The sequence below is a fragment of the Vibrio sp. 1401 genome, assembly GCF_033340295.1.
In genome coordinates this window covers 1-57,031 of record NZ_JAWOWF010000032.1, presented here as the reverse complement: position 1 = coordinate 57,031, position 57,031 = coordinate 1, and the positions used below count along the sequence as shown (strand labels likewise).

Below are 57,031 nucleotides of genomic sequence, written 5' to 3'. Positions count from 1 at the left end.
TTTAAAATACAAAACGCCCGATGAAGTACATCGAGCGTTTTAGTTAAAAAGTGTCAACCCATATCAGGACGGGTCATCGTGAATTAAATATTAAACAGCTTTTTGGCATTCTCAGTCGTTATGGCATCGATGGTTGCGATGTCGACATCACGCAAGTCGGCAACACGTTGTGCAACGAGAGAAGTGTAGGCTGGTTCATTACGTTTACCACGGTGTGGCACCGGCGCTAAATATGGACAGTCGGTTTCTAAAATGACCCACTGCATATCCAAATGTGGAATGACTTTATCCATCCCGCCATTCTTAAAGGTTGATACGCCACCCAAGCCTAAGTGGAAGCCTAGCTCATTGATTGCTTGTGCTTCTTCTAAGCCGCCTCCAAAACAGTGGAATACACCACGCAGACGACCATCTTGCTCTTGTTGCAGCAAAGTGAGTGTTTCTCCAATCGAATCACGAGTGTGGATAACGACCGGTAAATCCATCTCTTTTGCCCAGTTAAGTTGAGCTACGAACGCCATTTCTTGCTCAGCACGATAGGTTTTATCCCAATATAGGTCGATACCGATTTCGCCCACCGCAATAAACTTGTGTTTCTCAAACCAACCGCGGATGATCTCCAACGTTTGTTCAACGTTGTTATCCACATAGCAAGGGTGCAGCCCCATCATTGAGTGGCATACGTCAGGATATGCCGCTTCGGTTTTTAGCATGGGCTCAATTGAGTCCAGATCGATGTTTGGCAACAGGATTTTATTAATGCCTTGCGTTAAGGCGCGTTGTACTACTTCATCGCGGTCGTTATCAAATTCGCTAGCATAGATGTGCGCGTGGGTATCGATCATCGTTACTCTCTGTGCTTCATGGTTGGTTTCGTATTCGAAGTATACTTGAGTGTGAGTGCTGGGTCATTTTCAGTTTTTTTCATTACCTTTTTCCAGATTGTCACTCGCAACATGCATCAAGAGTGATATGATTTTGTTCACCAGATGATTTGATCATCATAACCGTCCAGACAAGGAGAAAATGGTGTCTGTATCAATTCAAGGTCCATTCCCTGCACGCCGTATGCGTCGTTTACGTAAGCACGATTTTAGTCGTCGTTTGATGGCTGAGAACCAACTTTCTGTTAATGATCTGATTTACCCAATGTTCATTCTTATGGGTAAAGATCGTCGTGAGAGCGTGGAGTCCATGCCGGGTGTAGAGCGTTTGTCGATTGATTTAATGCTAGAAGAAGCACAATACCTTGCAAATCTAGGCGTTCCAGCAATCGCGCTTTTCCCTGTCGTAAACCAAGACGCTAAAAGCTTATGTGCTACTGAAGCCTACAACCCAGAAGGTTTGGTTCAGCGAGCAGTACGAGCACTTAAAGAACACATTCCTCAAATTGGTGTAATCACAGACGTGGCACTCGACCCATTCACGACACATGGCCAAGACGGCATCATCGATGAAGATGGCTACGTAATGAATGATGAAACCACAGAAGTATTGGTTAAGCAGGCTTTGTCTCATGCAGAAGCGGGTGCTGACGTAGTCGCGCCTTCAGACATGATGGATGGCCGAATTGGTAAGATCCGCGAAGCATTAGAAAACGCGGGCTACATTCATACTCAAATCATGGCTTACTCGGCTAAGTACGCATCGAACTACTACGGACCATTCCGTGATGCGGTTGGCTCTTCTTCAAATCTAAAAGGCGGCAACAAGAAAAACTACCAAATGGACCCAGCAAACATTGATGAAGCGATTCACGAAGTGGCGCTAGACATCAATGAAGGTGCGGACATGGTGATGGTTAAACCTGGTATGCCATACTTAGATGTAGTTCGCCGAGTAAAAACTGAACTTCAAGTACCGACATTTGCTTATCAAGTCTCTGGCGAGTACGCGATGCATAAAGCGGCGATCATGAATGGCTGGCTCAAAGAGCGTGAAATTGTGATGGAATCACTATTGTGCTTCAAACGTGCAGGTGCAGATGGCATCTTAACGTACTTTGCGAAAGACGTTGCTGAGTGGTTGGCAGAAGAGAATGCACAAACTGCTCAACACCTAAATCGTACTCCGGAAGCGACAGAAGAGTAATTATCGCTCAGTGAGAAATACCAGACCAACAAGAGTTGTTCGTCTGTATATACCCAAGTAACCTCAGGCGGATTACAACAGTAACAATCCAAGGTGCTTGGGTATTTTTATTTTGGAGAAGAGAATAATGACAATGCTGATTCGTGAAGGCACATTGGAAGAAGCACTTCAAGTTGTGGCGCGTGTTACCGAGTTTTCGAAAGGAGAAACGGTAGACTCCATGACTCAACGTTTAGAAGAGAAAAACAGTTTAATCCTCGTTGCAGAAAAAAATGGCACGATTGTCGGCTTCAAAATAGGTTACGAATTAGAGGATGGTGTTTTCTATAGCTGGTTAGGTGGTGTTGTCCCTGAAGCTCGAAATGAAGGCGTGGCACAACTGCTTTTGGAAGCTCAAGAGGATTGGGTGGCAGAACAAGGCTACAACACATTAAAAGTGAAATCTCGAAACCAGTTTCCGGCTATGCTTCGCTTGTTGTTGAGAAATGGCTATATAATTGAAAAGTTTGAAGAAAAAGTAAATCTTCGAGAATCTCGAGTGCATTTCATTAAAGCAATGTGAAAATAAATGAGATTTTTTCTCATTTAACTGTTGACTACGAAATGAGAATCATTATTATTAAACCTGTCTTAGGGAATGAGGAAAGTTCACAAGGACGTTGAGTGACTTATTAACAGAAGTTAATTAACTGAAAGTTGAGAAGTGATGAAACATTTTTCCGAGAACTTGCACGAATTCTTTTTGACACGACATTGCTCACATTGCTTCCAGTGTAATTTATAGCTTCTTGGTTAAGCTGCTCTATTTACAGAATTTGCTTTACCACTTCTGCTAGGCGACCCCATTCGGGTCGCTTTTTTCTTTTCTACGATTTCTATTTGACGTCACTATTAATATCTTTTCCACATGCGATGATCATTTTAGGATCGTTGATCTTCTCGCCGTTATGCGAATTTGTTGTTATTAATCAATGGTTTGGGTTGGTACTTTCTTGTGTTTTTTGTTATTGGATAACCAGTGGGTAATTTCTATAAACAGAGTTATCCACAGGAGGTGGTGTTTTCGTGAATAAAGTCGGAAAAATTTACGCGACCTAGATCGAGCGAACAAGATAGATTCAGATCAGCAGTCATGGCATCCTAGGCAGATCTCTCAAGTACTGAATTGGATACAGACAATTATGGCAAGTATTCCTGAAAATCCGTTGATCCTTATCGACGGCTCTTCTTACCTATATCGCGCTTTTCACGCCTACCCGGGCACCATGAGCAATGGTGAAATTCCAACTAATGCCGTTTACGGCGTCGTGAACATGTTACGCAGCATGATGCGTCAGTTTGCGTCTGAGCGCATCGCGGTGGTTTTCGATGCAAAGGGAAAAACCTTTCGTGATGATATGTATGCAGAATACAAAGCGAATCGTCCGCCAATGCCGGATGACCTGCGTTGTCAAATTGAACCATTACACAATGTTATTCGTGCAATGGGTTTGCCGCTGATCTGTGTTCCTGGCGTCGAGGCGGATGACGTCATCGGTACGTTAGCATACCAAGCATCACAAAAGGGCATGCCTGTATTGATCAGTACTGGTGATAAAGACATGGCGCAGCTAGTGGATGATAACATTACCTTGATCAACACCATGACGAACGTCGTAATGGATCGTGAAGGTGTGGTTGAAAAGTTTGGCATTCCACCTGAATTGATCATCGACTACTTAGCACTGATGGGCGATAAAGTAGATAACATTCCTGGTGTACCGGGTGTCGGTGATAAAACAGCGACCGCACTACTGCAAGGTATTGGTGGTCTGACGAAGTTGTATGAAAACCTCGATGATATTGCAGGGCTTGGTTTCCGTGGTTCTAAAACCATGGCGAAAAAGCTCATCGACAACAAAGAAAATGCCATGCTTTCGTATGAGCTCGCGACCATCAAATTGGATGTTGAGCTTGAGGAAACGCCAGAATCATTGCTGAAAGCGGAACCAAATAAAGACGAATTAGTGAAGCTGTATGGCCAACTGACGTTTAAATCTTGGTTGAATGAACTACTTGAAGGCGGTTCTGGATCTGTGGAGGCCGTAGAGCTTGCAGGATCTTCACAAGCTTCTTCTTCTCAAGCCGAGATGGAAACTTCTGCGGTAACAATCGATCGCAGCCAATATGAAACAATTCTGGATAAAGAAACCTTCAATGCTTGGCTAGATAAACTTCAAACGGCTGAGCTGTTTGCATTTGATACGGAGACCGATAACCTAGATTACATGCTAGCGAATCTAGTTGGTTTGTCATTCGCTGTCGATGAAGGTATTGCGGCTTATGTGCCAGTTGCACATGACTATTTAGATGCGCCTGAACAGCTTGATCGTGATTGGGTACTAGAACAGCTGAAGCCAATTCTTGAAGATGCAGCGAAAGCAAAAGTCGGTCAAAACTTAAAGTATGATGCGTCTGTACTCGCTCGTTACGACATTGAGCTAAAAGGTATCAAGCACGACACGATGTTGGAATCGTATATCTACAACAGTGTCGGCGGTAAACACGATATGGACAGCTTGGCGCTTCGCTTCCTACAGCACAGCTGCATTTCTTTTGAGCAAATTGCAGGTAAAGGCAAAAATCAGCTTACGTTTAACCAAATCGAACTGGAACAAGCATCGCCATACGCGGCAGAAGATGCGGATGTGACCCTTCGTCTGCACAATCGCTTGTTTGCTAATATCGAGCAGGATGAAAGCCTGAAGACAGTTTACGAAGAGATTGAAATGCCGTTGGTGCCAGTTCTTTCGCGCATTGAACGCACTGGGGTCTTTATCGATGAAATGAAGCTGAGTGCGCAGTCGGTCGAGATTACCGCTCGCCTTGATGAGCTTGAAAAGAAAGCGTACGAAATTGCAGAGCAAGAGTTTAACATGAACTCGCCAAAGCAATTACAAGCCATCCTATTTGAAAAAATGGGTTTACCGGTTGTGAAGAAAACGCCATCAGGCACACCATCGACGAATGAAGAAGTTCTGCAAGAACTCGCGCTAGACTACCCACTACCAAAACTGATTTTGGAATACCGTGGTTTGGCGAAGCTAAAATCAACTTACACCGACAAACTGCCGAAGATGATCAACCCATCAACGGGGCGCGTGCATACTTCTTACCACCAAGCAGTGACTGCAACGGGTCGTCTATCTTCTACTGATCCGAACTTACAGAACATTCCAATTCGTAACGAAGCTGGCCGTCGTATTCGTCAAGCGTTTGTCGCGCCATCAGGGCATAAAATCTTAGCGGTCGACTACTCGCAAATCGAACTGCGCATCATGGCGCACCTTTCTGGCGACCAAGCTTTATTGAATGCATTCCGTGATGGCAAAGATATCCACGCGGCAACCGCAGCAGAAATCATGGGTGTTTCTATTGAGGACGTTTCAAGTGAGCAACGTCGTCGTGCGAAAGCGGTTAATTTCGGTCTTATTTACGGCATGAGTGCGTTTGGTTTGGCGAAGCAATTAGGCATTCCTCGTGGTGAGGCTCAAGCGTACATGGATACATACTTTGAACGTTACCCAGGCGTGATGCAGTACATGGAAGACACACGCAGCACAGCAGCAGATAAAGGGTATGTTGAAACGATTTTTGGTCGACGTTTGCATTTGCCAGAAATCAAATCGCGCAACGGGATGCGTCGTAAAGCTGCTGAACGTGCGGCAATCAACGCACCAATGCAAGGTACGGCAGCGGACATCATTAAGAAAGCGATGCTGTTGGTTGATCAGTGGATTCAGGAAGAAGGCAATGGTCGTGTGAAGTTATTAATGCAAGTACACGATGAATTGGTCTTTGAAGTTGAAGAGTCATCATTGTCCGAAATTGAAAGTAAAGTACAGAAATTGATGGAATCTGCAGCAGAGCTAAAAGTACCGTTGGTTGCAGAAGCAGGTCACGGTGATAACTGGGATCAAGCTCATTAGTCACTTTTAGACCAAAATAACCAATTAATTATGAGCCAGCGCACAAACGCTGGCTTTTTTTTGAGATTAAAAAAGCTAGCGCAAAGTTAACTTTGATGTTGCTTAATAAAAATTTCATGAAAAAAAACTACAAAAATTCTTTGCAATTCTGACCAATTGTTGTACATTAATACTCGTAGGGTACAGAGGTAAGATGTTCTATCTTTCAGACCTTTTGTTTCACGTTATTGGATTAGGCTGATTCAGCCGCCCCAGTCAGTTTTTGACTGGGGCGTTTTTTATTGGGCGAAAGAAAATTATTCTTTTGGATCAGCAGCTTAAAGTTAGCCTTCAAAAACCTTCTTTTTTGACCTTTCTAAGTCACTGCAAAATCTCGATTTTTCCTTCAAATTTATTGCGTTATTCATCCTGTAAATTTACGCCAGTCACACTATTATTTTTTCTTGAAAGAAACTAAGTTACATCTTTTTGAAGATTTGCTTGGCTTAACTGTCTGAATTGTAACGCTATTGGGTGTTTTTGGAGTGAATGTTTGGTGATACACAGGAAACAAGAGCGCTTTTTAACCTATTGAAATCGAATCTCAGTTCAGCAATGCTTCGTCACATAACAATAATTACCAATTTTTCTCTCCCGTTATCCCTGCCAGGAAGGCGGGGATTTTTATTGCCTGTTATTTAGTTCAGATAAACAAAAGCCCCACCAAATGGCAGGGCCGTGTCGAAGAAATTTAACAAATATTGTTAATTATTCTTCATCGCTCGCTGGTATCTCTTGTTCGTCTTCTTCTATCAGGTGTGCTAGTGCTGGTGCAAACCAGGTATCCAGTTTTGCACGTAGCTGATCGACACCTAATCCTTTCAGTGAAGAGAACACATCAACAGAAACGTCACCACCGAAAGTTTCTACTTGCTTACGAACTTTCAGTAGAGTTTGTTTGCGTGCACCACTTTTTAGTTTATCTGCTTTGGTTAGCAAAACTTGCACAGGAATGTGGCTATCGATGGCCCAGAAAATCATTTGTTGGTCGAGATCTTTCATTGGATGACGAATGTCCATTAGAACCACTAAGCCTTTTAGGCACTCGCGTTTCTGTAGGTATTCACCCAAAGATTTCTGCCATTTGTTTTTCATCTCTACCGGTACTTGAGCAAAACCGTATCCAGGTAGATCGACAATGTGACAACCTTCTTCTACTTTGAAAAGGTTGATTAATTGCGTACGACCAGGTGTCTTTGATGTCTTGGCTAAGCTTTTTTGATTAGTTAGACGGTTAAGTGCACTCGATTTACCAGCGTTTGAGCGTCCTGCAAACGCAATTTCGACACCTTCGTCTTCCGGCAGGTGACGAATATCGGGTGCGCTGGTGATGAAATGCGTATTTTGGTAATGAATTTTTACGCTCACTGTTAACTCCATCTCGACTTTGTGTAGTCGATTGATTACTTTTTTGTGAAAATGTGTAAAATAACCGTGCTCGGCATAAGGTCGCCTATTGTACCATGAGTGTACGCGGTATGTTCACATTCCGTGGTACTGGAAGCTTGATAATTATAATGGAATGTCATGAAGAAATTAGCGCTAATTTTGAGTCTTTTAGCCAGTTGCTCAGTATGGGCCCAAGGTAATATTGAGGCTGGTAAAGCAAAATCACAAACCTGTGTCGCCTGTCACGGAGCAGATGGCAACAGTGCAATAACAACGTACCCGAAACTCGCAGGCCAACACGCTAAGTATCTTGAGAAGCAGTTAAAAGAACTTAAGCTAGGCATGACAAGTGGTGGTAAACAAGGTCGTTACGATCCTGTAATGAGTGGTATGGCAATGCCACTGAGCGATGAAGATATCGCAGACCTATCTGCTTACTACGCTTCGCTACCAGTTTCAGAAAACTCAACACCTGAAGATGTAGTAGCAAAAGGCAAAACGCTTTATACCGCTGGTGATGCCGAGCGTGGCCTAACCGCATGTATTGCATGTCATGGTCCTCGTGGCAATGGTACTGAGCTTTCAGGTTTCCCGAAAATTTCTGGTCAGCATGCTGACTACATCAAAGCTCAGCTAGAAAAATTCCGTGATGGCGACCGTGGCAATGATATGAATGCCATGATGCGCGACATCGCGAAGAAAATGACAGACGAAGATATCGAAGTGCTGTCTAAATACGTTGGCGGTCTGCACTAATATACCTAAATCGCTCAAGATCCTGCATCTTGAGCTGGTTGGGTAGATGTCCCTACATCGTTCGAGCAACTTGTACAAAAATGCCCTAGTGAATCCACTAGGGCATTTTTGTTCGTGACAGATATCACAGTCGAGTTTGGATGCGAAAGCGATAGTTGGCTCGGCAGTTTGTGAGACATTTGCCATACTTGATGTTGGCTTTTTCTTGTTAGTGTTTTTAAGCTTTTGATTAAATGATAATTTTGATTTTTTAGAAAAATAGGCGGATTATTTTTTCAACCCATTACTTGTGAGCATAACGGGATGGCGTAAAGTAGAAGTCGTTCACAGGGAGTGAATGTAAGGATTTAAGACCACGGTTTAGGTCTCCAAGGATGTAGCTCGGATGCTTGGTGATTTAGAAAGGGATTTAGATAGGTAGGGAGCCTATCAGATAAGGATGGTCATCTCGTCTGACGGTTAAGACAGTGAAACGGATCAGGCACAGGAAGTTGCTCAGTAGACAGGAAGTAAACGGATAGCCAAAACTCATCAGGAAGATGAAAAACAACTCTTTTTGGCAGGGAAAGCTCTAAAAACAAAGGGATCATTGGTGCACCAAATGTGTGCAACACAGTTTCGCCAATTGATGGCACTTAGAAAGCGACAGTCTGACTGTCGCTTTTTTTATATCCGTTGACTTGCTCAGTCGTAACTTGAATTGAGATTACTGCACTTATTTAGCTTTATAGGTTGTAAACAAAGTTTTTTAATAAAAATTGCTGAAAAAATACTCAACAACACTCCAATCCGAGTTCACTTTCTGGTATGTTTCGCATCCCTGTTTGAGGAAGTCAGCATGCATACCTGTCCTTTATGCCAAAATCAGCGCACTCACCATTATTTTGAAGATAAGCGTCGTGAATATCTTCAATGTGAGCAGTGCAGCTTGGTATTCGTAAATCCAGACCAACGTTTGGATGCGGAAAGCGAAAAAGCTCACTATGATTTGCATGAGAACAACCCCGATGATTTGGGTTACCGACGCTTTTTGTCGCGTATTGCTGACCCGATCACAGAGCGAATTTCTCCACAATCAAATGGTATCGACTTTGGTTGTGGTCCTGGCCCAACGCTCTCCTTGATGCTGGAAGAGGCGGGGCACAACATGGCGTTGTACGATCTCTACTACCACCCTGATACGTCGGTTTTAGAAAAAACGTACGACTTCATGACAGCAACAGAGGTGATAGAGCACCTCTACCACCCAGATTTGGTGTGGAAGCAATGGTTGAATTTAGTTAAGCCAGGGGGCTGGATAGGCCTGATGACGAAAATGGTCATCGACGTGGAGGCTTTCAAATCATGGCATTATAAGAACGATCTCACTCACGTAGTGTTCTTTAGTCGTGACACGTTCCAGTTCCTAGCAGAGCGGGATAAGCTCGAACTCGAATTTATTGGTAATGATGTAATTTTACTGAGGAAACCCCAGTAATGAGCCGTAGTAAAAAATCTAGAAAACCGGGTGCCGCTGGTGCACCTGAGTTTGTTGTAACTCGTAACCGTACAGAATCTGATGTGGAAGGCCGCTTACGCAAGCGTGCTAAAAAGCGTAAAGGTCTGAAAACGGGTAACCGTAACTCAGAAGTTAACGAGCAGAAAAAGCAAGCTGCTGCACAAAATCGCGACCCGCGCTTAGGCAGCAAAAAGAAAATACCTCTGATTGTTGAACCTGCGAAGAAAATGACGAAGCAAGAGCGTCGTTTGTCGGCAGAGCAAGAACTAGAGATGCTAGAAAATGACGCGCAATTGAACGTGTTGCTAGACCGTATTGAAGCGGGTGAAAACCTGGGCACAGGTCTACAGAAATTCGTCGATGAGAAACTCGATCGCATTGAGAAGCTAATGGACCAACTAGGTTTGTTGGAACCTGAAGAAGAGGAAGACTTCACTGCACCTGCTGAGAAAAGCACGCGCAACGATGATGACTTGCTGGCAGATTTCGACGACATTAATTTCGACGACTATAAAGGATAATTAAGCTATGAATGTAACCTTATTAGCTATTGCTGGTGTTGTGATTATCATCGCACTCGCTTCTTATGCAGGTTACCTTCTGCTTCAATTGAAAAAGCAAAAGGAATTGCAGCTGAAGCATCAAAAATTGGCGATAGACAAACGTAACGCCAACATTTTTGAGAATGTGCATACCTTGTGTCAGGCGGGCATTCAAGGGCAGTGCGATTTATCTGAAATCAGTATCCGTGTGTATAACATCATGGATTATGTACAAGGTGAAGACCGCGTTGATTTCGATAAAACGTACCCTGCGATTTCTGAGCTTTACCACATAGTGAAAGATATGTCGCGTGGCGAAGAACGCCAACAACTTGCCAAGAAAGAGCGTATGCAACAGAACTTGACGCGTCATAAAGCGGAAAGCCGCCTCACTGATGCGATTATTGAGGAGCTCAAAGTGTTGCAGAAAAACGTCCAGCCACTGAATAATCAAATCAATATTCAGATGATTTAAGCGCGACCCCCAATAGTCTCCTTATGGCTAATGGGGGTATCGTGATCACGCTAGCACTTCTTTAGTTTTATACTTAAAAAGCCAGTCGGCGTTGCCACGCTTGTCATCGTCGTATGGCAAAATAGCGGCTCTGAATATCGGGTGACGGCTTTCGTTGCCCTAGCATTTAACGGAAAGTACCACCATGTCGAATCAACACACTGAATCGAAACAGCAAATAGTCTGGGATCAAGCGGTATTGGATAAGTACAACTATTCCGGGCCTCGTTATACGTCGTACCCAACGGCGCTGGAGTTTCATGAAGCGTTCACCATTTCTGATTATGATATGGCATGCACTCAATACCCAGAACGCCCATTATCGCTGTACGTACACATTCCGTTCTGTCACAAGCTTTGTTACTACTGTGGATGTAATAAAGTCATTACGCGCCACTCGCACAAAGCGGATGAATACCTCGACGTGCTTGAACACGAAATTCGTCAACGTGCTGCATTACTTGTTGGTCGCACCGTGACGCAATTGCATTTTGGTGGTGGTACACCGACGTTTCTCTCTGAAAAGCAAATCACGCGTGTAATGAGCCTGCTACGCCAAGAGTTTACTTTTAGTAGCGATGCTGAAATCAGTATCGAGGTTGACCCGCGTGAAATCGAGCTGATCATGCTGGATCATCTGCGTAGTGAAGGCTTCAATCGCTTGAGCATCGGTGTTCAGGACTTCAACAAAGAAGTGCAAAAACTGGTGAATCGTGAGCAAGATGAAGAGTTCATCGTTGCGATGGTTGCGCGCGCAAAAGAGTTAGGCTTTCGTTCGACGAACCTAGATTTGATTTACGGTTTACCGAAGCAGACCAAAGAATCTTTTGCCAAGACTCTAGAACAAGTGCTAGAGATGCAGCCGGGCCGTCTATCCGTGTTTAACTACGCGCACATGCCACAGCTATTTGCAGCGCAGCGTAAGATTAAAGACGAAGACCTGCCAAAGGCAGAAGAGAAGATGGCGATTCTGCAAGACACCATCGCGACACTGACCGGTGCTGGCTACCAATTTATCGGTATGGACCACTTTGCTTTGCCGGACGATGAACTTGCTGTTGCCCAGCGCGAAGGTATTTTGCATCGCAATTTCCAAGGCTACACCACACAAGGTGAATGTGACTTGGTTGGCTTTGGTGTTTCTGCAATCTCGATGATCGGCGATGCGTACGCGCAAAACCAGAAAGAGCTGAAGAAATACTACGCTCAAGTCAACGAACTTCGTCACGCTCTATGGAAAGGGGTCTCTCTGGACTCCGATGATTTGCTCCGTCGCGAAGTGATTAAGCAGCTGATTTGTAACTTCAAGTTAGACAAGAAAGCCATTGAGTCTGAGTTTAAAGTGAGGTTTGAACAGTACTTTAAAGAAGATTTGCAGCTACTTCAGACCTTTATTAACGATGAGCTGGTGGAAGTGGATGATAATGAAATTCGTGTGACGCTGCGAGGTCGTTTGTTGATCCGTAATATTTGTATGAGCTTCGATAAATACCTACGAGCAAAGGCACGTCAGCAACAGTTCTCTCGTGTTATTTAATCAGAGATACAGATTCAAGATATAAAAAATGCCAGCAGATGCTGGCATTTTTTTATGTTTTCGCTGGATTTAAGCGCGATCTTTTACTTTTTCTCTCAGTTCCGATTTTTCTGCTTCTGAAAGGAACGCAATCTCAAGGCCATTGATTTGCGCTTGGCGAATCTGGTCTTGGCTCAGGCCAGCGGCTGGTGCCGCTACTTCGTATTCGTATGGCAGTTCGATGCCTTCAACCGCTGGATCGTCAGTGTTCAAACACGCAAGAACGCCATGCTCTAGGAACTGCTTGAGAGGGTGGTTTTCTAGCGTTTCTACCGTACTTGTTTGGTAGTTTGACGTCAGGCAAGATTCAATACCAATGCGGTTTTCTGCTAGGTAATCCATCAGTTTTGGATCGTGAATCGCTTTTACGCCGTGACCGATACGAGTTGCGCCCAGCTCATTGATTGCTTGCCACATGCTCTCTGCACCTGCTGCTTCACCAGCATGGACCGTTACCCCAAGGCCAGCATCGCGTACTTGCTTGAAGTGAGACACAAAGCGATCACCCGGTTGGCCTAGCTCGTCACCCGCAAGGTCAACGGCAACGATGTGATCTTTCTGGCTCAGAATGCCGTCCAGTTCTTGTTGACATGCGTCAGTACCAAATGTACGACTCATGATACCGATCAGGTTGGCTTTCACGCCAAAATCGCGCATACCCGCTTGCACACCGTCCACGACGGCTTCAACAACCCCCGCTACTGGTAGTTTGTGTTTCATCGCCATGTAGTAAGGAGAGAAACGCAGCTCTGCGTAATCGATTTGTGCGTTTAGCGCGTCTTCTACGTTTTCGTACGCGACACGACGACACGCATCTAGATCGCCCAGTACAGCAACACCCCAGTCGAGCTTAGAAAGGAAAGCAACAAGAGAGGGTTCCGCTTCGACAATTTGAACGTGAGGAGTGAGAGACTCAATATCGTACGCTGGTAGGGCAATGCCAAACTTTTGGCCTAGCTCAAGAATCGTTTTAGTACGAATGTTACCGTCGAGGTGACGGTGCAAATCAGTAAGAGGAAGGTTCTTCGTTATCATTTTGTCGATCCGGATAGTTATGAACTGGAACAGGGCCCAAACATCATCTGTGACAATACATGGGTAAGATTTGCAGTTAAGTATAAATAACAGTTGGGTAGATTGTCAGTAGAGGATGAATAGGGAATCAACGATTCTCGCTCTTTTCTACTTCATGTTCACCAAATGTGTTGGCCATTCTTCTAGTGGCATAGGGCGGCTGTAGTAGAAGCCTTGCACCTGATTACAGCCTAAAGAGCGCAGTAATTGTGCTTGATTGCTATCCTCGACACCTTCCGCGACGACATTAGTTTTGAGACCTGCTGTGATATTGATGACGGCAGCGACGACTGAACTGTTTAAGTTTTCTTGTGTGAGTTGATTGATGAAGGTGCGATCAATCTTCAAGCAGGTAAACGGCAGAGAGTGGAGGTAACCCAGTGATGAGTAGCCGGTGCCAAAGTCATCTATCGCGATACCAATACCCATTTCACGCAGTTTAGTCATATTTTCTAGTGTGGTCGGTGCGCTATCAATGATACGTGATTCTGTGATCTCTAGTGTGAGGTTACTTGCTGGTAATTTCGTGATATCCAATACGCTTGTCACCGTATCAACAAAACTTGGGCAAGATAGTTGATTAACGGAGATATTCACATGTAGTTGGAAGTCCGACGGCCACTGTTTGCTTTCGATCGCTTGGTAAGTGTCGCGACAAGCTTGTAACAGAATCTGTTGGCCGATGGCTTTGATCATGCCGCTTTCTTCCGCGATTGGGATAAAATCTAATGGTGACACCATACCTGAGTCGCTATGCCAACGCGCAAGTGCTTCGGCGCCACACACTGTGCCACTGACGAGATCCACAATCGGTTGGTAATGAGGAATAAACTCTCGGTTTTCAATGCCAGTTTGGATCATGGTCAGCATTTGTGTACGAAACTTTGAAGCGCTCGCTAGTTCTGGGCTGTAGTGACAAACACCAGTCAGTGAGTCTTGTTTGGCGTAACTTAATGCGATGCTGGCGTTGCGTAACCATAAAGGCATGGTTTCGTTTGGCTGGGTTTGTACAATACCAAGTGAAATCTTCATCACTACATTCTCGCCTTCCACCATAAATGGGGTGGAAAAGAGTTGCTGTAATCGACGCTCGGTTTGTTTAATTTTGGTTTCCGTGTCGACATTTGAGAGAAACACCGCGAATTCGTCACCACCAATCCGAGCCAATAATGCGTTGTCACGAAACTGCTGTTTTAACCTTTTAGCGATGCTGACCAACAACTGGTCGCCGTTGTGATGACCCACACTGTCGTTGATATCTCTAAATTTGTTGATACCAAGTAAAAATAAACTGCCGTGACAAAGATCAGACTGATTTTCACAGATTTCGACCAAACCCTGACGGCTATATAAGCGTGTCAGAGAGTCATAAACCAACTGTTCACGCAATGCTTTGAATGAAGCTCTTAGATTGTTCGCCATTTCATTAAAAGCATGGACCAGTACGGTTGTCTCATACACATAACCAGGCTTTGGCATGCCGCTATCCCAATCCCCATTTGCCAGGTGCTGAGCGGCGGCGGCCGTCGCGTTAATTGGTCTGGTAACTCGGTTGAAAATGATCCAACTGATGGCGATACCAAATAGGCTTACAATAATGCCAACGAGCCAGCTCTCTTGCTGGCTTTTTGGTAACAGGCCGAGAAGCTCAGACTCCGAAATGGAGGTGCCGATAAACCATGTTAAGCCGTCTTGGTCTCGATACGGGGTTAGCCGACTGAAAATACGTTGGCCATCATGTTCAAATGAAAAAGTATAAGGTTGCTTGGTGTTGTTGAGATCGAAAGACCGGACTCGGCTCGCACTGATTTTGATGATCGGGTCTGCGTTTTCAGCGGCAAGCAAACGCTGCCCTTTATCCGAAAATTTTGTGCCCCATGAGATGACGCTTCCCGGGCCTGAGTGAGCGATTAAACGATGATCTGGGTCCATGATGTAGACCGACGCTTTAGTGTTGTATTTTAACTCGCGCAGGAATTCGTTGAATGTATTGATACGAATGTCTGTCACCAAAACACCAGCAAATTGGTCGTGTTTGTACACCGGCGTCATGGCTGATAGCGTAATATCCTGGCGTTCATCAGCATTGGTATAAATTTCAGACCAAGTGGCGTTTTGGCTCTCTGCAACGGGCTTATACCATGGGCGAGTGCGAGGATCGTATTGGGAGATAACCGTTCGAATGTTGTTACTCACATGGTTGGTTCCATAAATAACCAGATCACCATCGGTGTGGCGATCTTGCACCATTAAGGTGTAATCGTCGGAAAGTTCGCGGCGAAAGCCTGCAAAGTCGCCGTTTTCTGAACCAAATGCGATTACATCCAACTGCGGTATCGATTGGTAAAGATTTTTGAATGCACTTAGCAGGTAGTTTTGAATGTCTGAGGTATCGTGAGGGCGATAAAGGTTGTGATAGCTGACGTTGTGCGCGAGAGCCATAACCGCAGTAAAAGGCTTACGTAGATAGCTATTGAGGTGGTCGTGGACACTTTCGGTTAACACGGAAAGTTGCTTGTCACTGATATCCGTGACCACTTCTTCGTAACTTTGTTTTTGGACGTAGACAATGACACCGATCGCCAGTAAGAAGATCATGACAAATGGAATCAGAACAGCAGTACGCAGTGTAATTTGAGTCGTAGCAGTAGACATCGCCTAATCACATAGATGGTGGTGCGCCACAATTGTACTGATGTTTTTATTAATATCGAGTGACAAACGACGCTCGTTGTTAACGCACCACGTAAGTGATTGTCAGTACAATTCTTTTAATTTTCTGGTGAGTGTATTTCGCCCCCAGCCTAATACTTTAGCGGCATCTTGCTTATGACCTTTAGTGTGCTCTAAGGCTGCTTCTAATAAAATGCGTTCAAATTCTGGTAAAGCGTAAGAAAGTAGTTCTTTATCTCCTGCTGCGAGTGAATGCCGTGCCCAATCCGCCAATTGTTCTTGCCAACTACCATGTGCAGAGTCTGAAATGGATTTTTTCTCTTCTAGTAGTTCGCTTGGCAAGTCATTTGGTAACACCTCGCTACCACTGGCCATAACGGTTAACCAACGGCAAATATTCTCTAATTGACGCACGTTGCCAGGCCAATCAAGGCGGTTAAGAATCTCTACAGTCGACGGGTGGAGAGTTTTTGTTTCCACACCAAGCTCATCAGCCGCACGGATAAGAAAATGCTGTGTAAGCTTTTCAATGTCTTGCTTACGCTCACGCAGTGCCGGGATCTGAACGCGAATCACGTTTAAGCGATGAAATAGGTCCTCACGAAAGTCACCTTCGTGCACCAGCTTTTCTAAGTTCTGGTGTGTTGCCGCGACAATTCGTACATCGACACTGATCGGAGAGTGACCGCCCACTCGATAAAACTGCCCGTCAGCTAGAACGCGTAGTAAACGAGTTTGAATGTCCAATGGCATGTCGCCGATTTCGTCTAAAAATAGAGTGCCGCCATTGGCTTGTTCGAATCGTCCTTGACGAACATTGTTTGCCCCCGTAAACGCGCCTTTTTCGTGGCCAAACAGTTCTGATTCAATCAAGTCTTTGGGAATCGCCGCCATATTGAGCGCAATGAAAGGTTTGTTAGCACGTGGACTGTGACGGTGCAGTGCATGAGCAACGAGTTCTTTACCCGTGCCCGATTCACCGTTAATCAAGACTGAAATAGAGGAGCGAGAAAGACGACCAATGGCGCGAAACACCTCTTGCATCGCTGGTGCTTCACCGATAATTTCAGGCGTTTCTGCTGGAATGTCTTCTGGAGAGAGCTGCTCGCGTTTGTTTTCGTGGCTGTGTGCAATGGCTCGTTCAACCAGAGTTAAAGTTTCATCAATATCAAAAGGTTTTGGTAAATATTCAAAAGCACCTTTTTGGTACGCATTCACTGCCGCATCTAAATCTGAATGCGCGGTCATGATAATCACGGGAAGGTCTGGGTAATCGCGCTGTACTTGCTTTAGTAGCTCCAACCCATCAATACCTGGCATGCGAATGTCTGATACTAGAACATCCGGCACTTCGCGTTCGAGCGCCATTAACACGCTTTCTCCATCGGCATAGGTTTCACATTTGATGTTGGCAGAGGAGAGCGTTTTCTCCATTACCCAGCGAATTGAACTGTCGTCATCAACGACCCAAACATATCCTTTACTCATGTAGTAATCCTTGCAGCAAACCGAAAAACTGACGCGACTTGAAGTCCATTAGCGCAATCAGATCGGCAGATAAATAGTAAATGTTGTGTGACCAGGCCAGCTTTCTACGTCTATTTTTCCATTGTGCTGGTCGATCAAATTTTGCGAAATAGATAGCCCTAATCCAGTTCCTCCCTCGCGGCCACTGACCATGGGATAGAACAGCGTGTCTTGTAGTTCCGGTGGAATACCTGGGCCGTTGTCTGTGATTTCGACACGAGCAGCGAGTTTACAGCGTTTGCCGTGAATATTGGCTTGATGCACCGTTCTGGTGCGAATGGTTATTTTCCCGTGTTCTTGATGGCTAAGAATTTGTGCGGCGTTGCTGACGATATTAAGCATTGCCTGCTCGATTTGGTCTGTATCCATCAAAATCTCTGGCAAGCTTGGGTCATAATCTCGTTCAATGATGATTGAGCGTTGTGACTCTAATTCAACCAGTTGGCGAACCTTTTCAAGAATTTGGTGCAGATTCTCTTGTGTCTTCTTACCTGGCTTCTGCGGTCCTAGTAATCGATCCACGAGCGCCCTTAAACGGTCTGCTTGCTCAATGATGATGTGTGTATATTCGGTGAGAGAGGGCTCTGGCAGCATTTTTTCTAACAATTGCGCCGCACCGCGTAAGCCGCCAAGCGGATTTTTGATCTCATGTGCAAGCCCTCGGACTAACAGCTTCGCCGCTTGTTGTTGGGCGTGTTGGTTCAGTTCTTGAGAGAGTCGGCGCTGCTGATCAATTTTGCGCATCTCGACCAGAAGCATTAACTGCTTTTGCCAAGTGATAGGGCTAACCGTCACCTCTAGCATTAAAGGGCGGCCATCAACAACGAAAGTGACGTCACTGTCGGTGATGCTTTGGCCACTTTGCAACGGTTGAGTGAGCAGCGCGAGATCCAGCGACGCATGCTGAATCAATTGAGAAAGTGATTGTTCAATAATTCGTTTGGCGCTTTGAGAAAACAGCAATTCGGCAGCCGGATTGGCATAACGGATGGCCAATCCATCATCAAGAATCAGCGTTGCTGTCACCATATTGTTGAGAATGGCACTAGGAAGACTGGTATCCACATTACGTCCTTGTTTTGCTTTAAGATTGTGCGATGCACAATAATGGTGCAATTGAACGTTAAGTATGGCGAATAAATCTTAGAAGAAAAAGTGAAAAGCATCGCTGTGATGTGATTTTTTTTCACCAGATATTCTATTTTGCCCCTTTTACGGTCGGCTTAACACTTGCTTTATGTAAATGCACCGTTATAGGGCTAGTAGATGCAATAAGCTTGCCGCTTCTTTTCGCGTGCACAGCAAGTGTGTGAGTGCCTCGGTCAATATTGTTTAACTGCCACACTATATGGTTTTGTGGTGCACCATAAGGTTTTCCATCGAGTAACAATTGCAATTGCTCACCGATACCAAGCTTGCGATTGGTTTCTAATTGAATATTGATGATGCCTCGATTACTGCGGATGGCCTCGTTGTGCTTGGGAGTCAGCATCGAGAGTTGTAATGGGAGAGGCTTCTCGGTTGTTTTCTCTGGCTTGTTTTGTGATGCAGTAGATGGCGTAGTCTGAGGTGCGAGCGATTCAGTACTTTCTACCTCAGGAGCTGGTGCGCTGGCTTCAAGGTTTGGCAGTGCGATCGCTTTTGCTCCTTTGTTTGGCGTATCACTAAAGTGAACCACGCCATTTTCATCTACCCACGTATACGCGACCTGCGCGAAGGCGATAGAGGCGATTAACAATCCGCTGAGTGCACACAGTGATGGAATAAGCTGAACTTTCATTGCTCACCTTCTCTTGTTCGATGATTTCACGTTTCAATGGCTTAGCTCTTTGACCTGTAAGGAAAAAATTCTAAGCGTATTTTTATTATCCCCTCATGTTAAACGTCGAAGCTTGACTGGCGAATACAAAAAAGGCCCGCCTGCGAGGCGAGCCTAATATTTTATTGCTGTGTTTACATTTTACACAGTGTCGACCTTACACAGAGTAGTAAAGTTCGAACTCAACAGGGTGAGTTGTCATGTTCACACGTTCTACGTCCTGAGACTTAAGGTCGATGTATGAATCGATGAAGTCGTCAGAGAATACGCCGCCCGCTGTTAAGAACTCACGATCAGCATCTAGCTCTGCTAGCGCGTCTTTTAGTGAGTATGCAACAGTTGGGATTTCTGCTGCTTCTTCAGCTGGAAGATCGTAAAGGTCTTTATCCATCGCTTCGCCTGGGTGGATCTTATTCTTGATACCGTCAAGACCAGCCATAAGCATTGCTGCGAAACATAGGTATGGGTTCGCCGCTGGGTCACCGAAACGAACTTCGATACGACGTGCTTTCGGGCTTGGTACCACTGGGATACGGATTGAAGCAGAGCGGTTACGCGCTGAGTAAGCTAGCATTACTGGTGCTTCGAAGCCTGGTACAAGGCGTTTGTACGAGTTTGTTGATGGGTTAGCGAATGCGTTGATTGCACGAGCGTGTTTGATGATACCACCGATGTAGTAAAGCGCCATTTCAGATAGACCGCCGTACTTGTCACCAGCAAATAGGTTTACGCCATCTTTTGCTAGAGACTGGTGAACGTGCATACCGCTGCCGTTGTCGCCAACAAGTGGTTTAGGCATAAACGTCGCTGTTTTACCAAACGCGTGAGCAACGTTGTGTACAACGTACTTGTAGATTTGGATTTCGTCAGCTTTGGTTGTTAGCGTGTTGAAACGAGTTGCGATTTCGTTTTGACCCGCCGTTGCCACTTCGTGGTGGTGCGCTTCAACAACAAGACCCATTTCTTCCATTACTAGACACATAGCAGAACGGATGTCTTGAGATGAATCTACTGGAGCTACTGGGAAGTAACCACCTTTAACGCCTGGACGGTGACCTTTGTTACCTTCTTCGTAGTCAGAACCTGTGTTCCATGCCGCTTCTACGTCGTCGATTTTGAAGAAAGAGCCTGACATGTCTGTCGAGAACTTCACGTCATCAAATAGGAAGAATTCTGGCTCAGGACCGATAAGTACAGTATCTGCAACACCTGTAGAACGCATGAAGTCTTCAGCGCGTTTTGCGATAGAGCGTGGGTCACGGTCGTAGCCTTGCATTGTTGCAGGCTCTAAGATGTCACAACGGATATTTAGTGTTGCGTCTTCCGTGAATGGGTCAAGCACAGCAGAAGATGCGTCAGGCATCATTACCATGTCTGATTCGTTGATACCTTTCCAGCCAGCAACTGATGAACCATCGAACATTTTACCTTCTTCGAAGAAGTCTGCGTCGATTTGGTGAGCAGGGATCGAAATGTGCTGCTCTTTACCTTTTGTATCAGTGAAGCGTAGGTCAACAAACTTAACTTCGTTTTCTTGGATCAGCGATAGAACGTTTTCTACTGACATCTTGGATAACCTCCAGTGTTAATAAGCGGTAAAAGCTCGATTTATGAATTATTCATGAAACCTGGCATTGATTAATCAATTTGACTTTTCATTAATCGATGCTGTTTTAACTAAAGCCAAAACCGTGCCAAAAAAAATATTCCATTAATTTCAAGCAATTGTGTTTTTGAATGCTAGTTTGGTGCACTTGCTTGCACCAAAATGATCTTTGCTTGCACTATTATGGTGCCAAAAATCATTGTTGCACCATAATGTGACAGGTACATTGCGTATTCAGCCCAGTTTTTGAGCAAGAGTCAATTTGAATTATGCATCGATTAGAATAAAGTTGCGTTTAATCAATTCGTTCTGAGGAAGAAAATGGGCATTAAGCGTAAAAATCGCAGAAATGCTCGGGAGTAGATCACATATTTCTAGGCTTTTTGCTAAAATCTGGTACATTATGGCCGTTTTTTTAATCAGCAAATGTCGCCAGAGAGCACCCGTTCTCAGCGTGGGGGCATTTCATCTATCTAAGTGAATCAATATCCATGGCTACTCCACAGATTGATAAATTAAGAAATATCGCGATCATCGCGCACGTTGACCACGGTAAAACCACGTTGGTTGACAAGCTGCTACAACAATCAGGCACGCTTGAGTCTCGCGGTGAAGCTGAAGAGCGAGTCATGGACTCGAACGACATCGAGAAAGAGCGCGGTATTACCATTCTTGCTAAAAACACAGCAATCGACTGGAACGATTACCGTATCAACATCGTAGATACTCCGGGACACGCGGACTTCGGTGGTGAAGTTGAGCGTATCATGTCGATGGTAGACTCTGTACTACTTATCGTTGACGCAGTTGATGGTCCAATGCCTCAAACGCGTTTCGTAACACAAAAAGCGTTTGCTCACGGTCTAAAACCAATCGTTGTAATCAACAAGATTGACCGCCCTGGCGCACGTCCTGATTGGGTTATGGACCAAGTGTTCGACCTGTTCGACAACCTAGGTGCAACTGATGACCAGCTAGACTTTAAAGTAGTTTACGCATCAGCACTTAATGGTTGGGCTTCTCTAGAAGAAGGCGAAACTGGCGAGAACATGGAACCACTATTCCAAACTATCGTTGATGTTGTTGACGCGCCAAATGTTGACCTTGATGGTCCACTACAGATGCAAGTTTCTCAGCTAGACTACAGCTCTTACGTTGGTGTTATCGGCGTGGCTCGCGTAACTCGTGGTAGCGTTAAACCAAACCAGCAGGTAACCATTATTGGTGCTGATGGTAAAACTCGCAACGGTAAAGTGGGTACAGTAATGGGCTACCTTGGCCTAGAGCGTCACGAAGTGGAACAAGCTAACGCGGGTGATATCATCGCAATCACTGGTCTTGGCGAGCTGAAAATTTCTGACACTATCTGTGCACAAAACGCAGTAGAAGCATTACCACCATTGTCTGTTGATGAACCAACAGTAACGATGACATTCCAAGTAAACACGTCTCCATTCGCGGGTAAAGAAGGTAAGTTCGTAACGTCACGTAACATCCTTGAGCGTCTTGAGAAGGAACTGGTACACAACGTTGCACTACGCGTTGAGCAAACAGACGATCCAGATAAATTCCGCGTGTCAGGTCGTGGTGAACTTCACCTTTCTATCCTGATCGAAAACATGCGTCGTGAAGGCTTCGAGCTAGCAGTATCTCGTCCAGAAGTAATCATCAAAGAAGAAGATGGTCAGTTGATGGAACCGTTCGAAACGGTAACTATCGACGTAATGGAAGAGCACCAAGGCGGCATCATGGAGAACATCGGCCTACGTAAAGGTGAGCTGAAAGACATGTCTCCAGACGGTAAAGGTCGTGTGCGTATGGACTTCGTTATGCCATCACGTGGTCTGATCGGTTTCCAAACGGAATTCATGACACTGACTTCAGGTTCAGGTCTTCTTTACCATACGTTTGATCACTACGGCCCGCACAAAGGCGGTAACATCGGTCAACGTGTAAACGGTGTACTAATCGCGAACGCGATGGGTAAAGCGCTAACTAACGCACTGTTCAACCTTCAAGAGCGTGGTCGTCTATTTATCGGTCACGGTGTTGAAGTTTACGAAGGTATGGTTATCGGTATTCACAGCCGTGACAACGACCTAACGGTAAACGCACTGAAAGGTAAGCAGCTAACCAACGTTCGTGCATCAGGTACAGATGACGCACAGGTTCTTACTCCGCCAATCAAGATGACTCTTGAGCAAGCACTAGAATTCATCGATGACGACGAGCTAGTAGAAGTAACGCCTGAAAGCATCCGTATCCGTAAGAAGTTCCTAACGGAAAGCGACCGTAAGCGTGCTTCTCGTGGCGCGAAATAATTTTCGTTAAGCGATTCAATTAAGAAGAAGCCTCGAGTTATGCTCGGGGCTTTTTGTTTTCTGGAGTTGAATATGAACCCGATTATTATCACCGGTGGGCCTGGTGCGGGAAAAACAACACTGCTGAATGCGCTAGACGCGTGTGGTTACGCCACGTTTCCTGAAGGGTCCCGCGACTTGATTGAGCAGCAAAGCCAGTTAGAAAATGGTATTTTGCCGTGGACGAATTTACCTGAGTTTGCCAAGTTATGCCTTGGGTTGATGGACAAACAAAAGAGTGATGCGCGTTGTCATGATGTTGCGTTTGTTGATCGCGCCATCCCCGACATCATTGCATACCTACAAGTGGGCGGCTGTAAGGTTGACCAAGCTTTCTTAACCGAAAGCGCTGGGTACCATAGTCAGGTGTTTACTTGTCGACCTGAAGCATCCATTTACGTACAAGATGAAGTGCGTCCGCACAGCTTTGAAGAAGCATTGGAGATTCATCAGTCGTTAGTGAGTGTCTATACTGAGTTGGGTTATGAAGTGGTAGAAGTACCATGGGGAACTGTGCCAGAGAGAGTAGGCTTTGTTCGAAGAGTCATCGGTTTACTCGGTAAGGTCGCCGACTAAAACCTCCTCACTAGGAGGAGGTCTGAATCATTTACTTTTGATTGAGCTTTTGTAGGAATTTATCGGACTCTGCAATCGCTTCGTTCATTTGTTTGATCGCAAACTGAATGTCTTTCTCTAAGCTAGAGAACTCACCTTGCAAAGAACCAATCGCACTGGCGTTAAGGTTGTGTTTTAAGTACAACGTGTTGTCACGTAGCGTGTCCAGTACCGGTGTCATCTTTTTCTCTGCACGCTTCATAGCGCTAAGCATGGTTTTGTACGAGGCTTTGGTTTCACGTAGTTTTTGCTCGCTTGAACGACGCAGTTTCGCACTCGAGTACAGCTCTAGCTCATCTTGCCACTCATCAAACAGTGCGCCGGATACGTCTTCAATCGCAGCAATACGGTCACGTACGTCTTGAGCCGCTTTTTCGCTATCTTCGTATTTGTCATTGATGTTGTTGTAGACATTTTCTAGCTCACCACCATCAAAGTTGGTGATCGCAGACAAGGCTTCAAGTGCACTGGTGAATTCTTCTTGTGCATCTTGTTGAGATTCTTTGGCATCTTCGACGCGGTCGACCATAATATCTCGTTTATGATACCCAACCTGCTCCATTGCTGAGTAATAAGCAGATTGACACCCTGTTAAAGTGAAAATTGATAGTACAATTGCTAATAAATAAGGCATTCTTATGTCCTCGGCGCTAATTATGGGATGAACTATGAACCAGTTATCAGAGAGTTACAAGGCGAGATTAATCAATCTACTGCCAAGTTGCGTCGCGTTTTTTAAGTATCTTCTTAAGCGATTAACGCATGACCGTGTGAATGTGAACGCGGGCTATCTTGCCTACATTACCTTGTTATCCATCGTGCCAATGCTGACGGTATTGTTATCAATATTGTCGAAATTTCCCGTTTTTGCGAACGTTGGTGAGGTGCTGCAAGGCTACATTATTGAGAATTTTGTGCCAGCTTCTGGAGAAGCTGTACATACGGCATTACAGGAATTTGTGGCGAATACGGGCAAAATGAGCGCGGTTGGCGGTGGGTTTTTATTCATCGCAGCGGTCATGCTGATTTCCAACATTGATAAGAACTTAAACTACATTTGGCGAGTTAAAGACAAGCGCCGTTTAGTCTTTTCATTCTCTATGTATTGGATGGTACTCACGTTAGGGCCGATCATGGTCGGTGCGAGTATTGCGGCGACGTCGTACGTGACTTCGCTGCAAATTTTAGAGAACGAGACATTATCTGGTGCGTTTAATTTATTTCTGCGTTGGCTACCGTTGTTGCTGTCCTTTTTTGCTTTTCTTGGCTTGTATATTCTAGTGCCGAATAAAAAAGTACATCTCGCTCATGGTGCCATGGGGGCAGCAGTCGCCGCGATACTGTTCGAGTTGAGTAAAAAAGGCTTTGCACTCTACATCACTCAGTTTCCGTCTTATCAGCTCATCTACGGCGCGTTAGCGGCGATTCCTATCTTATTTGTTTGGGTGTATTTATGCTGGATGATCGTGTTATTGGGGGCGGAAGTTACAGCTGCGCTTGGTGAGCGAGAGCACTGGAGTGAAGATTTAGACATGATACACTCGACCGCTGAATCTCAGTTAACAGATGAAGGAAGCGAGAGTAGTGATAGCGCTAATTCAACGAGTCAGTGAAGCAGCCGTCCGTGTGGATGGTGAAGTCGTAGGAGAAATTGATCGTGGTCTGCTGGTCTTATTGGGCGTAGAGAAGGACGACGATGAAGCTAAAGCAAAGCGTTTAATGGAGCGTGTTACAACCTACCGTGTGTTCGAAGATGACGAAGGCAAGATGAACCTGAACGTTAAACAGGTGGAAGGTAAAGTGCTGGTGGTTTCTCAATTTACGCTGCCTGCGGATACAAAAAAAGGCACGCGAGCTGGCTTTTCTCGCGGTGCGCATCCTGTTGATGCAGAGCGCTTGTATGATTACTTTTCTGACTTGTGTGAAGAAGTCTTACCCACACAGCGTGGCCGCTTCGCTGCCGATATGAAAGTGTCCTTGGTGAATGACGGTCCAGTGACGTTTTGGTTGCAGGTCTAATCTGGTAACACAGGCGCCATAGTCTAAGCTTTAACTCCAAGCTCATGGAATTGGCTTGGAGTAATTTTTCCGACACTGATTAGTGTTGTGCTTTCAAAGGATTGATATGTTCAAACTCATTACTCCCAAAACCGATAATCAGATAAACAAGTATTATCAGTTTCGCTGGCAACTGCTTCGTGAGCCATGGCGTATGCCGATCGGCTCAGAGCGCGATGAATACGACGAAATGAGTCATCACCGCATGATTGTTGATGGTCGAGGTCGTCCTATGGCGATTGGCCGTTTATACATTACGCCGGACAATGATGGCCAGATCCGCTATATGGCGGTTAAAAATAATCGCCGTAGCAAAGGAATGGGTTCGCTGGTTTTGGTTGCACTAGAGTCGTTAGCGCGCCAAGAAGGAGCGAAACGCTTGGTGTGTAATGCCCGTGAAGATGCCATCGCCTTTTATGAAAAAAATGGCTTTGAGCGTCGAGGCGAGCTAACCGATGAGCGTGGCCCTGTGCGCCATCAGCAAATGGTGAAGCAACTGGATCCGATGGCCAATGTGTTACGTCGCCCTGAATGGTGTACTGAGCTTCAACAGCGCTGGGAGCAACAAATCCCAATTAGCGACAAAATGGGGATCAAAATTAACCAGTACACGGGTTACCAGTTTGAATGCTGTGCGCAGCTTAATCCTAACCTTAATCCGCATAACACCATGTTCGCCGGGTCAGCTTTTACCTTAGCAACCCTGACAGGGTGGGGGATGACGTGGCTGCTGCTTAAAGAGCGTGGGCTGCACGGTGATATTGTGTTGGCCGACAGCTCGATTCGTTATCGTCAACCAGTCGAACAAAACCCCGTGGCGAGTACTTCGTTGGATGGGATCAGTGGTGACCTAGACCGATTGGAGTCGGGACGCAAAGCACGCATCGTTATTCACGTAGTGATTTATAGTGGTGACACGCCAGCTGTTGATTTTGTCGGTACCTATATGCTGATACCGAACTACTCGCAGTTACTCAGTTGCTGATGGGGTAAGCGCCGACTGATCTGCTGGGCGCTTATCTGTTTCACCTTCTTGCTCTGTCGGTGAGAGGGTTTGTTCTGCTGCGGAATTCGTGTCGGGTACTTCATCTTCTTCGATAACTTCTTCGTAAAGCTCTTCCTCTTGAGTCTCCAAATTGATGTTATCAATTACGATTGGCTGCTCGATGGAAGGTTCATTTTTCTGTGGAGTCTCAATATCAGTAGGCTCGGCCAGTTTTGATGCGTTCACGCACTCATTACGGTGGGTTTCGCCACTTAGTAGATCGCCTTCAATGTTTCCGCACGACTCTTCCAATTGATAAGTAATGCCACTTAGCGGGTTGTTGGCCATATCAAATGTTCCCCAAACCTTACCACTTATGGCTTTTCCTGAAATTGTGACCGGCTTTATGGCAACTTCCCCTCGTTGCGCGCTTAAACGCAGTGGACTTAAGGTAATGGCTTTGAGCGAATGATCCGCTTGGGACTTCAAGCGGGGATCTCGGAGATTGGCTTCCACTTCACCCGATAAGCTGTAGACCAGCATGTTGCGATCACCTGATAACCCTTGTAGATCGAGGCTGAGATCGGAAAAACCATCAATAGCCAGTGTGTCGGGTAAAAAATAATCGTGGAAGAGCGATAAGGGAATACCATCAGCATTGACGTTGAGCGCCCAAGGTTGGCTCGGGGTACTCAAATCTATTTGTCCGATGCCTTCTACGTAGCCTTGCTCGAGTGGCGCAAAAAGGCGAGTCAATTGCCAAAAGCCATCTTTGCTTTGCATGGCAAGTGCTGCGTGAGACGTGAGTATTTGGTCATAGCTAGCGTTGACAACGCTGACTTCCAATTCGCCTTGCCAAAGGCCCCAACGTTGAGCCGACTGTTTAATATCAAGCTGTTGCCCTTCGATATTTAAACCGGAAAGTTGCCAATAAGGTTCGTGAGATAGCTGGATAATTTGGCTGCGCTCAATGTCGAGTCGTTCGATTGCAACATGCTCTAACTCGCTGGTGGCGGCGTGCCACCAATTTAGGTTGTCTTCTGGCTGTGTTGCCCACTTGAGGCCTTGAATAGAGGCTTCTTTGAGCTTCCATTGTGTTGGCGTGAACAATCCAGAAACTTGCACTCGACCTTGCTGCCAATCTAAGCTGAGCTCGTTGAGCTGGATTACTCCTGGCTCGATAGCGGCACTCAAACGTGGCTCTATTGCGGTTTGCTGCTGGAATCGAACGCTATCCGCCTGCAATGACACTTGAGCTTTTGTCTTCCAGAGAGACAGTGGCAGTGGCAGTGTGGCGTTTTCCACAGAAAGATCCAAGTTCTGCCAGTGCCAGTCGCCCCATTCAATATCGGCGTTAAGCAAATCTAAGCTATTAATATGATTAATGCTAAATGGTAGATCGTGCCAAGGTTTTGCAAGCAGTGATTGGCGCTGCGTATTACTCAGTTTCAGCTTGTTGATGGTCACATTTACTAAAGACCAGCCTTGAGGATACTGCTCCCCTTGCCCAGATATTTGACTGTTACGCCAGTTAAAAGAGGTGCCATAAAGCGTACTGTCTTGCGGTTTGTAGTCTATATCGACTAAGAGTTGATTAAAGGCTTCGCCATTCCAATAGATTTGGTCAGCTGCAAGTTGAACTTCGCCATATGGTATTAATTGACCATTCCATTGTGGTGATTGAATTTGAAGGTCAATGCCATTGGCAGAGAACTGCTCGTCGGCGTAATCAATATTTTTGAGCGCGATTTGATGGAATAATACGTTCTCTAAAGCTGGGAGCTTTGGTGCGCCATACTGCAAGCTCATACCATCAATCAATAAACTATCAACGATCCATTTACCATCGCGATAAACATCGGGATTCATCCATAAATCGACTTGCTCGATGTAAGACGCATCGTCTCCGCTGGTGTTCACGCGTTGTAAAGTTAGGTGATAGGGAAAGTCATAACGCACGCTTCCGGCCCGGAAGGGAAGAGAAAAGGTGTTTGACAGCAAGCGCCAGGTTGCGTCCGCGTAAGATGTTGTTAGCAGCGCAATCGTAGCAGCTGGAATGGCAACTAAGATAACCAGTAACAGAAGTAGAACTCGACGCGCTGTTTTCATCTTTGCTAGAACCTACGTGTGTTATGAAATAAAACTAGATAGGCTTTAGCTTGTATCAATATTCTGTGGTATTCAATAAAAAGCCCCTCAAAAGAGGGGCTTGAAGCAATTTTTGTAACTTGGCCTACGTAAAGGTGATAAGTTAATGCCAACTTTTCACTGCGTTTACGCGACGTCGCGGTTACTCGATTTAATCAATCTGAGGACCAGCCGCAACCAGAGATTTACCTTCAGCGTTGTCTGTGTACTTATCAAAGTTATTGATAAAGCGCGCTGCTAAATCTTTCGCTTTGCTTTCCCACTGAAGTGGGTCAACGTACGTGTCGCGAGGGTCTAGAATGCTTGGATCCACACCTGGTAGTGACGTTGGTACTTCAAGGTTGAAGATTGGAATGTGCTTAGTTGGTGCTTCTTCAATCGAACCATCAAGAATGGCATCAATAATTCCGCGTGTATCTTGAATAGAGATACGTTTGCCAGTGCCGTTCCAACCAGTATTCACTAGGTAAGCCTCAGCGCCCGCTGCTTCCATGCGTTTTACCAGTACTTCCGCGTATTTTGTTGGGTGGAGCGTTAGGAACGCCGCGCCGAAACAAGCAGAGAAAGTTGGTGTTGGCTCAGTAATACCGCGCTCTGTTCCCGCTAGTTTGGCGGTAAAGCCTGATAGGAAGTGGTACTTAGTTTGCTCAGGTGTCAATTTAGATACTGGAGGCAGTACGCCAAATGCGTCGGCTGATAGGAAGATCACTTTATTCGCGTGACCGCCTTTTGATACTGGCTTAACGATATTATCGATATGGTAGATAGGGTAAGAAACACGTGTGTTTTCTGTTTTCGAACCATCATCAAAGTCGATAGAGCCATCGCCACGTACTGTTACGTTTTCTAGCAGTGCATCACGACGAATTGCGTTGTAGATGTCCGGCTCCGCTTCTTTCGAAAGTTTGATGGTTTTTGCGTAACAACCACCTTCGAAGTTGAAGACACCGTCATCATCCCAGCCGTGCTCATCATCACCAATTAGCGCACGTTTAGGATCAGTCGACAGGGTCGTTTTACCCGTACCAGATAGACCGAAGAATACCGCTACATCGCCATCTTTGCCCATGTTAGCGCTACAGTGCATTGATGCGATGTCTTTTAGTGGAAGGAAGTAGTTCATCATGGCGAACATACCTTTCTTCATTTCACCGCCGTACCAAGTACCACCGATAAGTTGCATGCGCTCAGTTAGGTTAAATACGGTGAAGTTTTCTGAGTTCAGGCCTTGCTCTTCCCATTTTGGATTAGTGCATTTTGCGCCATTCATTACTACGAAGTCTGGTTCAAATGTCGCTAACTCTTCTTCTGTCGGGCGAATAAACATGTTTTTAACGAAGTGCGCTTGCCATGCGACTTCTGTGATAACACGAATGCTCAAACGTGTATCTGGGTTTGCACCACAGTAACCGTCAACAACAAACAAGCGTTTGTTAGAAAGCTGGTTTGTGACCAGTTCTTTTAGCTCGTCCCACACTTCAGGAGTGATTGGCTTGTTATCATTTTTCACTTGATCAGACGTCCACCACATATGTTCTTCTGTCGTAGCGTCTTTGACGATGTATTTATCTTTTGGTGAGCGACCAGTAAAGATGCCAGTGTCAACGGCAACCGCACCTAGTTCAGTAACCACGCCGCGCTCATAACCGGTTAGGTTTTCACGCGTTTCTTCCTCAAACAACATTTCGTAGCTTGGGTTGCGAATAACCTCTTTTACGTTATGCAGTCCGTGCTTGGTTAGATCAAGTGTTGCAGCCTTAGTATGTTCCATAACGGTCATAGGTGCTCCTTATAAGGATTTTGTAGGGATTTTGTAAGAATGTTTTAATTTTAATCTGCTCACCATGCTAGCAACGGGGCGGGGAGAAAACAGGGAGATAGCTCAAAATTTGCCCATGATTTCAATAAGGTTTTAGGTAACCCGTCACATATTGGTGGGAATAGTCTATCGTGCACGCAATCCTTTGCGCTAGGGCAAAATCATTATTAATTGTTTAAAATTAAGCAGTTGTTTTATTACGCTTGAGGCTAGTTATTACGAGGGGTTGATCACAAAAAGGCCAGCATTAAGCTGGCCTTTTGTAGGGTAAATTACGTGCTTGATAAGCTATGTAAATTAATGCAGGGTTTTCTTGTCCGTAGAAGCTTGTGCATACAGTTCAGTGACTTCAGATTCGTCGAACGTATAAGTTGTGCCACAGTAATCACAATGTAAAGAAACTGATCCAACTTCTGCCAAAATGTCATAAATTTCAGCTTTCTCAACGGTGATGATTGCTGCACCGCTACGCTCACGAGAACAGCCACAATGGAACTCGACAGGTTGCGGCTCGTACAGACGTACTTTGTCTTGGTTATATAGTCGATACAATAACTCGTTCGCTTCTAAACCAAACAATTCTTCATCTTTTACTGTGTCAGTGAGCTGCTCTAGATGTTCGAAGTCATCTGGAGAGCCAGTGCCGTCAGGGATCACTTGAATCAACATACCTGCTGCGTGTGCTTTGCCTTCATGCTCACCAGTGCGGATCCATAGGCGCGTTTTTAACTGCTCTGAGTTTGCAAAGTAGCCTTCTAGCACTTCTGCTAAAGTGTCACCTTCTAATCCAACGACGCCTTGGTAACGCTCGCCGTTTTTCGGTTCGATGGTGATCACAAGGTAGCCCTTACCCATTAGATCGTGAATGTTTGCGTCATCGGCAACATCGCCTTCCCAGCGAGCTACGCCACGAACACGTTGGTTATGGTCACCGTTGATAACGGCAAGAGACACAGGACCGTCGCCTTGCAGCTGGATGGTGATCGAACCTTCGAACTTAAGAGTGGCAGTTAAAAGAGTAGTTGAAACGAGTAGCTCACCCAGCAGTTTCTCTATTGCTGCCGGATATTCCTTGCTGGAGATAACACGTTGGTACGCTTCATCCAATTGTACCAACTCGCCACGTACTGAAAGATCTTCGAATAGGTAGCGGTTTAAAACATTATTTGCCATGGAGTGCTTTCCTCGTTGGTAATTCCGGCTTTTATTGGTGTTTGAACTTAATGATGTCTCGGCGCTGCTTTTTATCTGGGCGGCGTTCCGGACTTGGGTTGTGGGCATTAAGCTTACGTTGAGTCGCGTGTTCCTCACGTTTCGCGATACTCTCATTGGTTTCGCGATATAAGGTTTGTGCGATGGGAGCGCCTCGGCGTTGATCTGAGATTTGTTCGATGATCACGATTTTTTCTTCGTTGCCTTGACGAAGTCTGACTTCAGCGCCCACTTCAACGATTTTACTCGGCTTGCTTCGTTGGCCATTATAGTGGACTTTACCGCCATCGACCATGTTACGCGCGATGGAGCGGGTTTTGTAAAATCTTGCGGCCCATAGCCATTTATCTAGCCTAACGGCTTCATTTAGGGAACTCATAGAACACTACGCTATCTAATCACTGCCCGAATACGGCAATGAGTGATGGATTATTCACCTACAGATGGAGTCAAGGCGTATTTTTTTCAAGGGAGTTGGCAAAAACTGCATAAGAAAAAGGTATGAAAGACAACTTGTGATATAGTTCACTGCTCTTTGTTGAGTAATAATTTTATTGCAAATTTAGCAATTTAAAGTCGATAGCTATCGTTATAGCTTAAATGACGGACGTTAGAATAAAGGAATCCATTCAGTGAAACGTTTAGAGCTAAGTGCAGGATTATCAAGCAGACCGCTACTGGCTCAGATCAAGTCCAATCATTATACCATTCAAGCCAAACTTAGCTTGTTGCTTACCTGTCTGTTTATTGCGATAACCGGATGGATACTTGGCAAAATTGTGTGGTTAGCCATACCTCAATCGTCGGAAGTGCCGCAATGGCGTCCATCGGCGAGTAGCGTTGCTGCGAGCAATAAAGGCGACGCGATAGATTTTAATGCCCTTCAGAATGCCAACCTATTCGGTAAATACACTGAGCAAAAAGCGGCGGTTGTAGAACAGCCTATTGTTAAAGACGCCCCTAAGACGCGCCTTAACCTCACCCTAGTCGGTGCGGTTGCCAGCAGTGATGCCAATACCAGCCTTGCTGTTATTGCTAACCGAGGTAAGCAAGCTACGTACGGTTTGGGTGAAGAAATCGAAGGGACACGTGCGACGCTAAAAGCGGTATTGGTGGATCGCGTCATCATTGATAACCAAGGTCGAGACGAGACCTTAATGATGCAAGGTATAGAATATAAGAAGTTATCTGAATCGCCGCAGGTAGCTAGGGCGCAAGCTCAGCGAGCAGAAGCAGCGACGTCTGACGTTGGAGAGAAATTAGAGCAAATCCGCGAGGAAATTGCGAAAGATCCACAAAGCGTTTTTAAATACATCACCATCTCACCCGTCAAAAAAGACGGAGACATTGTTGGTTATCGAGTATCACCTGGTCGTGATGCCGCATTATTTAATGATGTAGGGCTACAACCTGGTGATATTGCGGTTCAACTGAACGGGATCGATTTAAGTGATCCGTCTTCTTCAGTACAACTGATGCAAGTGATGAGCGATCCGCAAGAATTAAATTTAACTGTTGAGCGAGACGGCCAACAGTACGATATCTATATCCAATTGTAAGACTTAGGCAACCGGCGTAAGTTCAGGGAGACATACGTGAAACATTGGTTCAGCAAAAGTGCTTGGCTACTAGCAGGAAGTTTACTCTGCGTACCAGGTGCAATGGCAAACGAATTTAGTGCGAGCTTTAAAGGCACTGATATTCAAGAATTCATCAACATAGTGGGTCGTAACCTCGAAAAGACCATCATTGTTGATCCTTCAGTACGCGGTAAAATCGATGTCCGCAGCTATGACGTTCTTAACGAAGAGCAATACTACAGCTTTTTCCTTAATGTCCTTGAAGTATACGGTTACGCAGTCGTAGAAATGGACAATGGGGTACTTAAGGTTATCAAAGCAAAAGACTCAAAAACCTCAGCAATCCCTGTGTTAGGTGATGGCAGCGCGCAAGGCGATAGTGTTATCACTCGAGTTGTCGCGGTGCGTAATGTGTCGGTTCGAGAGTTGTCTCCTCTACTTCGTCAGCTGATTGATAACGCCGGTGCCGGTAACGTGGTTCATTATGATCCAGCGAATATTATCTTGATTACTGGTCGTGCGGCAGTAGTGAATCGCTTAGCAGAGATCATCAAGCGTGTTGACCAAGCCGGTGATAAAGAAATTGAATTGGTGGAGCTGCGTAATGCATCTGCTGCTGAAATGGTACGCATTGTCGAAGCACTGAATAAAAGTGCGAATCAGAAAAGCACGCCAGAGTTCCTTGAACCTAAAATTGTGGCCGATGAACGTACTAACGCGATTTTAATTTCTGGTGATCCAAAAGTAAGAGCCCGCTTGAAACGTTTGATTCGTCAACTTGATGTTGAAATGGCGACAAAAGGTAACAACCGAGTTGTGTACCTGAAAAATGCGAAAGCTGAAGACTTGGTGGATGTATTGAAAGGTGTTTCCGATAACCTGCAAGCTGAAAAGCAAGCCGGTCAGAAAACATCAGGTGCATCGCGTGGTGAGGTCGTCATTGCTGCTCACGCTGCAACTAACTCGTTAGTTTTAACAGCGCCACCAGATATTATGATGGCATTACAAGACGTCATTTCTCAACTCGATATTCGTCGTGCTCAGGTTCTTATTGAAGCGTTAATTGTCGAAATGTCTGAAGGTGATGGTATTAACCTAGGTGTTCAGTGGGGTTCATTAGAAACGGGTGCTGTAATTCAGTACGGTAACTCAGGAGCCCCGATTGGTCAGGTGATGGTTGGTCTAGAAGAAGCAAAAGATCAAACCCGAACTGAATACTATACCAACTCTAATGGCGAACGAACGCCATATGATGTTACTGAATCAGGTGACTACTCTACGCTAGCGTCAGCACTTAGCGGAGTAAATGGTGCGGCAATGAGTATTGTCATGGGTGACTGGACAGCGCTAATTAGTGCTGTTGCTTCTGACTCCAACTCAAACATTCTATCTTCTCCGAGTATTACCGTAATGGATAATGGCGAAGCATCATTTATTGTGGGTGAAGAGGTTCCGGTTATTACGGGCTCTACGGCTGGCTCAAACAACGACAACCCATTCCAAACGGTTGACCGTAAAGAAGTCGGTATCAAACTCAAAGTAGTGCCACAAATTAACGAAGGTGACTCTGTACAGTTAAACATTGAACAAGAAGTTTCCAACGTATTAGGCGCAAACGGTGCGGTTGACGTTCGCTTTGCTAAACGACAGTTAAACACCTCTGTCATGATCCAAGATGGTCAGATGTTGGTTCTTGGTGGTTTGGTCGATGAACGCGCACTTGAAAGTGAGTCTAAAGTGCCGCTATTGGGTGACATTCCGGTACTTGGCCATCTGTTCAAGTCAACTAGCACGCAAACAGAAAAACGTAACTTGATGGTGTTCATCAAGCCGACGATTATTCGCGATGGTGTGACGGCCGACGGTATTACGCAGCGTAAATACAACTTTATTCGCGCAGAACAGCTTTACAAAGCGGATCAAGGTTTGAAGTTGATGGCTGACGAGAAGATCCCGGTTATGCCAGCCTTTGGCCAGGAGCGTCAGCACCCAACAGAGATCCAAGCGTTTATTGATCAAATGGAAAACAACTAATGGTTGATATGTTAGACACAGCGCCAAGTATGCGTCGTCTGCCATTCAGTTTTGCCAACCGCTTTAAACTGGTGCTGGAGACAGAGCATCCTGAGCGTCCACCTATTCTTTACTATGTCGAGCCGCTTAACCCTGCGGCTCTGGTTGAAGTCCGTCGTGTATTAAAGAAAAGCTTCGTACCGCAACCTATCGATAAAGAAGCCTTTGATAAAAAGCTGACTGAAGCATATCAACGCGACTCGTCTGAAGCGCGTCAGTTGATGGAAGATATTGGTGCTGATAGCGATGATTTCTTCTCTTTGGCTGAAGAACTGCCGCATGATGAAGACTTATTAGAATCGGAAGACGATGCGCCAATCATCAAATTGATCAACGCCATGTTGGGCGAAGCGATCAAAGAAGGTGCGTCGGATATTCATATTGAGACGTTCGAGAAAACCCTTTCGATTCGTTTCCGTGTCGATGGCGTATTGCGTGAAGTTCTGACCCCAAGTCGTAAGCTAGCGCCTTTGCTGGTTTCTCGTGTGAAGGTTATGGCTAAACTAGATATCGCAGAAAAGCGTGTGCCTCAAGATGGCCGTATTTCGTTGCGTATCGGTGGTCGTGCGGTGGACGTGCGTGTATCGACGATGCCGTCCTCTCATGGGGAGCGCGTGGTAATGCGTCTGTTGGATAAAAACGCGACTCGTCTTGATTTACATAGTTTGGGCATGACCCCTTCAGTGCATGACAACTTCCGTCACTTGATTGGCCGCCCTCACGGTATCATCTTGGTGACGGGCCCGACAGGTTCTGGTAAATCCACCACCTTGTACGCTGGCTTGCAAGAGATCAATAGCAACGAACGCAACATTCTAACGGTTGAAGACCCGATCGAATTTGATATTGATGGCATCGGTCAAACTCAGGTGAACCCAAAGGTCGACATGACGTTTGCGCGCGGCTTGCGTGCCATTCTGCGTCAGGACCCGGATGTGGTGATGGTCGGTGAGATCCGTGACTTAGAAACCGCACAAATTGCAGTGCAAGCGTCCTTAACGGGTCACTTGGTAATGTCGACTCTCCACACCAACACCGCAGTGGGTGCGATTACGCGTCTACGTGATATGGGTATTGAGCCATTCCTTATTTCTTCTTCGTTATTAGGGGTGCTAGCGCAGCGCTTAGTTCGAACGCTTTGTCCAAGCTGTAAAGAGCCGTATGAAGCCGATGCGGAACAGAAAAAACTGTTTGGTATGGAAGCGCATGAACCGTTAGAACTGCACCGAGCAAAAGGCTGTGAAGCGTGTAACCAAAAAGGCTACCGAGGTCGAACAGGTATCCACGAGCTCATTATGGTCGATGAGCAAGTGCAAGAATTGATTCATCGAGAGTCTGGTGAACAAGAAATTGAGAGAGCCGTTCGCGCCCATACGCCAAGTATTCGCAGCGATGGTTTAAGCAAAGTGCGTCGTGGCATTACGTCACTTGAAGAAGTGATGCGAGTGACGAAGGAAACCTAATGGCGGCATTTGAGTACAAAGCGCTAGATGCAAAAGGCAAGCATAAAAAAGGCACGATAGAAGGGGACAACGCCCGACAAGTGCGCCAGCGACTCAAAGAGCAAGGGATGATCCCGATTGAAGTGGTCGAGACGAAAGCTAAATCGGCTAAGTCTTCAGGTTCAGTCAGCTTTAAGCGCGGCATCTCGACATCTGAGCTGGCACTCATCACACGGCAATTGTCTACGCTAGTCCAATCAGGAATGCCTTTGGAAGAGTGTTTGCGTGCGGTCTCTGAGCAGGCTGAAAAGCCGAGGATTCGTTCTATGTTGGCTGCGGTTCGCTCGAAAGTAACCGAGGGTTATCCGCTCGCCGACAGTTTTGCCGATTACCCACACGTGTTTGATGAACTGTACCGCTCCATGGTTGCGGCGGGCGAAAAATCAGGTCACCTCGATACCGTATTAGAGCGTTTGGCAGACTATGTCGAAAACCGCCAAAAGATGCGATCTAAATTGCTTCAAGCAATGATTTATCCTGTAGTTTTGGTGGTATTCGCGGTTGTCATCGTTTCGTTCTTATTGGCGACAGTGGTTCCTAAAATCATTGAACCCATCATTCAGATGGGCCAAGAGTTACCTCAATCGACGCAATTTTTACTGGCAGCCAGTGAGTTTGTGCAAGATTGGGGGCTGATTATTTTCGTTGTGCTGGTGGCGCTTTTCTATGGCCTCAAACTGGCGTTGCAAAAGCCAGACTTTCGCTTAGCTTGGGACAGAAAAATCTTGAGCTTACCGCTAATAGGTAAGATCTCTCGAGGTTTGAATACCGCACGATTCGCGCGAACACTTTCGATCTGTACTTCCAGTGCGATTCCAATTCTCGAGGGTATGCGCGTTGCGGTAGATGTTATGTCTAACCGTTATGTGAAGCAGCAAGTGTTGCTTGCAGCGGATAACGTCCGAGAGGGCGCTAGTTTGCGTAAGGCGTTGGACCAAACCCGCTTGTTTCCACCAATGATGCTACACATGATCGCCAGTGGTGAGCAAAGTGGTGAATTAGAGAGCATGTTGACGCGGGCAGCCGATAACCAAGATCAAAACTTTGAATCAACAGTCAATATTGCTCTGGGTGTGTTTACTCCTGCGCTGATTGCATTAATGGCTGGATTAGTGTTGTTCATTGTGATGGCGACCTTGATGCCAATGCTAGAAATGAATAATTTGATGAGCGGATAATTTCGAATTAAGACGTGTCTACTAACGGCATGGCTTTAATCTAACTTTCGGAGAAAAAAATGAAGTTTAAGCGTAGTAAACAACAGGGTTTTACACTTTTAGAAGTGATGGTTGTTGTCGTTATCCTTGGTATTTTGGCAAGTTTCGTTGTTCCAAACCTATTGGGTAACAAAGAGAAGGCTGACCAACAAAAAGCGATTACGGACATCGTAGCGCTGGAAAATGCCCTAGATATGTACAAGTTGGATAACAGCGTTTACCCAACAACGGACCAAGGTCTAGAAGCATTGGTTAGCAAGCCATCTAACCCAGAGCCACGCAACTACCGTGATGGTGGTTACATCAAACGTCTTCCTAATGACCCCTGGGGCAACCAGTACCAATACTTAAGCCCAGGTGATAACGGTACAATCGATATCTTCACTCTAGGCGCAGATGGCCAAGAAGGTGGAGAAGGTCCAGCTGCAGATATTGGCAACTGGAACATGCAAGACTTCCAATAATTGAGCCTAAGCCAGCACTAATGAAACAAATGCGAAAACATAACGGTTTTACATTGATAGAAATTCTATTGGTGCTGGTTTTGCTATCTCTTACGGCTGTGGCCGTGATCTCGACATTACCGACTAGCCAAAAAGATCTTTCCAAACAGTATGCTCAAAGCTTTTTTCAGCGTTTACAGCTGCTCAATGAAGAAGCGGTGCTGAGCGGTAAAGATTTTGGCGTTCGAGTGGATGATGCCAAATCGACCTACTCTTTACTGAGTTTAACCTCAGAAGGTTGGCAGCCTCTGAAATTAAAGCAGATTCCGAGCAAAACCAAGCTAGAAGAAGATATTACGCTACAACTCGAACTCGGAGGTGGTGCTTGGGATAATGATGAGCGCTTATTCAAACCAGGCTCTCTTTTTGATGAAGACATGTTCGCAGAAGAAGAGGACGAAAAGAAAATTGAGCCACCGCAAGTGTTTATCTTTTCCAGCGCCGAAGTCACGCCATTTACCCTGTCTTTTTTTCCGCAAAATGGTGATGCCTTTAATGACGGTTGGCGAGTCATTGGCAAAGAAAGTGGACAAATTTTGTTATTAGCTCCGGGCGAAGAAGTGAAAGAGGATGAGAATGCGCAATTTTAAGCAAGCTCGCCCAAATTTGAGTCATCGCCGGACGAGAGGCATGACCTTACTGGAAGTATTGGTCGCACTGGCAATTTTCGCTACCGCTGCCATCAGTGTCATTCGCTCTGTGAGCCAGCATATTAATACAATCAGTTATCTAGAAGAAAAAATGTTTGCAGCCATGGTTGTGGATAATCAGATGGCAAATGTGATGTTGAATACCGGAGAACTCAAAGCGAAAAACGGCACAGAAGAGCTGGCAGGACGCACTTGGTTCTGGAAAGTCACGCCAGTCGCCACGACGCAGCCATTGCTGAAAGCATTTGATGTGAGCGTCTCGGTAGAGAAAAGCGCGAGCCCTGTAGTAACGGTACGAAGCTATGTGGCGCAATAATCATCTCCGCGCAAACACGCGCCAAAGGGTAAAAGGTTTTACACTTATTGAAGTGTTGGTATCGATTGCCATCTTTGCCAGTTTAAGTGTCGCAGCGTACCAAGTGGTATCGCAAGTACAGCGTAGCAATGCGCTATCACAAGAACGAACCCAACGCTTAAACGAAATTCAGCGTGCCATGGTTATGATGGATAACGATTTTCGTCAAATGGCGATGCGTCAAACACGTACTAATGGTGAAGAGCCTGCTAGCCGGCTAATTTTTTGGTCCGATTACCTGTTGGACTCCGATACTAAAGGGCTGATGTTTGCCCGTTTAGGTTGGCACAATCCTCAGCAGCAGTTCCCTCGTGGAGAAGTAACCAAGGTTGGCTATCGCTTAAAAGAAGAAACACTGCAGCGAGTATGGTGGCGCTATCCTGATACGCCGGTTGGGCAACAAGGTACTGTTACTCCATTGCTAACGCAGGTCGAGTCATTTGATATGCGTTTCTATGATGGTAAGCAATGGAAAAAAGAGTGGGCTGAAGAAAAAGCGCTGCCGAAAGCGGTTTCTGTTGTTCTCACTCTCAAAGACTATGGAGAAATTGCCCGCACTTATCTCACTCCTGATGGCACATTGAGTCAGAAAGAGGAAAGTTCAGGAGACAGCAATAATGGTTAACCGTCAGCGCGGTGTTGCTTTGATTATAGTGTTGATGTTGCTGGCGATTATGGCGACGGTTGCCGCCAGCATGTCGGAACGTTTGTTCTTACAGTTTCAGCGAGGCGCTAATCAAATCAATTACCAGCAAGCGTACTGGTACAGCCTTGGCGTCGAGGCGCTAGCAAAAGTGGGTATCGAACAAAGTTATAAAGACACCGACACGATTAATATGAGTCAACCGTGGGCGATAAAAGAGCAAGTCTATCCGTTAGATTATGGTCAAGCGGCGGGACGAATTAGAGACAAGCAAGCGTGCTTTAATCTAAATGTATTGAGTCGTGTGCAACCAACGGGTCAGCAAATTACAAGACCATATTTAGTGAATGTATTGCAGCGCCTATTAGAAGAGTTGGATGTCGAGCCATATCAAGCAGAAATCATTGCAGACTCTACTTGGGAATACATTGATGCTGATGACTCTGTCCGTTCGACTACTGGGGTTGAAGACAGCACATATGAAGCGATGAAACCTTCCTATTTGGCATCAAATGGTTGGATGGCAGATGCTTCCGAGTTACGGGCTGTCTATCAGGTGAGTGGTGAAATTTTCCAAAAATTGGAGCCGTTGGTCTGTGCATTGCCAAGTGATGACTGGCGTTTAAACGTGAATACGATTGATGTTGAGCAAACTCCGATTTTGGTGGCAATGTTCTCACCAAACTTAAGCAGTAGTGATGCGATTCAGCTAATTGAAAAACGCCCATTTGATGGGTGGGATAGCATTGATGAATTTTTAGCAGAGTCAGAAATGGCTGGCTTAAGTGAAGATGTAAAGAAAAACGCCAAAGGCTATTTGGGTGTGGATAGCGCCTTTTTTGAATTGGATGCACAAGTGTTGGTGGATGAATCACGTGTACGTATCCGAAGCCTTTTGCAAAGTACAAATAGAGAAACGGTGACCGTAGTTCGCCGTCGTTTTGGAGGGATCAGTGAGCGAGTTTCTGACCGTTCGGCTGAGTAGCGAACAACAAAGTACCATTCCTTGGGTGGTGTGGTCGACAGATCAACAGGAAGTGATTGCTAGCGGTGAAATCGCCGGGTGGGAACACTTAGATGAATTGGTCTCATATGCTGGTCAGCGCCAAGTTGTGGCGCTGTTGGCGAGTAATGATGTGGTCCTGACGCAAGTGGATATACCGCCTGGTGCAACACGCCAATTCGAGGCGATGTTACCGTACTTAGTGGAAGACGAAGTTGCTCAGGACGTTGATGGCCTGCACTTTAGCGTGTTGGGTAAACAAGCGGATAAAGCGCAGATTTGCGCAGTTGAACGTGCTTGGATTCAGACTGTACTGCAACGTTTCTCAAGCCAAGGTATCGCCATTAAACGCATTTTACCCGATGTGCTTGCGTTACCGGTTCGTGGAGATCACAGCAGTGCTGCAATGATTGGCGAGCAATGGCTAATTCGTCACTCTGTGACAGAGGGCGCGGTTGTCGACGCTTCTTGGTTAGACCTTTACCTCTCTTCTTATCTACAAAATCATGAAGGTTGGAAGCTCGATTGCTATAGCTCGGTCCCGGAATCTGCGTTACCTGAAATATGGGAGCCGCAACCAGAAGAAATGACGATGGCTTTACTGGCGAAGGGGGTGACAGAAAGCAAAGTCAATTTGCTGACTGGGATCTTCAAGCCGAAATCTTCTTGGGGTAAATACTGGAAGCTCTGGCAAAAAGCCACCATTGCTGCGGGGGTGCTTATCGTTGTCATGGTTGCGCAGCAGTTGCTCGTGGTCCACAAGTACGAAGCACAAGCTCAAGCGTATCGTGAGGAGAGTGAGCGTATTTTCCGCCAAGTGTTCCCAAATAAAAGACGCATTCCTACCGTTAGTTACCTCAAACGACAAATGGATGATGAAGAGCGCCGCTTATCTGGTGGAGGTGGTCAGCAGGCAATGTTGTCATGGTTGGCGGCATTACCCGCGACGCTTGGTCAGGTCAGCGACTTGGAGATCACTAGCTTTAAATACGACGGACAACGTGGCGAAGTACGTATTCAGGCTCGTAGTTCAGACTTCCAACCTTTTGAGCAGGCTCGTGTGAAATTGGCAGAGAAGTTTAATGTTGAGCAAGGTCAGTTGAACCGTAGCGATAACGTTGTGGTTGGCAGCTTTGTTTTGAAGCGTTTGTGAGGTGATGATGAAAAATTTAATTTCTCAAGCTCAGGTTTGGTGGAGCAGCATCTCGCAGCGTGAGCAGCGTTTGGTCATGGGATGTGGCGCTATTGCCGTTATCGGTATTATTTATTGGGGTTTATTACAACCAATGAGTCAACGTGCGGAGCTAGCTCAGTCACGTATTCAAAGTGAAAAGCAGTTGCTAGCTTGGGTACAAGATAAAGCGGATGGCATCACTGCACTGCGAAAAAGCAGCGGTGTGAGCTACTCTAGTAAACCGTTGAATCAGTTAGTTTCTTCTTCAGCTCGTCGTTATAAAGTTGAGTTGATTCGAGTACAACCTCGTAATGAGAGCGTTCAAGTGTGGATCAAACCACTCGCGTTTAATCAACTAGTGGATTGGTTACGTTACTTGAAAGAGCAACAGGGTATTGAAGTCGAATTTTTAGATATCGACCGAACAGAGCAAGCGGGCATGATCGATGTAAACCGCCTTCAGTTTAAGCGAGGTTAAGGTGAAGCGAGCAGTACTTTACGTTGTTATCTTTATCGTCTTTTTTTCAGTCAGTCTTTTAATGGGATTACCAGTCTCTTGGGTGTTACAACAAGCACCAACAGTGAGAGGCCTGGACATTCAAGGAGCCAACGGTTCGGTATGGCAAGGTCAAGCTGCTAGTATTCGTTGGCAGCGCCAGAACCTTGGAGAAGTTAATTGGGATTTCCAATGGTCGAGTCTACTGACAGGTAAAGCTGAGTTTGCTGTGCGCTTTGGTCGTGGTAGTGAAATGGACGTTCGTGGGCGCGGTTTTGTCGGCTATAGCTTAAGTGATGGCCCTTATGCCAAAAACTTAGTTGCCTCGATTCCGGCGGTAAAAGTTGTTGAGCAAGCGCGCCTCCCTGTGCCTGTTGGTGTTGATGGGCAGCTTGAGCTGAATATTCGTCATGCGACTTATGCTGCGCCTTGGTGTAAGAACGGTGAAGGCACTTTAGTATGGAATGCCAGTGGTATTCAAAGCCCCGTTGGCAGCTTAGATCTCGGTCCTGTGATTGCCGATATAAACTGTCAGGATAGTGTATTGACGGCAACTGGTGAGCAGAGCAGCAAACAAGTCTCTGCGGCGTTTTCCGCTGAACTGATGCCTAATCAACGGTACTCAACCAAAGCGTGGTTCAAACCTGGTGCAGAGTTCCCATCCAGCATGGGGGAGCAACTGAAATGGTTGGGTAAGCCGAATGCTCAAGGTCAATATGAGTTTAACTACCAAGGGCGCTTCTAACCTATCGTGACAAAATCCAATATCTTAAAAGAGCTGCTATTGTGCAGCTCTTTTTGCTTTTGGATCATCGTAAGCTAAAACCTCTATTCGCTGTACATTCGATCTTGATTGGGAGTGAATGAAAGTTTAAAGTCATGATTTTTTAAGCGATTTGTTTCTTTTGTTCAGCTTTGCAAGTAACTGGAACATGGTAGGCCAAATACTCCAAGTGCTGTACAGAAGGTCAAAAAGAAAAGGCCACGAAGATATTCGTGGCCTTTCTATTGCTAGAATTTTGTGCTCTAAATTTTACCGATAGGGCGCTTAATCTTTGCGTTGTAAAATCTCATTCCAAGGTAAATCCGCATCACCAAGAACAATAAAATTCGGGTTTTCTAGTGTTTCCCGCTCGTTATATGACAGCGGTTCTAATTGCGTGCTGAGAATACGTCCGCCAGCTTCTTCAACAATGCATTGTGTCGCAGCGGTGTCCCACTCACCTGTTGGACCTAGTCGGAGATAGCAATCTACCGCCCCTTCCGCGACGAGGCATGCTTTCAATGCCGCAGAACCGAGCGGTATTAAGTCGTAATTCCAGGCGCTGCTCATACGGTTAGTAATACGATTGATGTCTTGGCGACGACTAATAGCAATTGCGATGCTTTGCTCTGGCTGTTCGTGTTTGTGTGTATGGATTTTGACGCTGTCCGACATGTCGGGAATTTTCCAGGCGCCTTTGCCATTATAAGCGTAGTAAGTCACGCCAGATACAGGACCGTAAACGACGCCCATGGTTGGTCGATTGTTGTCGACCAACGCGATAATAGTGGCAAAGTCACCACTGCGAGCGATGAATTCTTGAGTACCATCAAGAGGGTCGACTAACCAATAACGTTCCCACTGAGCGCGTTGCTCTAAGCTTATGTCTGCGTCTTCTTCTGACAACACGGGAATGTCAGGCGTCAGATCACTCAAGCGTTCAGTGATGAACTTGTGAGCTGCAATATCTGCACTTGTTACGGGAGTTTCGTCACTTTTGGTGTAGGCCTCGTATTGCTTCTTTTCATATATTTCGAGGATCATTTGCCCAGCACTGCGGGCAATCTCGATGACTTGAGGAAGTAGGTGAGATAGATCTTTTGTCATTGGCATAAGTGATAGTCCTTACTCACAGTGTTATTCGGTTCTAATGACCGTTATTGGTTATGATTGTGAGTGGTGTTTGGTAAGTGTTTCAGTGCCAACATTAGCGCTGTGATGCTTCGTGCTTCACAGAAATCCATGTGAGTTAATAACTCTTCGGCTTGCGCAAGTGGCCAACGCACAATTTCCAGTGGTTCAGGCTCATCGCCTTCTTGCTTCTCTGGATAAAGCGCCTGTCCTAAAAATAGAGTCATTTTGCTCGAAAAGTAAGATGGCGCGAGGATAACTTGTTTCAACGGGGTTAACTGATTGCAGCCAAAGCCGATTTCTTCTTTTAACTCACGATCCGCAGCTTGGTGTGGTGTTTCTCCTGGGTCAATCAGCCCTTTTGGGAAACCTAGCTCGTAACGTTCAGTTCCAGCGGCGTATTCACGCACCAGTAATAAATCGCCTTGTTCTGTTACAGGGACTACCATTACAGCATCTCGTCCACTTGGCTTCATACGCTCATAAGTACGGTGCTCACCATTGGAAAAACGAAGGTCGAGCGCTTCCACAGCAAACAGTTTGGATTTTGCAACCGTCTGGCATGAGAGTATCTCTGGTGGGGTTCGTTTCGGCATGACGCTGGCTCCTTGGTGTCGTTGGCGTTTACGAGATGCGTAAGATTCTTAATATATGAGAACTCCGCCTGAGTTTCTAGCGGATTTTACGAGTCGAGCTAAGCATCTCAGCATCACCTCAGTATCGATACAAAAATGGGAGACCGAAGCCTCCCATTTTCTGACAGTGTTTACTCTTAGTAGTAAGAGTGATCACCACGGTCATGTTCTGTAGCATCACGAACTGCGGTTAGTTCACCAATGAACTGGTTTAGCAGCTCTTTCTCGATGCCTTCTTTTAGTGTTACGTCAACCATAGAACAGCCATTACAACCGCCACCAAATGCAACAATCGCAACACCGTCTTCAGTGATCTCAACCAAGTTTACGTGACCACCGTGGCCAGCAAGTTGTGGGTTCACTTGAGTTTGGATAACGTACTCAACGCGCTCAACCAGTGGTGCGTCGTCCGCAACTTTACGCATTTTAGCGTTAGGTGCTTTTAGCGTTAGCTGAGAGCCCATTTTATCGGTAACAAAATCGATTTCAGCGTCTTCAAGGAATGGCAGGCTTAGCTCATCCACGTAAGCTGAAAAACCGCTGTAAGAGAGTTCAGTGTCGGTCGATTCTACTGCTTCTGGTGGGCAGTAAGACACGCCACACTCAGCGTTTTGTGTACCTGGGTTCACAACGAAAATACGAATGTTAGTGCCTTCAGGTTGTTGACCTAAAAGGTTAGCGAAATGCGTTTGCGCAGTTTCTGTAATAGTAATATTTGACACGACGAATACCCGAGTAAATTTGTAGGTTACTGCTGCTATTCTACTCTTGTTGACGTATGGGTCTAGTCTTTTTGATGCTAAGGCATGGCGAAGCGATCTAGAGAGAACGAGGAGCAGGTGTTCTGCAGATGCAGTAAATATCGATGCTTTCTACGCCAACTTCAAGTAGTAAATGACATAATTGTCGGACGGTACTGCCTGTGGTGACTACATCATCGACGATGGCAACATGGGAATAGTGAGGTTGCTTATTGAGAATAAACGCGCCTTTTAAGTTTTGTTCACGGCTTGTTTTGGTATTACCACGCTGTGATTGGGCGAGCTTTACTCGACGAAAGACCTTCGCATCAAAATTAGTCTGCAATTGCTTGGCGAGGTGTCGGGCTAAAACATCACTTTGATTAAAACCCCGGCGCAGGTAACGCTGCCAGTGCAATGGCACACTGGTAATGATTGGAGCTGGCGTGGTGATGCGCAGTGCCAGTTGCTCGGTTAATGCTTTTACATGCCAAGACTCTCCGTGATCTTTAAAGCGTTGTACTTCCCGTGAAAGGGGAAAGTCGTAATCGCCTAACGTGTATAGCCTTTGCCATGGCGGTGGCTCTGAAAGACATTCACCACAAATACTATCCGTACTCATTTCTTCTTTCTGTAATGATAAACCGCAGCGTTGACATCGTTTTACTGGAGTTAGGTATTTTAAACAGTGCTCGCACCAGCGCAGAGTATTTGTGTGGCTTGGTGTTTGAATAGGGAACCGACACAGGCCGCATTGACTGCTCAATACACGATGCATGATGTTTTGCCAGTGATGAGATAACATAGCGTTTATTCATGGTGATATTTTACTCAGCCTAACGCTTGGCTGAAGCCGTAGGGAATAAAATAAGTGGGAGAGATTGAGAGCATGAGCACGAAATTACACTGGCAGTCATTTGGTCAGGGACCAGATTTGGTGTTACTTCATGGGTGGGGCATGAATGGTGCGGTATGGCAGCAGACAGTCGAGTCTCTTCAACCTTATTTCCGAGTTCATGTGGTTGACCTTCCGGGGTACGGACATAGCGCCGAATCTCATGCTGAAGATTTAGACCATATTGCTAACTTGGTGGTGCAAGGTGCGCCAGAGAAAGCGATTTGGCTTGGTTGGTCCCTCGGAGGTTTAGTGGCGACGCATGTGGCATTAAATATGCCCGAGCGCGTGGCTAAGTTGATTACGGTTGCCAGCTCACCTAAATTTGCCGCAGAAAAACCTTGGCGTGGCATTCAACCGAATGTACTGAGTGCGTTCACCTCTCAGTTGCTAGAAGATTTCTCACTGACCATTGAGCGCTTTATGGCGTTGCAAGCGATGGGCAGCCCATCAGCGCGTAAAGACGTTAAACAGCTCAAGCAAGCGGTACTATCGCGCCCTCAGCCAAACCCTGAATCGCTGTTGGTTGGGCTAAACATCCTTGCTGATGTGGATCTGCGCGATGCGTTGACGTCTCTTTCTGTTCCAATGTTGCGTCTTTATGGCCGTTTAGATGGGTTGGTGCCAATTAAAGTAGCTAACGATTTAAGTGAACAGTTGCCTCATACCCAGCAGTTTGTTTTTAATCAGTCCTCTCATGCGCCTTTTATCACCGAACATGACGAATTTTGTGTTCAAATCCGAGAGTTTGCTCACGATTGAGCAAGTACGAGCGGAAATACCTCAAGTTGTTTAAAAAGTGGTCGATATAAAGGCTGGTGAGGTTTTATTAGCCAATAAAGCTAAGCCATATTGACGAGTTGGGCGACTCTGAGGAGGGTTCGCAATGATTGTGTCACCGACCAACGTAAGTGTGCCACTGATCGCCCCATCCGTGAATGTGCAGACGGAACAAGCAGCTCGCGACAATAAAGTCCGAGAGCCTGTAACGCCAACGGTCGCATTGGCCAAAACCAATGCAGAGCGAAAAGTAAAAGGTGACGACAAGCGCCGACGTCAGTCTTCTTGGGATCCTTCAGAGCATCCTGATTATGATATGGAAACGGAAGTCGACACGCGTTATCAAGAAGAGCCGGAAGATACACTAGAACGGCTTTTTAGTTTGCTTGCGCTCAAATCGTATAGTGAAGACCAGGGGAAAGGCTACGCGATCCGCTTTCGCTTACCAAAGCGCATTTTGGATGCTGCGATCAATGAAGGATTAATGGAAAAGCGCAGGAAGGTGATCAAGTTTCATTATGGTCATGCAGTCGCTCCCCATACCCCGTCAGAAGTGATAGCAGTATTATGACGACTCAATATCCTACTCAAACAAAAACGCTCCAAGCAGGTTGACTGATTGGAGCGTTTTCTTTTTAGTTATGAAAGCTCGTTAGCGGTGAAGCCTAGGTAAGGTTACTTTTTCGCTTTAGCAAACGCTGCAGCAAACGCACCGCCCATCGCGCTGTTCGATGACGAAGCATCACGGCGAGGCTGACGACGCTGCGGTTGGTCATTACGACGTGGCGCTGCTGATGAGCGTTGGCTGCGGTTGTCTTGACCCGGTTCGTCGTTCATACGCATCGATAGACCAATGCGCTTACGCTGCACGTCAACTTCCATCACTTTCACTTTGACGATGTCGCCTGCTTTCACCACTTCACGTGGGTCAGACACATAACGATCTGTCAGTGCAGAAATATGCACAAGACCATCTTGGTGAACGCCGATATCAACGAAGGCACCGAAGTTGGCTACGTTAGACACCACGCCTTCTAGAATCATGCCCGGTTCCAAGTCAGATACCGAGTTTACACCTTCTGCAAAGGTCGCCGTTTTGAATTCTGGACGTGGGTCACGACCCGGCTTATCCAGCTCTTTGATGATGTCTGTAATGGTTGGAACGCCGAAGTTATCGTCGGTGTAATCGACCGCATGCAGACCTTTAAGGAAGCTTGAATCACCAATCAGTGCTTTGATATCTTTGTTGTTCTTCTCAGAAATCGCTTTGACCACTGGGTACGCTTCTGGGTGAACCGCAGACGCATCAAGTGGGTTCTTACCATCCATGATTCGTAGGAAGCCTGCACACTGCTCGAACGCCTTAGGACCTAAACGAGGTACTTTCTTCAAGGTTGTACGTGCTTCGAAGCGGCCGTTCTCATCGCGGAAGTCGACAATGTTCTGCGCGATGGTGCTTGATAAGCCTGCTACGCGCGTCAGTAGCGCCGCAGAAGCAGTGTTCACATCAACACCAACCGCGTTTACACAGTCTTCCACAATCGCATCTAGGCGTTTTGCCAACATAGATTGGCTTACATCGTGCTGGTATTGACCCACACCAATAGATTTAGGATCAATTTTCACGAGTTCAGCCAATGGATCTTGCAAACGACGTGCAATCGACACTGCACCACGCAGTGATACGTCCATATTCGGGAACTCTTTTGCTGCAAGCTCAGACGCTGAGTAAACCGATGCACCCGCTTCACTCACGATGATTTTCTGAACTTTCAGGTTGCCACGTTTGATGACGTCTGCGACAAAGCTGTCGGTTTCACGTGAAGCCGTGCCGTTACCAATCGCAATCAAATCCACGTTGTACTTACGCACCAACTGATCAACGATTTGTGCTGACTTGTCGTATTGTTTTTGTGGTGGGTGAGGGTAGATGGTTTCGGTGGCAAGCACTTTACCTGTTGAGTCGACAACCGCGATTTTTGAACCTGTACGCAGACCCGGATCTAGACCAAGTGTTGCACGAGGGCCAGCCGGTGCTGCCATCAACAAGTCTTTTAGGTTAGTGGCGAATACTTCAATCGCTTCGATTTCAGCGCGCTCTTTCATTGCGCCCATTAGCTCGGTTTCCATGTGCATCGATACTTTGATGCGCCATGCCCAGCTGATCACTTGCTTACGCCAGGTATCCGCCGGTGCGCTGCTTAGCGTCACGCCATAATGGTCGGCGATAATCGTTTCGCAGTAAGACTGACGAGCGCCTTCTTCCTGTTCTGGATCAGCATTCATTGCCAATGTCAGGAAGCCTTCGTTACGGCCGCGTAGCATCGCCAGTGCGCGGTGCGATGGCACTTTGCTTAGGGGCTCGTTGTGGTTGAAGTAATCTTTAAACTTCTCGCCTTCTTGCTCTTTGCCTTCAACGACTCGTGAAACCAGTTCCGCATTGCGATTTAAGTGGTTGCGAATTTTTTCCAGTAAGTTTGCGTCTTCTGCGATGCGCTCCATGATGATCGCGCGAGCGCCATCCAATGCAGCTTTGGTGTCTGCGATGCCTTTGTCTGCATCAAGGTATTTGCTTGCTTCGCTTTCTGGCTCGGTTTGTGGATGATTCCAAAGCTGATCTGCGAGTGGTTCAAGACCAGCTTCAATCGCGATCTGACCTTTCGTACGACGCTTGGGTTTGTAAGGTAGGTATAAGTCTTCAAGACGAGTTTTGCTGTCTGCCTGCGCGATCTCTTGTTCTAGCTCTGGCGTCAGTTTGCCTTGCTCTTGGATTGATTTGAGGATGATTTGACGGCGATCATCCATTTCACGAAGGTAAGACAGACGGCTGTCCAAAGTACGAAGCTGGGTATCATCAAGGCCCCCCGTCACCTCTTTGCGGTAACGTGCAATAAAAGGGACAGTGTTGCCATCATCAATTAGGGTGACAGCGGCGTTGACTTGCTCTGGGCGAACATTCAGTTCTTGAGCAATCATGCGACAGATAGCTTGGCTCATCCGTGTTTTCTCTTTTAATTCAGTTTTGGTTGTATAGAACATTGGGGTCGTTCGAAGAATTTGCAATGTTTTAAATTAACGAGGCAAAAATTTACCGGGCGCTGGTGGACATCAGTCATATTTATGTCAAAACTGTAATTAAATTGAGAACTTATATCCGCAGTTATCGACTAACCTAATTCCACGGTTGTTGATATCACTAAATGTACCTCGGCTTATACGGATAATCATGATGAAAAAAATGTCTTTGGCGTTAGCGCTTACGAGTGCCTTACTTGCCGCCCCGCTTAGTTGGGCGCAGTCTATCTCAGGAACCACACAAGCTCCCGTTTATCAGCTCGATAACAAATTGGTACTAGGGCGTGTGGAGAGCGTCTACTACAGTGACATTCCGGAACTAAAAGCGGTGCCATTTATTGGCAAGATTGATACTGGTGCAGATACGACATCGATGCATGCGGAGAATATCCATGTCAGTAGCTCACACCCAGATTACCAAGATTTGAAAGATAACGAGTTACTTTGGGCGATTGTCGATGACTTAGGTGGTACGAAGGCAAAGTGGGACGCCGACAGCTTTAAGCCATATCAAGTAAAGGTTAGCTTTACGGTTCCTCACCCTTATACAGGGAAGGAAATACAGATTACCGATGATCTGGAAAGAGTGAGCGCGATTCGCAGTCGAACAAGCAAAAAGCCCATCCTACGCCCGACAATAAAAATGCCGATGACAATCGCTGGTCACACCGTTGATACGGAAGTGAACCTGACCAAGCGTACGCAATTCTCTTCTCCTATCTTGATTGGTAAAACTTATCTCGATGATAACGCATGGGTCTTCGCTGGTTACGATTATCTTCAAGAACAGCCAAGCGCAAAAATGATTGGCAAAAAAGAGACGGTTGAAGTCGAAGGTGTGCCATATAAGATCAGCATTTCAACTTCTAGCCGTTATACCAACGTCCATGCACTGGACATCAAGGTAGACAAAAAGCATAACGAAGTCTCTTTTATGTTAGAGGGCGAGAATGGCAAGCGTCATCCAATGACATTACCCTTGGTACGAATGCTGAAAACGACCAAAAGCGAGCGTCCTTTAGTCTATTTACCCGTCAAAGTCGGCGAAAACGAAACTCAACGTTGGTTGGTGTATCTGCGTGATCGCAGTAAGTTCAGTTCGCAAATTCGCTTAGGTCGGGACGTCGCGAGTCAGCACTTTGTTATTGATACGGACAGAGAAAATCTATTGGGTGGCGTAGAAAAAACGTTCAAAAGCGCACTCAAATCAAAACCTCTTGTCGTTTCACCAGAAGAACAGGTCACCATTGATGGTTATACCGTCCCTGCTTACCCCACTTTTACTGTGAAAACGCCATTACTGCGTGTAAATGGGTTTGAAGTAACAGAAAAAGGTAAGGATGAATCCGTCACGTTTTATTTAATGAACGATGAGGGGAAAGAAGAAAAAATCACCAAACCAGTGTTGAAAAAGCTCAAGGTTGGCAGCGCGGTTCGCCCTGTTGTCGAAGGAGACTTTCTTCTCGGTAGAAAAGACACATCAATGAAGTTTGCGCTCGATGTGCTTGATGAGGGTGACACTCAACCCTTTTTCGTCTTTGGTCATGACATAGCCAAGGGTGGTGTGTTGCTGAACACTCGCGCAGACCATCTACTAGATGCAAGGCCACTTTTCAAAGCTGGCCATATCGAAGTGGCTGAAGTTGAGGGGATGTCTTTCCCTGTGAAGTTAGACACGGGTGCAGATGTAAGCTCAATCAATGCTAAGAACATCAAGCAGTTTAAGAAAGACGGCAAAGACATGGTGAGCTTTACCTATGAGAACGATCTTGGCATGAAACAGGCGTTTACCAAGCCTGTTGTTGATGTCATGCGTATTAAAGCTAAGAAAGGCGAGAAAGCGAACGTACGCCCTGTGGTTGAAATGCATGTTAAGCTTGGCGAATTAGAGAAGAAGATCCGAGTCAACTTACAGGACCGAGGTCGCTTCCATTACAGCATGATTTTAGGTAAAAACTTCCTAAAACATGGCGCGGTTGTTTCGAGTGATACGAATTACATCGTGACGCAAAAACCGGATTACGAAAAGTAACACTCTGGCCGCCTTATCACCTTGATACCCAAAGCCTGAACAACATTGGATCTTTGGGTATATCATCTCCTTAATGCTGCCAAAGAGCAGCATTTTTTAGTTGAGATAGGAGTTAATTTGAAAACTAAGCTGATTACACGAGAAGGTTACAACAAACTCAAACAAGAGCATGATTACCTTTGGAATGAAAAGCGCCCGGAAATCACCAAGATCGTCACTTGGGCGGCGAGCCTGGGCGATCGCTCAGAAAATGCGGATTACACCTTCAATAAACGTTTACTCCGTCAGATCGACCGTCGTGTCCGCTTCCTTCGTAAATTCCTGCCAGAAGTCACGATCGTTGACTATTCTCCGCAACAAGAAGGCAAAGTCTTTTTTGGTGCATGGGTGGAAATAGAAAATGAGGCAGGAGAAGTGAAAAAGTTTCGTATTGTCGGGCCTGAAGAGATTTATGGCGATGCGAAAGACTACATCTCTATCGATTCACCTATGGCGCGAGCGATGTTGAAAAAACAAGTGGATGAAGAGTTCACGGTACGCACCCCAGAAGGTGAAAAAGAGTGGTTCATCAACTCAATTGAATACACTCAACCGGCCTCAGAAGACTGAGGCTTTATCACCGATTCAAGTCTCATGAAGTTCACTAGAAGTGACTTGGGTCTCAACGTCAGAATATTTGGTATAAAGGCATGGTGCCTTTCTCGGAGAAGTAAAATGAACAAAGCAGTCATGTGTAGTGCTGCACTAACAATAGGTTTCTCACTTTCAGTTTTTGCTCAAGATGAAGTGAAAGGCTGTGACGCTAAAGAGTTAGCGGTAGAGCAGCAGCTTGAGTATGCAAAAGCGCAAGGTAATGAGCATCGCATTAAAGGCTTGGAGCAAGCACTTTCCGCTATCCAGAATGAATGCTCGGAAGGTGAGCTGCGCCAAGAGCTGCAAGCAGAAGTGGAAGAAAAGACTAAAGAAGTTGAGGAGCGAGAGGAAGAATTAGTCGAAGCTCAGCATTCAGGGAAAGCAGACAAAATTGAGAAAAAACGTCACAAGCTGGCTGAGGCACAGCAAGAGCTGCTTGAGGCCAAACGTGAACTGGAATGGAATTATGGTCAATAGTAGGTGCTGAAAATACCTGCTAGAGAGAGAATAAAGCGCTTAAGATAAAAAGAGTAACAATTTGCTTGAGCACGTTAGGAAAAACAGTGATACATTTTCGACAATAGACGCTTCTGAAAGGATGTTTCAATGCAAGAAAATCATAAAATTTTAGTGGTTGATGACGATGCTCGTTTACGTGCTCTATTGGAGCGTTACCTTTCTGAGCAAGGTTTTCAGGTACGAAGTGTCGCCAATGGCGAACAGATGGATCGCCTACTAACGCGCGAAAACTTTCACTTAATGGTGCTGGACCTAATGTTGCCAGGTGAAGACGGTTTGTCAATTTGTCGTCGTCTACGCCACGCGAACAATATGTTGCCAATCTTAATGCTCACCGCGAAAGGTGATGAAGTGGACCGCATCGTAGGTCTTGAGGTAGGGGCGGATGATTATTTGCCAAAACCGTTTAACCCACGCGAATTATTGGCTCGCATCAAGGCCGTATTACGACGCCAAACCGTAGAGTTGCCGGGTGCACCAAGCACGGAAGAAAAAGTGGTGGAGTTCGGGGAATTCCGACTCAATCTAGGCACTCGCGAGATGTTCCGCGGTGATGAGGCAATGCCACTCACCTCTGGAGAGTTTGCTGTTCTAAAGGCGCTCGTGATGAATGCACGTGAGCCAATGTCACGAGACAAATTGATGAACATGGCGCGTGGCCGTGAATATTCTGCAATGGAACGTTCTATTGACGTACAAATCTCACGTTTACGTCGCATGTTAGAAGACGATCCGAGCAAGCCGCGCTACATTCAAACCGTATGGGGCCTAGGTTATGTTTTCGTCCCAGACGGCAAAGAGGTGTAACCTCTTCACTCCATAGCCAGCACTTGGCTATAGCAACTTCAGCCTTCATTACCTTCCCTTTGAAGGCTGAAATTTCGCGATTAGGACCACTAGGAACGTTCCATGCGCATCCGAAGTTCACTGACACAATCTATTCTGCTGTTCATCTCTTTGCTTCTCGCGAGCCAAGTTTTCTCTTACTACGCCGTTTTTAACTACGCGTTGATGCCGAGTTTGCAGCAGTTCAATAAAATTCTCGCCCATGAGCTCAATTTGGTGCTTGATGATGAAGGACCTTTAAAGTCTGATGCACCGTTAAGGCGTCAATTATTAGAAAGATTAGGGGTGACGGTTCACAGCCTTGACAGCGATAAGGCGATTGAATTTCATCACGCAATGTCGATTGATTTGATGTCTGAAGAAATGAGCCAAGAGCTGGGTTCGCCTACAGAAGTACGCTTATTGCTTGGCGATGAAAGTTACATTTTGTGGATGCACATCGAAAAGTTGCCGAACTCCATCATTCGTATTCCGTTATCTGAGCTGCAAGAAGAAGATTTTGCACCGCTGTTTCGTAACAGTTTGATTATGGCGCTGCTGATCATTGCTGGTGGTTGGTTGTTTATTCGTTTGCAAAACCGTCCACTTTTGGCTTTAGAGAGAGCCGCGAAAGACGTCGGTCGAGGTGAGATCCCGCCCCCCTTAGCAGAGAAAGGCGCATCGGAGATTCGCTCTGTAACTCGAGCCTTTAATCAAATGTCGAAAGGTATTCAAGAGCTAGAAGAAGACCGAGCCTTATTAATGGCGGGGATTAGCCATGACTTACGAACGCCTCTGACGCGTATTCGCCTAGCGACAGAAATGATGTCTCCTGAGGACAGCTATCTTGCGGAGGGGATCATTAGCGATACGGAAGAATGTAATGAGATCATCAGTCAGTTTATGGATTACCTCAAACCGGTGAACCAAGAATCGTTTGAAGCGGTTGATATCAGTACGATTGCCAGTGACGTCGCCAGTTCTGAAGGTGGTTATGAGGTTGAAATTGAAACAGATCTTAATCTTAACTTGCCGCCAGCCAAAGGAAGCGCGATTGCGATTAAGCGGGCGATCAGTAACTTAGTTGTGAATGCGCTACGTTATGGCAATGGCTGGGTCAAAATCAGCACTGGTGTGACAGCAGATAAGCAGCTAGTGTGGATTTCAGTAGAGGACAACGGACCGGGTATCGAGCATTCTCAAATCGCGAGGTTATTTGAACCCTTTACGCGTGGTGACACAGCTCGCGGTAGTGAAGGCACTGGGCTCGGGTTGGCGATTGTGAAGCGTATAATCAGCCAGCATTCAGGTTCTGTGGTGATGCGTAATCGCAGTGAAGGCGGTTTAATCGCTCAAATCAGCTTTCCTACCAAGTAAGTCGATGGCCCGCACCCTTTAAAACAAAAAGCCCAACCTAAATAGGTTGGGCTTTTCTTATTCTCAATAATCTTAAGACTCTTTGTAAGCGCCCCATGAACACACGGGCGCTTTTTTATGTGTGGGAGAAGTTCCAGGGAAGAAGTGAGTCGATATCAGGC

Annotated in this window: 50 protein-coding genes; 32 read left to right on the top strand and 18 right to left on the bottom strand. The window is 46.0% G+C overall.

Translation table 11 applies throughout. From position 1 onward, the window contains the following. Positions 1-83: 83 nt before the first annotated feature. The gene (locus R7Z77_RS16170) at positions 84-845 is read right to left on the bottom strand and encodes a TatD family hydrolase (RefSeq protein ID WP_053349758.1); all 762 of its coding nucleotides are present in this window, start codon (positions 843-845) and stop codon (positions 84-86) included. A 184-nt stretch (positions 846-1,029) separates the two neighbouring features. On the opposite strand from R7Z77_RS16170, the gene hemB reads away from it, so the two are divergent. The 3 genes from hemB (at position 1,030) to polA (ending at position 6,059) form a co-directional block, all read left to right on the top strand. Further along, positions 1,030-2,091: a porphobilinogen synthase gene (gene hemB, locus R7Z77_RS16165; protein WP_031777176.1), complete on the top strand. Its 1,062-nt coding sequence runs from the start codon at positions 1,030-1,032 to the stop codon at positions 2,089-2,091. Positions 2,092-2,218: 127 nt separating this feature from the next. Then, positions 2,219-2,653 carry a GNAT family N-acetyltransferase gene (locus tag R7Z77_RS16160; RefSeq protein WP_005379245.1) on the top strand — a complete coding sequence of 145 codons (435 nt, stop codon included), beginning with the start codon at positions 2,219-2,221 and terminating at the stop codon, positions 2,651-2,653. Between the two features lie 619 nt (positions 2,654-3,272). Then, positions 3,273-6,059, top strand: a complete 2,787-nt coding sequence (gene polA / locus R7Z77_RS16155) for a DNA polymerase I (protein ID WP_053303417.1) — start codon at positions 3,273-3,275, stop codon at positions 6,057-6,059. A 747-nt stretch (positions 6,060-6,806) separates the two neighbouring features. Here the strand turns inward: polA and yihA are convergent. Beyond that, on the bottom strand, positions 6,807-7,466 hold the full coding sequence (yihA, locus tag R7Z77_RS16150; RefSeq protein WP_017635019.1) for a ribosome biogenesis GTP-binding protein YihA/YsxC: 660 nt from the start codon (positions 7,464-7,466) through the stop codon (positions 6,807-6,809). A gap of 159 nt (positions 7,467-7,625) precedes the next feature. On the opposite strand from yihA, the gene R7Z77_RS16145 reads away from it, so the two are divergent. The 5 genes from R7Z77_RS16145 (at position 7,626) to hemN (ending at position 12,334) form a co-directional block, all read left to right on the top strand. Continuing rightward, complete coding sequence (locus tag R7Z77_RS16145) at positions 7,626-8,243, top strand: c-type cytochrome (protein ID WP_005379248.1); 618 nt, start codon at positions 7,626-7,628, stop codon at positions 8,241-8,243. A gap of 838 nt (positions 8,244-9,081) precedes the next feature. Beyond that, positions 9,082-9,720: a class I SAM-dependent methyltransferase gene (locus R7Z77_RS16140; RefSeq protein WP_005379250.1), complete on the top strand. Its 639-nt coding sequence runs from the start codon at positions 9,082-9,084 to the stop codon at positions 9,718-9,720. Next, entirely contained in the window at positions 9,720-10,262 is a 543-nt protein-coding gene (yihI, locus tag R7Z77_RS16135) for a Der GTPase-activating protein YihI (RefSeq protein WP_005379252.1), read from the top strand. Before R7Z77_RS16140 ends, yihI begins: the two co-directional genes overlap by 1 nt. Before the next feature lie 7 nt (positions 10,263-10,269). Beyond that, positions 10,270-10,758, top strand: coding sequence for a DUF2489 domain-containing protein (locus R7Z77_RS16130; RefSeq protein WP_318136741.1), 489 nt, complete (start codon positions 10,270-10,272; stop codon positions 10,756-10,758). 184 nt (positions 10,759-10,942) lie between these two features. Further along, positions 10,943-12,334 carry an oxygen-independent coproporphyrinogen III oxidase gene (gene hemN / locus R7Z77_RS16125; protein WP_033905898.1) on the top strand — a complete coding sequence of 464 codons (1,392 nt, stop codon included), beginning with the start codon at positions 10,943-10,945 and terminating at the stop codon, positions 12,332-12,334. A 69-nt stretch (positions 12,335-12,403) separates the two neighbouring features. Here the strand turns inward: hemN and add are convergent, their stop codons facing one another. From add to glnA, 6 genes are all read right to left on the bottom strand, one after another. Beyond that, positions 12,404-13,408, bottom strand: coding sequence for an adenosine deaminase (add, locus tag R7Z77_RS16120; RefSeq protein WP_005382965.1), 1,005 nt, complete (start codon positions 13,406-13,408; stop codon positions 12,404-12,406). A gap of 147 nt (positions 13,409-13,555) precedes the next feature. Beyond that, complete coding sequence (locus R7Z77_RS16115; RefSeq protein WP_318136740.1) at positions 13,556-16,102, bottom strand: EAL domain-containing protein; 2,547 nt, start codon at positions 16,100-16,102, stop codon at positions 13,556-13,558. Positions 16,103-16,204: 102 nt separating this feature from the next. Further along, a complete protein-coding gene (gene glnG / locus R7Z77_RS16110; RefSeq protein ID WP_005379267.1) occupies positions 16,205-17,608 on the bottom strand; it encodes a nitrogen regulation protein NR(I) in 1,404 nt (467 codons plus the stop codon). A 57-nt stretch (positions 17,609-17,665) separates the two neighbouring features. Then, entirely contained in the window at positions 17,666-18,712 is a 1,047-nt protein-coding gene (gene glnL, locus R7Z77_RS16105; RefSeq protein WP_017821940.1) for a nitrogen regulation protein NR(II), read from the bottom strand. A 133-nt stretch (positions 18,713-18,845) separates the two neighbouring features. Beyond that, positions 18,846-19,427: a DUF4124 domain-containing protein gene (locus tag R7Z77_RS16100; protein WP_005379273.1), complete on the bottom strand. Its 582-nt coding sequence runs from the start codon at positions 19,425-19,427 to the stop codon at positions 18,846-18,848. Between the two features lie 196 nt (positions 19,428-19,623). Further along, positions 19,624-21,033: a glutamate--ammonia ligase gene (gene glnA / locus R7Z77_RS16095; protein ID WP_005379275.1), complete on the bottom strand. Its 1,410-nt coding sequence runs from the start codon at positions 21,031-21,033 to the stop codon at positions 19,624-19,626. Between the two features lie 530 nt (positions 21,034-21,563). On the opposite strand from glnA, the gene typA reads away from it, so the two are divergent. Together typA and R7Z77_RS16085 are read left to right on the top strand one after the other, a co-directional pair. After that, positions 21,564-23,393 carry a translational GTPase TypA gene (typA, locus tag R7Z77_RS16090; RefSeq protein ID WP_005379276.1) on the top strand — a complete coding sequence of 610 codons (1,830 nt, stop codon included), beginning with the start codon at positions 21,564-21,566 and terminating at the stop codon, positions 23,391-23,393. A gap of 72 nt (positions 23,394-23,465) precedes the next feature. After that, positions 23,466-24,008 carry an AAA family ATPase gene (locus R7Z77_RS16085; RefSeq protein WP_065275007.1) on the top strand — a complete coding sequence of 181 codons (543 nt, stop codon included), beginning with the start codon at positions 23,466-23,468 and terminating at the stop codon, positions 24,006-24,008. A gap of 31 nt (positions 24,009-24,039) precedes the next feature. Here the strand turns inward: R7Z77_RS16085 and R7Z77_RS16080 are convergent, their stop codons facing one another. After that, positions 24,040-24,681, bottom strand: a complete 642-nt coding sequence (locus tag R7Z77_RS16080) for a DUF2959 domain-containing protein (protein ID WP_005382972.1) — start codon at positions 24,679-24,681, stop codon at positions 24,040-24,042. 34 nt (positions 24,682-24,715) lie between these two features. Between R7Z77_RS16080 and R7Z77_RS16075 the strand changes: the two genes are divergently transcribed. From R7Z77_RS16075 to R7Z77_RS16065, 3 genes are all read left to right on the top strand, one after another. Further along, positions 24,716-25,660 (top strand): virulence factor BrkB family protein, encoded by a 945-nt coding sequence (locus R7Z77_RS16075; RefSeq protein ID WP_005379281.1) that lies wholly within the window; start codon positions 24,716-24,718, stop codon positions 25,658-25,660. Next, positions 25,632-26,066 (top strand): D-aminoacyl-tRNA deacylase, encoded by a 435-nt coding sequence (gene dtd / locus R7Z77_RS16070; RefSeq protein WP_005379282.1) that lies wholly within the window; start codon positions 25,632-25,634, stop codon positions 26,064-26,066. Before R7Z77_RS16075 ends, dtd begins: the two co-directional genes overlap by 29 nt. Before the next feature lie 106 nt (positions 26,067-26,172). Continuing rightward, a complete protein-coding gene (locus tag R7Z77_RS16065) occupies positions 26,173-27,090 on the top strand; it encodes a bifunctional GNAT family N-acetyltransferase/hotdog fold thioesterase (RefSeq protein ID WP_005379283.1) in 918 nt (305 codons plus the stop codon). Here the strand turns inward: R7Z77_RS16065 and R7Z77_RS16060 are convergent. The 4 genes from R7Z77_RS16060 to hslR all read right to left on the bottom strand — a co-directional run bounded on the left by R7Z77_RS16060 (position 27,076) and on the right by hslR (position 32,648). Further along, complete coding sequence (locus R7Z77_RS16060) at positions 27,076-29,199, bottom strand: AsmA family protein (RefSeq protein WP_318136739.1); 2,124 nt, start codon at positions 29,197-29,199, stop codon at positions 27,076-27,078. The two genes, R7Z77_RS16065 and R7Z77_RS16060, sit on opposite strands and share 15 nt — an antisense overlap. A 190-nt stretch (positions 29,200-29,389) precedes the next feature. After that, on the bottom strand, positions 29,390-31,018 hold the full coding sequence (gene pckA, locus R7Z77_RS16055) for a phosphoenolpyruvate carboxykinase (ATP) (RefSeq protein WP_318136738.1): 1,629 nt from the start codon (positions 31,016-31,018) through the stop codon (positions 29,390-29,392). A gap of 336 nt (positions 31,019-31,354) precedes the next feature. Further along, positions 31,355-32,230 carry an Hsp33 family molecular chaperone HslO gene (hslO, locus tag R7Z77_RS16050; RefSeq protein WP_005379290.1) on the bottom strand — a complete coding sequence of 292 codons (876 nt, stop codon included), beginning with the start codon at positions 32,228-32,230 and terminating at the stop codon, positions 31,355-31,357. A gap of 31 nt (positions 32,231-32,261) precedes the next feature. Continuing rightward, positions 32,262-32,648 carry a ribosome-associated heat shock protein Hsp15 gene (gene hslR / locus R7Z77_RS16045; protein WP_005379292.1) on the bottom strand — a complete coding sequence of 129 codons (387 nt, stop codon included), beginning with the start codon at positions 32,646-32,648 and terminating at the stop codon, positions 32,262-32,264. Positions 32,649-32,901: 253 nt separating this feature from the next. Here hslR and gspC point away from each other — a divergent pair, with 253 nt between their 5' ends. Genes gspC through R7Z77_RS15985 form a run of 12 tightly spaced genes read left to right on the top strand, consistent with a single transcriptional unit; the run spans position 32,902 to position 44,210 of the window. Further along, complete coding sequence (gene gspC, locus R7Z77_RS16040; RefSeq protein ID WP_053303408.1) at positions 32,902-33,828, top strand: type II secretion system protein GspC; 927 nt, start codon at positions 32,902-32,904, stop codon at positions 33,826-33,828. Positions 33,829-33,864: 36 nt separating this feature from the next. Next, positions 33,865-35,883, top strand: coding sequence for a type II secretion system secretin GspD (gene gspD, locus R7Z77_RS16035; protein ID WP_005379295.1), 2,019 nt, complete (start codon positions 33,865-33,867; stop codon positions 35,881-35,883). Beyond that, entirely contained in the window at positions 35,883-37,385 is a 1,503-nt protein-coding gene (gspE, locus tag R7Z77_RS16030) for a type II secretion system ATPase GspE (RefSeq protein ID WP_005379296.1), read from the top strand. Before gspD ends, gspE begins: the two co-directional genes overlap by 1 nt. Next, complete coding sequence (gspF, locus tag R7Z77_RS16025; RefSeq protein ID WP_005382993.1) at positions 37,385-38,602, top strand: type II secretion system inner membrane protein GspF; 1,218 nt, start codon at positions 37,385-37,387, stop codon at positions 38,600-38,602. Before gspE ends, gspF begins: the two co-directional genes overlap by 1 nt. A 59-nt stretch (positions 38,603-38,661) precedes the next feature. Continuing rightward, entirely contained in the window at positions 38,662-39,105 is a 444-nt protein-coding gene (gene gspG, locus R7Z77_RS16020; protein WP_005379298.1) for a type II secretion system major pseudopilin GspG, read from the top strand. Positions 39,106-39,134: 29 nt separating this feature from the next. Then, a complete protein-coding gene (locus R7Z77_RS16015) occupies positions 39,135-39,734 on the top strand; it encodes a prepilin-type N-terminal cleavage/methylation domain-containing protein (protein WP_248487229.1) in 600 nt (199 codons plus the stop codon). Next, positions 39,721-40,110 (top strand): type II secretion system minor pseudopilin GspI, encoded by a 390-nt coding sequence (gene gspI / locus R7Z77_RS16010; protein ID WP_017635009.1) that lies wholly within the window; start codon positions 39,721-39,723, stop codon positions 40,108-40,110. The genes R7Z77_RS16015 and gspI overlap by 14 nt, the downstream gene beginning before the upstream one ends. Further along, complete coding sequence (gene gspJ / locus R7Z77_RS16005; protein ID WP_132936677.1) at positions 40,097-40,774, top strand: type II secretion system minor pseudopilin GspJ; 678 nt, start codon at positions 40,097-40,099, stop codon at positions 40,772-40,774. The genes gspI and gspJ overlap by 14 nt, the downstream gene beginning before the upstream one ends. Further along, positions 40,767-41,777, top strand: a complete 1,011-nt coding sequence (gspK, locus tag R7Z77_RS16000) for a type II secretion system minor pseudopilin GspK (RefSeq protein ID WP_005382999.1) — start codon at positions 40,767-40,769, stop codon at positions 41,775-41,777. Before gspJ ends, gspK begins: the two co-directional genes overlap by 8 nt. Then, positions 41,746-42,948, top strand: coding sequence for a type II secretion system protein GspL (gene gspL, locus R7Z77_RS15995; RefSeq protein WP_053303405.1), 1,203 nt, complete (start codon positions 41,746-41,748; stop codon positions 42,946-42,948). The genes gspK and gspL overlap by 32 nt, the downstream gene beginning before the upstream one ends. Before the next feature lie 7 nt (positions 42,949-42,955). Next, complete coding sequence (locus tag R7Z77_RS15990) at positions 42,956-43,447, top strand: type II secretion system protein M (RefSeq protein ID WP_318136742.1); 492 nt, start codon at positions 42,956-42,958, stop codon at positions 43,445-43,447. Between the two features lies 1 nt (position 43,448). Continuing rightward, the gene (locus R7Z77_RS15985) at positions 43,449-44,210 is read left to right on the top strand and encodes a type II secretion system protein N (RefSeq protein WP_017635007.1); all 762 of its coding nucleotides are present in this window, start codon (positions 43,449-43,451) and stop codon (positions 44,208-44,210) included. Between the two features lie 303 nt (positions 44,211-44,513). Here the strand turns inward: R7Z77_RS15985 and cysQ are convergent, their stop codons facing one another. The 4 genes from cysQ to R7Z77_RS15965 form a co-directional block, all read right to left on the bottom strand. Further along, complete coding sequence (cysQ, locus tag R7Z77_RS15980) at positions 44,514-45,341, bottom strand: 3'(2'),5'-bisphosphate nucleotidase CysQ (RefSeq protein ID WP_005379308.1); 828 nt, start codon at positions 45,339-45,341, stop codon at positions 44,514-44,516. A gap of 44 nt (positions 45,342-45,385) precedes the next feature. Next, positions 45,386-45,955 carry an ADP compounds hydrolase NudE gene (nudE, locus tag R7Z77_RS15975; protein WP_065275013.1) on the bottom strand — a complete coding sequence of 190 codons (570 nt, stop codon included), beginning with the start codon at positions 45,953-45,955 and terminating at the stop codon, positions 45,386-45,388. 176 nt (positions 45,956-46,131) lie between these two features. Then, on the bottom strand, positions 46,132-46,716 hold the full coding sequence (gene nfuA / locus R7Z77_RS15970) for a Fe-S biogenesis protein NfuA (RefSeq protein WP_005379313.1): 585 nt from the start codon (positions 46,714-46,716) through the stop codon (positions 46,132-46,134). Positions 46,717-46,813: 97 nt separating this feature from the next. Beyond that, the gene (locus R7Z77_RS15965) at positions 46,814-47,539 is read right to left on the bottom strand and encodes a ComF family protein (RefSeq protein ID WP_215810582.1); all 726 of its coding nucleotides are present in this window, start codon (positions 47,537-47,539) and stop codon (positions 46,814-46,816) included. An 84-nt stretch (positions 47,540-47,623) separates the two neighbouring features. Here R7Z77_RS15965 and bioH point away from each other — a divergent pair, with 84 nt between their 5' ends. Both bioH and R7Z77_RS15955 read left to right on the top strand, forming a co-directional pair. Next, positions 47,624-48,391: a pimeloyl-ACP methyl ester esterase BioH gene (bioH, locus tag R7Z77_RS15960; RefSeq protein ID WP_005384724.1), complete on the top strand. Its 768-nt coding sequence runs from the start codon at positions 47,624-47,626 to the stop codon at positions 48,389-48,391. A gap of 124 nt (positions 48,392-48,515) precedes the next feature. Continuing rightward, positions 48,516-48,980 carry a hypothetical protein gene (locus R7Z77_RS15955; protein ID WP_005379316.1) on the top strand — a complete coding sequence of 155 codons (465 nt, stop codon included), beginning with the start codon at positions 48,516-48,518 and terminating at the stop codon, positions 48,978-48,980. A gap of 104 nt (positions 48,981-49,084) precedes the next feature. On the opposite strand, the gene R7Z77_RS15950 is transcribed toward R7Z77_RS15955, so the two are convergent. Next, positions 49,085-51,406, bottom strand: a complete 2,322-nt coding sequence (locus R7Z77_RS15950; protein WP_053349750.1) for a Tex family protein — start codon at positions 51,404-51,406, stop codon at positions 49,085-49,087. Positions 51,407-51,635: 229 nt separating this feature from the next. Between R7Z77_RS15950 and R7Z77_RS15945 the strand changes: the two genes are divergently transcribed. The 5 genes from R7Z77_RS15945 (at position 51,636) to envZ (ending at position 56,870) form a co-directional block, all read left to right on the top strand. Further along, the gene (locus tag R7Z77_RS15945; RefSeq protein WP_005384728.1) at positions 51,636-53,516 is read left to right on the top strand and encodes an ATP-dependent zinc protease; all 1,881 of its coding nucleotides are present in this window, start codon (positions 51,636-51,638) and stop codon (positions 53,514-53,516) included. A 117-nt stretch (positions 53,517-53,633) separates the two neighbouring features. Continuing rightward, entirely contained in the window at positions 53,634-54,125 is a 492-nt protein-coding gene (gene greB, locus R7Z77_RS15940; RefSeq protein WP_005379321.1) for a transcription elongation factor GreB, read from the top strand. Positions 54,126-54,230: 105 nt separating this feature from the next. Continuing rightward, entirely contained in the window at positions 54,231-54,626 is a 396-nt protein-coding gene (locus tag R7Z77_RS15935; protein WP_017635004.1) for a DUF1090 domain-containing protein, read from the top strand. Between the two features lie 129 nt (positions 54,627-54,755). After that, positions 54,756-55,475, top strand: a complete 720-nt coding sequence (gene ompR / locus R7Z77_RS15930) for a two-component system response regulator OmpR (protein ID WP_005379333.1) — start codon at positions 54,756-54,758, stop codon at positions 55,473-55,475. Positions 55,476-55,577: 102 nt separating this feature from the next. Beyond that, positions 55,578-56,870: a two-component system sensor histidine kinase EnvZ gene (gene envZ, locus R7Z77_RS15925; RefSeq protein ID WP_017820700.1), complete on the top strand. Its 1,293-nt coding sequence runs from the start codon at positions 55,578-55,580 to the stop codon at positions 56,868-56,870. The last annotated feature ends 161 nt before the right edge of the window (positions 56,871-57,031 follow it).

Excerpts from the sequence above, each read along its gene's own strand:
- R7Z77_RS16065 (WP_005379283.1), top strand. The coding sequence starts at position 26,173 with ATGTTCAAACTCATTACTCCCAAAACCGATAATCAGATAAACAAGTAT.
- gspF (WP_005382993.1), top strand. The coding sequence starts at position 37,385 with ATGGCGGCATTTGAGTACAAAGCGCTAGATGCAAAAGGCAAGCATAAA.
- glnA (WP_005379275.1), bottom strand. The coding sequence starts at position 21,033 with ATGTCAGTAGAAAACGTTCTATCGCTGATCCAAGAAAACGAAGTTAAG.
- R7Z77_RS16015 (WP_248487229.1), top strand. The coding sequence starts at position 39,135 with ATGCGAAAACATAACGGTTTTACATTGATAGAAATTCTATTGGTGCTG.
- add (WP_005382965.1), bottom strand. The coding sequence starts at position 13,408 with ATGATAACGAAGAACCTTCCTCTTACTGATTTGCACCGTCACCTCGAC.
- hslO (WP_005379290.1), bottom strand. The coding sequence starts at position 32,230 with ATGGCAAATAATGTTTTAAACCGCTACCTATTCGAAGATCTTTCAGTA.
- ompR (WP_005379333.1), top strand. The coding sequence starts at position 54,756 with ATGCAAGAAAATCATAAAATTTTAGTGGTTGATGACGATGCTCGTTTA.
- R7Z77_RS16130 (WP_318136741.1), top strand. The coding sequence starts at position 10,270 with ATGAATGTAACCTTATTAGCTATTGCTGGTGTTGTGATTATCATCGCA.
- R7Z77_RS15965 (WP_215810582.1), bottom strand. The coding sequence starts at position 47,539 with ATGTTATCTCATCACTGGCAAAACATCATGCATCGTGTATTGAGCAGT.
- R7Z77_RS16145 (WP_005379248.1), top strand. The coding sequence starts at position 7,626 with ATGAAGAAATTAGCGCTAATTTTGAGTCTTTTAGCCAGTTGCTCAGTA.
- bioH (WP_005384724.1), top strand. The coding sequence starts at position 47,624 with ATGAGCACGAAATTACACTGGCAGTCATTTGGTCAGGGACCAGATTTG.
- gspJ (WP_132936677.1), top strand. The coding sequence starts at position 40,097 with ATGTGGCGCAATAATCATCTCCGCGCAAACACGCGCCAAAGGGTAAAA.
- R7Z77_RS15935 (WP_017635004.1), top strand. The coding sequence starts at position 54,231 with ATGAACAAAGCAGTCATGTGTAGTGCTGCACTAACAATAGGTTTCTCA.
- R7Z77_RS16160 (WP_005379245.1), top strand. The coding sequence starts at position 2,219 with ATGACAATGCTGATTCGTGAAGGCACATTGGAAGAAGCACTTCAAGTT.
- R7Z77_RS15955 (WP_005379316.1), top strand. The coding sequence starts at position 48,516 with ATGATTGTGTCACCGACCAACGTAAGTGTGCCACTGATCGCCCCATCC.
- R7Z77_RS15990 (WP_318136742.1), top strand. The coding sequence starts at position 42,956 with ATGAAAAATTTAATTTCTCAAGCTCAGGTTTGGTGGAGCAGCATCTCG.
- R7Z77_RS16075 (WP_005379281.1), top strand. The coding sequence starts at position 24,716 with ATGAACCAGTTATCAGAGAGTTACAAGGCGAGATTAATCAATCTACTG.
- hslR (WP_005379292.1), bottom strand. The coding sequence starts at position 32,648 with ATGAGTTCCCTAAATGAAGCCGTTAGGCTAGATAAATGGCTATGGGCC.
- R7Z77_RS15950 (WP_053349750.1), bottom strand. The coding sequence starts at position 51,406 with ATGAGCCAAGCTATCTGTCGCATGATTGCTCAAGAACTGAATGTTCGC.
- R7Z77_RS16140 (WP_005379250.1), top strand. The coding sequence starts at position 9,082 with ATGCATACCTGTCCTTTATGCCAAAATCAGCGCACTCACCATTATTTT.
- gspE (WP_005379296.1), top strand. The coding sequence starts at position 35,883 with ATGGTTGATATGTTAGACACAGCGCCAAGTATGCGTCGTCTGCCATTC.
- hemN (WP_033905898.1), top strand. The coding sequence starts at position 10,943 with ATGTCGAATCAACACACTGAATCGAAACAGCAAATAGTCTGGGATCAA.
- R7Z77_RS16170 (WP_053349758.1), bottom strand. The coding sequence starts at position 845 with ATGATCGATACCCACGCGCACATCTATGCTAGCGAATTTGATAACGAC.
- R7Z77_RS16115 (WP_318136740.1), bottom strand. The coding sequence starts at position 16,102 with ATGTCTACTGCTACGACTCAAATTACACTGCGTACTGCTGTTCTGATT.
- gspG (WP_005379298.1), top strand. The coding sequence starts at position 38,662 with ATGAAGTTTAAGCGTAGTAAACAACAGGGTTTTACACTTTTAGAAGTG.
- R7Z77_RS16085 (WP_065275007.1), top strand. The coding sequence starts at position 23,466 with ATGAACCCGATTATTATCACCGGTGGGCCTGGTGCGGGAAAAACAACA.
- yihI (WP_005379252.1), top strand. The coding sequence starts at position 9,720 with ATGAGCCGTAGTAAAAAATCTAGAAAACCGGGTGCCGCTGGTGCACCT.
- R7Z77_RS16060 (WP_318136739.1), bottom strand. The coding sequence starts at position 29,199 with ATGAAAACAGCGCGTCGAGTTCTACTTCTGTTACTGGTTATCTTAGTT.
- R7Z77_RS16080 (WP_005382972.1), bottom strand. The coding sequence starts at position 24,681 with ATGCCTTATTTATTAGCAATTGTACTATCAATTTTCACTTTAACAGGG.
- pckA (WP_318136738.1), bottom strand. The coding sequence starts at position 31,018 with ATGACCGTTATGGAACATACTAAGGCTGCAACACTTGATCTAACCAAG.
- cysQ (WP_005379308.1), bottom strand. The coding sequence starts at position 45,341 with ATGCCAATGACAAAAGATCTATCTCACCTACTTCCTCAAGTCATCGAG.
- glnG (WP_005379267.1), bottom strand. The coding sequence starts at position 17,608 with ATGAGTAAAGGATATGTTTGGGTCGTTGATGACGACAGTTCAATTCGC.
- gspK (WP_005382999.1), top strand. The coding sequence starts at position 40,767 with ATGGTTAACCGTCAGCGCGGTGTTGCTTTGATTATAGTGTTGATGTTG.
- nudE (WP_065275013.1), bottom strand. The coding sequence starts at position 45,955 with ATGCCGAAACGAACCCCACCAGAGATACTCTCATGCCAGACGGTTGCA.
- gspI (WP_017635009.1), top strand. The coding sequence starts at position 39,721 with ATGCGCAATTTTAAGCAAGCTCGCCCAAATTTGAGTCATCGCCGGACG.
- polA (WP_053303417.1), top strand. The coding sequence starts at position 3,273 with ATGGCAAGTATTCCTGAAAATCCGTTGATCCTTATCGACGGCTCTTCT.
- envZ (WP_017820700.1), top strand. The coding sequence starts at position 55,578 with ATGCGCATCCGAAGTTCACTGACACAATCTATTCTGCTGTTCATCTCT.
- R7Z77_RS16100 (WP_005379273.1), bottom strand. The coding sequence starts at position 19,427 with ATGAAAGTTCAGCTTATTCCATCACTGTGTGCACTCAGCGGATTGTTA.
- typA (WP_005379276.1), top strand. The coding sequence starts at position 21,564 with ATGGCTACTCCACAGATTGATAAATTAAGAAATATCGCGATCATCGCG.
- R7Z77_RS15945 (WP_005384728.1), top strand. The coding sequence starts at position 51,636 with ATGATGAAAAAAATGTCTTTGGCGTTAGCGCTTACGAGTGCCTTACTT.